Genomic DNA, 44,178 nt, shown 5'->3' on the forward strand with positions numbered 1-44,178 from the left:
GCGTGGCGAAGGCCATGGGGTTGGTGCCGTACACCGCCGAACGGCCGCCGTGCGGCACCACGCAGGCGAAGCTGTTGACGACCGACAGCGCCACCAGTCCGTCGCGGGCGAACGGCTCCACATCCGGCCACAGCGCGCTGAAATGATGGGAGTTGCGGATCGCCAGCAGGGCCATGCCGCCGGCCCGCACCATCTCCATCAGCCGCGGGCGCGCCGCCAGCAGGGCGGGCTGGGCGAAACCGTTGGCGGCGTCCACCCGCAGGAAGGCGGGGCCGGTCTCCTCCACCCTGGGCACCGCCTTGCCGTCCGCCCAGCCGCTCTTCAGCGAGCCGACGTAGCCGGGGATCCGGAACACGCCGTGGCTGAAGGAACCGTCGCGCTCGCAGCCTGCGCAGTTCTCGGCAAGGATCCGGGCAACCGTGTCCGAGCAGCCATGGCGCTCGAAGATGCGCGCCAGCAGGGCAACCAGTTCGGCGTGGGGGATCAGGCTTTCGCCGGTCGGGAGGGGATCGGTCATGGCTCGGCACCGTCGATCGGTTGGAAGAGGCTGCGGAAGCGCTCGGCCCGAAAGGGGGCGAGCGGCACGGAGGCCGGCCGTCCGGCGGCGATCCCGGCGACCAGTTCGCCGGTAACGGCGGCCAGCGTCAGGCCCAGATGCTGGTGCCCGAAGGCGGCGATGACCCGCGGCGCCCCGGCCAGCCGGCCGATGATCGGCCGGTAGTCGGGCAGGGTCGGCCGCTCCCCCGACCAGCGGTCGGTTTCCCGCGGCGCGCAGCCGCGGAACAGGGCGCGCGCATGCCGCATCAGCACATCGGCCCGCGACGGCGTGGGCCGCGCCGCGCCCAACTCGACCGTGCCGGCGAAGCGCAGGCCGGTGCTCATCGGCGTCGCGACGAACCCGCGCTCCATGAAGGTGACCGACAGGTCGAGGGCGGGGCCGCCCTGCATCATGACGTGGTATCCCCGCTCGCCGGTGATGGGCACCGGCGAACCGAGGGCGCGCAGCAGCCTTCCGCCGGCGGCGCCGGCCGCCACCACCACCTGATCGGCCTCCAACGGACCGGCGCCGCTCTGCAGACGCGGCCGGCCGTCCGCCCCCTGGCCGACCGTATGAACCTCCGTCCTGAGGAGGACACCGCCGCGGGCGCGGAAGCGCTCGACCAGCGCCTGGACCAGGGCGAAGGGATCGGAGGTGGCCAGCATGCCGGGGTAGAAGCGCCCGCCGGCCACCGCCACGCCCAGATCCGGCAGGCGGGCGTACACCGCCTCGGCCGGCCAATGCTCGCACGCCACGCCGTGCTCGGCGAGCAGGCGCTCCTCCTGGCGGGCGGCCCGGTCGGCGGCCCCGGTCTCGAAGACGTAGAGGGCGCCGGGAGCGAGGAACAGGTGCCCGAGCCCCTCCCGTTCGATCAGCCGGTCCAGCGCCGGCCGCGCCTGGGCCAGGAGCGGCGCCAGACCGGCCAGCCCCTCGGCAACGGCCGAGGGCCGCGCCGCCCAGGCGAAGCGCAGCAGCCAAGGCAGCTGGCCCGGCAGCCCCGACGGCGCAATGCGCAGCGGCGCATCCCGGCTGAGCAGCATGCGCGGCACCTGACGGATGACCGACGGGCGGGACAGGGGCAGGATATGGTCGTCGGCGATCAGCCCGGCGTTGCCGTAGGAGCAGCCCCGCCCCGGCTCGTCGCGCTCGACCAGCGTGGTGGCGAAGCCGGCGCTTTGCAGCGCCAGGGCGCTGGCGGCGCCGACGACGCCGCCGCCGATGACAAGGATGCGCTCGGGCATGGAAGATGGCTCCGGCCGGTCGGATTCTGGGGGGACAGGGTCAGGCGGTCTGGGCGGGTACGAGGATGGCGTCCTCCGGGGCGATCCGCAGGACCGCCGTCTCGCCGCGCGCCGGCAGCCGCAGGCCATGGCTTCGCTCCAGGCAGGAGAAGACCCCCTCCGCGGTCTCGATGGCGAGCTGGACGTCGGCACCGACATGCACCGCCTCGACCACCGTGCCCGCCAGCAGACCGGGCGCTGACGTCGCGGCATCGCCCGGCCCACGGGTCAGCCGCTCCGGACGCACGCAGACGTCCATCGAGTCGGAGGCGGGGAGCGAGCCCGGCGGCAGCGCCAGCGTGGTCCCCCGGCGCGACCGGCCGATATCGGCCCTTCCCCCGCGTTCGATCAGGGTCACGCCGTCGATCCAGTTGGCGCGGCCGAGGAAGCCGGCGACGAAGCGGTTGGCAGGGCGCTCGTACAAGTCCGCAGGGATCCCTTCCTGCTCGACCCGGCCGCCGTTCAGCACGGCGATGCGGTCGGCGAAGGACATGGCCTCCTCCTGGTCGTGGGTGACCAGGATCACCGTCGCGTGGACAGCGTCCAGAATCTCCTTCAGCTCGCGGCGCAGGGTCTGGCGCAGCAGGGCATCGAGGGCAGAGAGCGGCTCGTCCAGCAGCACCACGTCGGGCTGGGTTGCGAGCGCGCGGGCCAGGGCGACGCGCTGCTGCTGCCCGCCGCTCAGTTCGCCGGGCCAGCGGCCGGCCAGGTGCTCCATGCGCACCAGGCCCAGCATCTCGGCGACGCGCGCCTTGCGTTCGGCCTTCGGCCAGCCGCGCCGCACCAGACCGTAGGCGACGTTCTGCTCCACCGTCATGTGCGGAAAGAGGGCGTATTGCTGGAACAGCAGGCCGACGCTGCGCTCGTAGGGCTGCAGGTCGGCGGCGTCCCGCCCGGCCAGCCGCACCGATCCGGACGTCGGCGCCTCGAAGCCGGCGATCATGCGCAGCAGCGTGGTCTTGCCGCAGCCCGACGGCCCGAGCAGGGCGACCGTCTCGCCCCGGCGCACGGTCAGCGAGACGTTCCGCGTGGCGACGAAGCCGCCGAACCGCTTGACGACATCGACCAGCTCGACGGCGGGCGGGGACGCGGGCGATGCGGCGGGAGCGATATCGGACTTAAGCGCGGCCATGGGGATTCCCAAAGAGGGTCGAGAGTCCGAGCGTGCGTTCCAGGACAAGAACGCCGGCCAGGACGATGACGGTGAAAAGCGTCGAGGCGGCGGCGATGGACAGGTCGAAATTCGCGCGCATCGAACTCATCAGCGCGACCGGCAGGGTGAAGGTGTCGGGCGTGCTGAGGAACATGGCCACCGCCACGTCGTCCATGGACACGACGAAGCTGAAGATGGCGCCGACGATGATCCCGCTGCGGGCGAGCGGCAGGGTCACCGTGCGGAAGGCCTCGGCCGGGGTGGCGCCGAGGCTGAGGGCGGCCTCCTCGTAGACCGCCTTCACCGATCCGACGCTGAGGATGCTGGCGCGGATCGCGTAGGGCACGGTGATGATGAGGTGACCGCAGACCAGCCGGACCAGGCCGCTGCCGACGTCGAGCATCGACAACAACAACAGCAGCCCGAAGCCCAGCACCACCGGCGGCACGATCAGCGGCGACAGCAGGAAGGACAGCACCCCCTCCTTGCCGCCGAAGCGTGAGCGCTGGAACATGATGGCGGTGGCGATGCCGACGGCGGTGGAGATCGCCGTGACGATGACGGCGACGGTCAGGCTGGTCTTGAGGCCGGCCAGCAGATAGGCGTCGGACAGGAACCGCTCGTACCATTGCAACGACAGGTCGGGCGGCGGCAGCGGGGCAAGGAAGGTGCGGCTGTCGAAGGACAGCACCGCCGTCATCACGAAGGGCGCGACCAGGAAGGCCAGCACCAGGACGATCACCGGAACGAGGGCCGCGGCTCCCAGCCGGTCGAGAACGAAGCGCGTGCGCATCAGTGGATCCTCGCCCTGGTCCAGCGCCGCACCAGGGCCGACAGCCCGGCCACCACCGCCAGCGAGATGGCCAGGGTGGCGAGGGCGATGGCCGCGCCGCTGGGGTAGTTCGCGATCTCGCTGAAGCGGGTGTAGACGAGGCTGGACACGAAATTGACGCGGCCCCGGCCGAGGATCATCGGGATGACGAAGGCCGAGATCGAGAAGGTCATCGACAGCAGGAAGGCGGCCAGCAGGCCGCGGGCGCTGAGCGGCAGGGTGACGGTGGCGTGCGCCATGGTGCGCGAGGCGCCGAGCGACATCGCCGATTCCATCAACCGCGGGTCAATGGCGCGGATGACCGGAATGAGCGTGAGCACGCTCAGCGGGATGATGTAGTGCAGAAGCCCCGCCCCGACGCAGACCTCGATGTAGTCGCGCCCGTTGGGCGAGACGCCGAGCGCCAGCAGCAGCGGTCGCAGCGGCCCGACCGAGCCCAACATCAGTTCCAGCGCGTAGGTCCGCACCAGAACGCCCAGGAACATCAGCAGGATGAACAGGACCAGCAGGTACCGGGTCAGGTTGGCCCGCAGGCTGCGCGCGCACAGGAAGGCCAGGGGAAGGGCGAGCGCCACGCCGGCCAGCGAGGCCAGGACGCCGATGCGGAAGGTCGTCAGCAGCGTGTCGACGAAGGCGCCGCTCGACAGCGCCAGATAGTTTTCGGCCGTCAGCGCGGCCCCCGGCCTCGAACCGACATAGCCTGGTTCGAAGGTCCGGATGCTTTCCATCCCGAGCACGGCGAGCGGCAGCACGAACAGTGCGGCGTAGATCGCCGATACGGGGATGGACAGGGCAGTCGAACGCGTCCACCTGGGCACCGGCCCGTTCCCTCCTGGTTTGTGCGCCACACGGCGGAACCCGCGGATGGCAATCCCGCCCGCTGGCCCATCTGCGGGGTCCGGCCGCCGCTCCGGCGATCAGAGCAGCGGGGCGATCTCGTCCTCCCAGCGCTTCGCCCAGGCGTCCTGCTGGCCCAGCACCACGCTGAAGTCGGGAATGTAGACGAACTTCTCCATCTCTTCAGCGGTGAAGGCCAGATGCTTCAGCTTCTCCGGCACCTTGGTCTTCACGTTCAGCGGCGCTTCGCCGGCGATCTCGGCGTAGAGCGCGCTCATCTCCGGGCTGATGCAGTGGTTGACGAAACGCAGGGTCTCGGCGGTGTTCGGACGGTTCTTCAGGACGGCGAAGCCGCTCTGGTACAGGAAGGCCGGCACGCCCGCCTGCTTGGTCAGGGCGGCCACCGGGAAGTTCTTGGCGACGCCCGACCAGCCCGGCTCGGCGAAGCAGCCGACCGACGTCTCGCCGCTGGACAGCGAATTGACGAACTCGGTGTCGGTGTTGGCGACGCGGCCGATGTTGCCGGACTTCGCCAGCTCCTTCATGACCTTCCAGCCGGGCTCCATGTTGCGCTCGTTGCCGCCGTTGCGCAGGGCGAGCGCCACGATCTGCAGCATCATGCACTGGGTCGGGCCCGGCCAGCAGATCGCTCCCTTCAGCTTCGGCGAGAACAGGTCGTCCAGCGAGGCCAACTGAATAGGGCTGGTGTCCTTGCGGTAGCCGAAATAGATGCCGCCGACGGCGCGGGGCACGGCGACCCAGCCGCCGGTGGCGTTCTTCATGATGACCTTGGACGGGATGTCGGCGAGGTTGGGAACCTTGTCCACCGACACGGTCTCCAGCCAGTCCTCCTGCATCATCGTCTGGAAGGAGCCTTCCCAGCCGGCGATGTAGTCGAAGGCCGGCTTCGGCCAGGAGGCCTTGACGTTCGGCAGGATCGAAGCGGCGCCGCCCTGGAACAACGTCCAGTTGACGGTGGCGGCGGACTGCTTGGCGGCGATGGCCTTCATCGCGTTGACCACGTCGCCGCCCCACTCGACCGCGGACAGGGTGGCGGAGGCCGCGAAGGCCTGCGACGCGAGGCCGCCGGCACCAAGGGCGAAGGCCGAAGCCACGGCGGTGTTGGCCAGGAAAGCGCGCCGGTTCATCGTCGTCAGCATCATGAAGCTCCTGTCGCGGTTTTATGGTTTTGCGGCTCGCCGGGAGGGAGCCCGGCGGCGGGTCATACGGCCGGCGCCTGAAGGCGTCGTCCGTATCACCCTTTCGATCAATGCCATGGCATTGATCTGTCGGGTTTTACCGGCGGCGCTCACTGGACGTGTTCATGCGCCGCCGGTATCAGATCACCGGCAGCACGGGTTCGGAGGCGACCGTCAGGTACTCGAAGCCGTCCTCGGTCACGACGATCGAATCCTCGATCTGCACCCCCCACTGGTCGGTGATGTAGATGGCGGGCTCCACCGACAGCGTCATGCCGGCGGCCAGCGGCGTGTCGTCGCCTTCCTTGAGGTCGGGCGCCTCGGCAATGTCGAGCCCGACGCCGCGGCCCAGCCGGTGCTCGATGTGCTCGCCGTAGCCCGCCTCGTGGATCATCTCGCGCACGATGCGGTCGAGATGGCTGGCCGGCACGCCCGGACGCACCTCGGCCAGCGCCGTCTGCTGGGCCTTGTAGAGCAGGTCGTATACGCGGTGCATCTCGTCGGTGGCGCTGCCCAGCGCGAAGTTGCGCGAGAAGCCGACGCGGTAGCCCTTGAACTGGTTGGTCATGCAGAAGCACATGGCGACCATGTCGCCGCGCTTCAGCCGGTTGGGCGATCCGCGGCCGTGCGAGATGGACGAGCGCATGCCCGACTGGATCAGCTGCACGCCATCGGTCAGCGGCGAATGGTTGACGTCCTCGGGGCCGAACAGGCTGGCGGCCATCTCGGTCGCCGCCATGCGGGCAGCCTGGGCCACCTCGTACTCGCGGATGCCCGGCTTGGCGACGTTGAGCGAGGCGTTCCAGCCGGCCACCGCGACCTTGCCCGACTTCTTCAGCAGGTCGATCTCGTAAGCCGACTTCACCATGCGCAGATCGCTCAGGATGTGCGAGGAATCGACCAGCCTGGCTCCCGGAGCGATCTCCTGGATCTGGCGGAACTCCTTCAGCGGGAGGGTGCCCTCCTCGATGCCGATGACGGCCTTGGACAGCCCCTTCTCGGCGATGACGTCCTTCAGGAGATCATAAGGGTTTTGGTGGTGTCCGGCCTCCGGAAACTCGGTGTAGTAGCGGACATCATCCATCCAGCTCGTCTTTTCGGCGTATTCGTGCTCGTTCTTGGACACCATGAAGCAGCAGTCGCCGTCCGCCGGCACCAGCACCGACTGCAGACGAATTGCGATGAACTCCCAAAACCCGGAGACGTACCAGACGTTTGTCGGAGATGTAACGAGGAGCGCATCAAGACCTTTTTCCTTCAGCCGTTGCTGAATGCGGGAGGCGCGCCGGGTGAACTCAGTCTTCCTGTCCAGGACCATTCCGAACCACCATCCTTGGATCGTGCGCAGATGCCCTGAAGTCTCAGGGAGCGCCATTTTGAATATTTCCTCCGCTTGAGGATACGCAGTCCACGCTGAGTCATAAAACGAATTTGCTTGACGAAGACCCATAAATATCGCTGATGCTTCGGACGATGAACCCCGAACCTGCCCTCCTGCAGACCTTCATCGAGACCGTCGAAAGCGGCAGCTTCACCAGCGCCGCCCGTCGGGTGCACCGGACCCAGGCCGCCATCAGCATGCAGATCAAGCGGCTGGAGGAGGCGCTGGACTGCCAGCTCTTCGACCGTTCATCGCGCAAGGTGAAGCTGACCCCCGAAGGAGAGCTGTTCTACGATCACGCACGGCGTATCCTGCGTGCTTACCGCGACGCGCTGGCCGCTTTCGGGGACCGCAAGATCGAGGGCGAGGTGGCGATCGGCCTGCCCGACGATTTCGCGGCGACCTACCTGCCGACGCTGATCCGTCGCTGCCTCCAGGTTTTTCCCCATTTGCGCCTGCACGTGGTCTGCGAGCCATCCAAGCGCCTGCTGACACAGATCGCCGACGGCACGCTGGACATCGCCATCGTGACCGAGGGCGAGGTTCAATCGACCGGCATCGTTCTGGGCCGTGAGGCCCCGGTCTGGGCCTGCTCGCAGCATTCGGACGTCCACACCCAATGGCCGGTGCCCATCGCCATTTTTCACAGCGGCGACGTGTTCCGCCGCCACGCGATCGAACGGCTGGAACGGCTTGGCCGGCGCGGCCGGATCGTGATGACCAGCCCCAACTTCGCGGGCGTTCGCGCCGCCGTCCTGTCGGAAATGGCGGTGGCGGTGCTGTTCAAGCGCAATGTTGATACGAACTGGCGGATCCTGGCGGAACAGGATGGCTTCCCGCCCTTGCCGGAGCTGAGCACGCTGCTGATCAGGGGCAACCGTCAGGATGCCTTCTTCATCGACCACATCATTCAGTTCATCAGCGAAGCGTGGCGGTGATGGCCGGCATCGTTGGAACTTGATCTATTCGGTGCTGAGACGGACGGCTCGTCGCTGTTGGCGCACATGTGAAGCGGGGGATTCACATGATGCAGATCTCAGATCTCGCCCTGGCGCTGGTGCCGGTCGGCCTTCAGGCGACGGCCGTTATGATCGATCAGGATCGCATCGTCGTCACCGCCCGAACGATTGGAACGGTGGCAACCTGTCCGACCTGCGGAACGGGATCGGACCACGTACACAGCCGCTATTGGCGCACCATCGCCGACCTGTCTTGGCAAGGGCGCCAGATCGTTCTGCAGCTTCAGGTTCGTCGCTTCCGCTGCCGGCACCGCGGATCGCGCATCTTTGCCGAGCGCCTGCCCGAGATTGCCCGCAATGGGCGGCGAGCGGGACGGCTGGCGTTGTCTCAGGCCCAAATCGGCTTGGTGTTGGGCGGCGAAGCAGGCGCCCGGTTGGCGTCGAAGCTAGCCAAGCCGGTGAGCGGCGATACTGTCCTGCGCCTCATCCGCAAACGAGGTGCATCCGGAGAGGCAGCTTGTGAAAGGCGAACAGCGTGCCTGAGGCGAGGGAGAAGTCCTTGCGGCATCGATGGCGGCGCCATCGCGGCGCGCCATTCGGCCGGCGGCAGTCATACACCGCATCACAGGCGCAGGTCGGACACACCGGGCGCCCGTTCGTTTCCGGCCAGCGGGTCGCCGCAAAGACCGTCTCAGCTTCCGTGTCCGACAAGCGCAGCACGGTCGCCAGCGACAGCGTGCGCGCCGCGGCGGTGAGGAGGAAGTGCTGGCCTTTGGGACCGCGGGACCTGGCGATCTCCAACACGGTGACCGCCTGAATCTAACCCGGCCACGACTCCGCTGTGAATCGCCAAGCTCATGCTTTGCGCTCACCCCGCCAGATCACCCGTCCAGCCGTGGTGGCGGCTGCTACATAAGTCCGCGCATGTGTGCCGATATTGCGCGGAACGCTCGCTGCGGAAGCCAAGTTGACAGTATCGGCGGGGATGGCCGGCCGCAGCGACGCCCCCCTTACCGGGCCGTGGGTATCTTCGTTGGTGGTGCCGGCGATACAGGATCTGCCCGGTCGGGTTGTGCCCGGAAAACGAAGCGATCGACAACGACGGCCGGTTCGCCCCCGCCACGCCGGACCAAATCACCGACGGTGTCTGCATGGTCGATGGTGTTTATGTGGATGGAGTCGGAAACCGCGATCCGGTTGTCACCTGTGGCGTGAATGGTATGGCGCTCAACGATCGAAGCGCCGTCGATCGCCAGATCGCGGAGGAGAAGATGTCGCTCCACGGCCCGGGCGACAGCGGCTTCGCGAATGCCGGCATCGCCAACGGCCCCAGGAGCGACGCGCCGCATCCGCGAATTCCGGAGGCCGTCATGCAGAGAGCACGAAGAGGAGCCGATCATGGCTGAACAGGCCCGCTCGAAAAGCGCTTCCGCCATTCTGGGGGGCATGAAGACCCTTCTGCCCGATGTCGAGGCGCTCTACAAGGACATCCACGCCCATCCCGAGCTGTCGATGCAGGAGACGCGAACGGCGGGCATCGCCGCCGACAGGCTCACGCAAGCCGGCTACGAGGTTACAGCCGGGGTCGGCAAGACGGGGGTGGTCGGGCTGCTTCGCAACGGCAAGGGACCGACGGTGATGCTGCGCGCCGATATGGATGCGCTGCCCATCGCTGAGAACACCGGCCTTGCCTACGCCAGCAAGGTCACCGCGACGGACCCTGAAGGGAACACGGTTCCGGTGGGCCATATGTGTGGCCACGACATGCATGTTGCCTGGCTGGTCGGCGCGGCGACGCTGCTGTCGCGGACGCGCGACGCCTGGAAGGGCACGCTGATGGCCGTGTTCCAGCCGGGCGAGGAAATCGCGCAGGGCGCCCAGGCGATGATCGATGACGGTTTGCTTGACCGCTTTCCCGTGCCTGACGTTGTGCTTGGCCAGCACGTCATGGTCGGTCCCGCCGGCAGCGTTGCCGGAAGCGCCGGACCGATCACCTCCGCGGCAGACAGTCTGCAAATTCGCCTGTTCGGGCGCGGCGCCCATGGTTCGATGCCGCAAGCCAGCATCGATCCCGTCGTTATGGCGGCGTCCGTGGTCCTGCGGCTTCAGACCATCGTGTCCCGCGAGGTCGCCGCGACCGACGCGGCCGTGGTCACGGTCGGCGTGTTGCAGGCAGGCACGAAGGAGAACGTCATTCCCGACGACGCCATCATCAAGCTCAATGTGCGAACGTTCGACGCCGGCGTGCGGAAGCATGTGCTTGCTGCGATCGAGCGGATCGTCAATGGGGAGGCCGAAGCCGCCGGCGCGCCACGCAAGCCGGAGATCACGCCGCTCGATCGCTACCCGCTCAACGTGAACGACGAAGCCGCCAGCAACCGTATTGCCGAGGCATTCCGCGGCTACTTTTCTCCCGACCGGGTGAAGCACACGGGTCCCGCCCCAGCGAGCGAGGATTTTGGGTGCTTTGGCACCGCGTGGCAGGTGCCCTCGGTGTTCTGGTTCGTGGGCGGCAATGACCCCAAAACATACGCCAAGGCCAAGGCCGCGGGGAAGCTGAACGAACTGCCGGTCAATCATAGCCCCCAGTTTGCGCCGATCCTGCATCCCACCCTGGAGACAGGGATCGAAGCGTTGGTCGTCGGCGCGCTGGCATGGCTTGGAACAACCTGACGGTGTTTGAACGGCGGGTGTAGCGGGAAAAATGACTGCAGTATGCTCACCGTCGCCTCGGTTGTTCAGCTTTCCTGAAGTCGCTTCGCGCTTGCGTTTCGACGTGTCGGTCTTCCCGGATGGAACCGCAGGATCGTCATGGAAACCTTCGTGCACGTTCTCGACCTGATCGGGACCTTCGTGTTTGCCATCAGTGGGGCGGTGGCTGCCGTCAACCGGCGCCTCGACATTTTCGGCACTCTCGTCCTGTCGTTCGTTGCCGGAAATTTTGGCGGGATCGCCCGAGATCTGGTGATCGGCGCGGTCCCGCCGGCCGCGTTGACCGACGGGCGATACTTGCTGGTTTCCGTCCTGGCCGGGCTCATCACCTTCTTCTGGTATGCCGGCGTCGATAGGCTGCGCAGCCCCGTACTCCTGTTCGACGCGGCGGGGCTGTCGCTCTTCGCCGTCGCTGGTGCGCAGAAGGCACTTGGATTCGGACTTAACCCGGTGATGGCCGCCCTTCTTGGCATGTTGACCGGCATCGGAGGCGGAATGGCGCGCGATGTTCTTCTCGCGGAAATCCCCCAGGTTCTGCGTTCGGACCTGTATGCCGTAGCCGCCTTGACCGGCGCATCCGTCGTCGTGATTGGCAAGATGCTCGATCTTTCTTACGGCATCTCCGCTCTGGCCGGAGCGGCCTTGTGCTTCGGCCTTCGCTTCATGGCGATCCGACACCGCTGGAATTTGCCTGTTGCCCGTCTTTCGGCGCTGCCGCGCGCCGAGAACGGCTCGGAAGATGAGAAAACGCGCTGATTCAAAGCTACGAGCGCGCCACGCGGCGACCAGCGCATCGGCTGGTTGGCCGCCGTGCGCCGGTGCAGCGGGCGCCCCGTTCTTCCTCGCGGTCCTCGGCACTCGACAAGTGGGGCTGGCGCCCCACCCTGACTGTCTGGAGGGGCGCCGGCCCCGTGCTCACGTCCGAAAGGTCCCGCCCATGGGCAACGACCAATCCGGTGGATCGCCACGCCGCGGCGATCCGAAGAGCCTGGACCAGCTCTGCATCGACACCATCCGCACGCTGTCCATGGACGCGGTGGAGCAGGCGAAATCCGGCCATCCCGGCACGCCCATGGGCATGGCGCCGGTGGTCCACACGATCTGGCAGCGGTTCCTGCGCTATGATCCCGACGACCCGGCCTGGCCAAACCGGGACCGCTTCGTGCTGTCGGTCGGGCACGCGTCGATGCTGCTCTACTCCATGCTCCATCTGGCCGGTGTCAAGGCGGCCGATGCGGAGCACGAGCGCGCCGGCACGCCCGCGGTCACGCTGGACGACATCCGGCACTTCCGCCAACTCGGCAGCAAATGCCCGGGGCATCCCGAGCACCACCTCACCACCGGCGTCGAGGCGACCACAGGGCCGCTCGGCCAGGGCTGCGGCAACAGCGTCGGCATGGCCATAGCCGGCCGCTGGCTGGCGGCGCGCTTCAACCGGCCAGGCTTCCCGCTCTTCGACCACGACGTCTACACGCTGTGCGGCGACGGCGACATGATGGAGGGCGTGGCGAGCGAGGCGGCGTCGCTCGCCGGCCATTTGAAGCTCGCCAACCTCTGTTGGATCTACGACAGCAACCGGATCTCCATCGAGGGCTCGACGGACCTCACCTTCGACGAGGACGTGGCCGCCCGCTTCCGTGCCTACGGGTGGAACGTGCTGCGGGTGGAGGACGCCAACGACACGGCGGCCCTGGCCCAGGCGCTCGACCGCTTCCGCGCCACCACGGACCGTCCGACGCTGGTTGTGGTCCGCAGCCACATCGGCTATGGCGCCCCGCACAAGCAGGACACCAAGGACGCGCACGGCGAGCCGCTGGGCGAGGAGGAGGTGCGGCTCGCCAAACGGACCTACGGCTGGCCGGAGGATGCGCATTTCCTCGTCCCCGACGGCGTGTACGAGCATGTCCAACGGGGAGTCGGCGACCGCGGCCGGCGGCTGCGCGCGGACTGGTCCGCGCTGTTCGAGCGCTACCGCGCCGCCCACCCCGACCTCGCCGACGGTGTGGAGCGCATGCAGCGGCGCGCGGCGCCGTCGGGCTGGGATGTCGGCCTGCCGACCTTTCCGGCCGATCCGAAGGGGCTGGCGACGCGGGAAGCGTCCGGCACGGTGCTGAACGCCATCGCCGCCAAGCATCCGTGGCTCATCGGTGGCGCCGCCGATCTGGCACCGTCCACCAAGACGCGCCTGACCTTTGACGGCGCCGGCGATCTTGAACCGGCGGACCCCGGTGGCCGCAACCTGCATTTCGGCGTGCGGGAGCACGCCATGGGCGCCGTGGTGAACGGGCTGGCGCTGTCGAAGCTCCGCGCGTTCGGCGCTGGCTTCCTGATCTTCAGCGATTACATGAAGCCGCCGCTGCGCTTGTCGGCGCTGATGGAACTGCCCTGCATCTGGATCTTCACCCACGATTCCATCGGCCTGGGCGAGGATGGGCCGACTCACCAGCCGGTCGAACAGCTCATCGGCCTGCGGTCGATCCCCGGCCTGATCGTGCTTCGCCCGGCCGACGCCAACGAGGTGGTGGAGGCGTGGCGCGTCATCATCGGCCTGGGCGACCGCCCGGTGTGCCTCGCCCTGACCCGACAGGCCGTGCCCACCCTCGACCGGACCCGCTGCGCGCCCGCCGCCGGGCTGGCGCGCGGCGCCTACGTGCTTGCCGACCCGCCGGACGGGCAGGCGCCGGAGGTGATCCTGGTCGCGACCGGCAGCGAGGTCTCCCTGTGCGTCCAGGCCTTCGAACGGCTCGCGGCGGAGGGCATCGCCGCCCGCGTCGTCAGCATGCCCTCGTGGGAACTGTTCGAGGAGCAGGGCGAGGCCTACCGCGAGGCCGTGCTGCCGCCCGCGGTGACGGCGCGGGTGTCGGTCGAGCAAGGCTCGGTCATCGGATGGGACCGCTACGTCGGCATGACCGGCGCCAAGATCGGCATGCATACGTTCGGCGCATCGGCGCCGCTGAAGAACCTGCTGACGAAGTTCGGCTTCACGGTGGACGCTGTCCTCGCCGCCACCAGGGAGCAGATCGCGAAACGCCGCTGAGCCGGAGGAGAGTTGCGGATGCAGATCGGAATCGTCGGGCTCGGCCGCATGGGGGCCAACATCGCGCGCCGCCTGATGCGGGCGGGCCACCGCTGCGTGGTCTACGACCGCAGCGACGACGCGGTCCGGGAAGTGGTGGCGGACGGCGCGGTGGCCGCCTTTGGCCTGGGCGACCTCGTCGCCAAGCTGGACCCGCCGCGCGCTGTCTGGGTGATGCTGCCGGCCGGCGGCGTGACGGAAGCGGCGGTTTCCGAGCTCGCCGGCCACATGGAGCCGGACGACATCGTCATCGACGGCGGCAACAGCTTCTGGAAGGACGACGTGCGCCGCGCGGCGGCGCTGGCGCGGACGGGGCTGCACTACGTCGATGTTGGGACCTCGGGCGGCGTCTGGGGGCTGGAGCGCGGCTACTGCATGATGATCGGCGGCGAGAAGCCGGTGGTCGACCGGCTCGACCCGATCTTCGCCGCGCTGGCGCCGGGTGCCGGCGACGTGCCGCGGACGCCGAACCGGAACGGGCGCGACCCGCGGGCCGAGCGCGGCTACCTTCACACCGGGCCGAACGGCAGCGGGCATTTCGTGAAGATGATCCACAACGGGATCGAGTACGGCCTGATGCAGGCCTACGCCGAAGGCTTCGACATTCTGAAGAACGCCGGCGGCGACGCCCTGCCCGCCGGGCACCGGTTCGACCTCGACCTCGCGGACATCGCCGAGGTGTGGCGGCGCGGCAGCGTCATCACCTCCTGGCTGCTCGACCTCACGGCGGCGGCGCTGGCCGGAAGTCCGGCACTCGAGGAATATTCGGGCCACGTGGAGGACTCCGGCGAGGGGCGCTGGACGCTGATCGCCGCCATCGAGGAGGCGGTGCCGGCCGAGGTGCTGTCCGCGGCGCTCCACGCCCGCTTCCGCTCGCGCCAGAGCCACACCTTCGCCGAGAAGATCCTGTCCGCCATGCGCAAGGGCTTCGGCGGCCATGTCGAGCCCCCTGCGGGGCCGGAGCGGCCATCAGGGGAGCGGGCGTCATGAGGGCGCAGCCCTGCCTCGGCCCGGCCACGACGGTGGCGGACGCCGCGCCGGCCCCGCCCTGCACCATCGTGATCTTCGGCGCCGCCGGCGACCTCGCCAGGCGGCTGCTGATTCCGGCGCTCTACAATCTCGCAGCCCGCGGCCTGCTGTCCGACCGTCTGGGGATCGTCGGGGTGTCGCGCAACGTCATGCCGGACGAGGCGTTCCGCGACACTGTCCGGGCCGCCCTGCGGAACTTCGCGACGGACGCGGTGGAGCCGGATGTTGCCGAGGCGCTGCTCGGTCGCCTTTTCCACGTCGCGGGCGACTTCGCCGATCCCGAGACCTATCGGCGGCTCACCGACCGGCTGGCGGACGTGGCCGGGCGGTTCGGAACGGACGGCAACGTCCTGTTCTATCTCGCCACCCCACCGGCCGCCTTCGCCCCCATCGTCCGCAACCTCGGCGCGTCCGGCCTCACGCGCGAGAAGGGCGGCGTGTGGCGGCGCGTCGTCGTCGAGAAGCCGTTCGGGACCGACCTCGCCTCGGCGCGGAGCCTGAACGCCGAGCTTCAGACCGTGCTCGACGAGCATCAGATCTACCGGATCGACCACTATCTCGGGAAGGAGACGGTCCAGAACATCATGGTGGCCCGGTTCGCCAACGGCCTGTTCGAGCCGCTATGGAACCGCAACCACGTCGACCACGTCCAGATCACCGTGGGGGAGACCGTCTCGGTGGAGCGCCGAGGCCGCTTCTACGACGCCACCGGCGCGCTGCGCGACATGGTGCCGAACCATCTCTTCCAGCTCCTCGCCCTGACGGCGATGGAACCGCCGACCTGCTTCGACGCCGACGCCGTGCACACCGAGAAGGCGAAGGTGTTCGACGCCATCCACCGCTTCACGCCCGAGGAGGTGGCCACAAACGTCGTCCGCGCCCAATACGGCGCCGGTACGGTGACGGGCAAGCCGGTGGCGGCCTATCGCGAGTCGCTGGACGTGGCGGCGGACAGCCGGACGGAGACCTTCGTCGCCATGCGCCTGCTGATCGACAACTGGCGCTGGGCCGGCGTGCCGTTCTACCTGCGCACCGGCAAATCGCTGGCGGCGCGCCGGACCGAGATCGCCGTCGGGTTCAAGCAGGCCCCGTACCCCCTCTTCCGCAACACGCCGGTCGAGCGTCTGGCGGACAACGTCCTGGTGATCGGCGTGCAGCCGGACGAGGCCATTACGCTGCAGTTCAACGCCAAGGTCCCCGGCCCGCGCCTGCGCATCGACGGCGTGCGCATGGTCATGGAGTACAAGGACTATTTTCGCGCCGCGCCGAGCACCGGCTACGAGACGCTGATCTACGACGGCATGGCGGGCGACCAGACGCAGTTCCAGCGCGCCGACTACGTCGAAGCGGGCTGGGCGGTGGTGCAGCCGATCCTCGATGCGTGGCGCGCCCGATCGGGGGACGGGCTCGCCGCCTACCCCGCCGGCAGCCAAGGGCCGCGGGAGGCCGACGACCTGCTCGCCCGTGACGGCCGCCGTTGGCGACCGGTCTCGTGATGGGCACGGGCGCCTTCACCGTTCTTCCCGACGCGGAGGCCCTGGCCCAGGCCGCCGCGCAGTGGCTGACCGAGCGGGTCCTGGAGCGGCCGGACGGGGCCGTCGCCGTTGCCCTCTCCGGCGGCTCGACGCCGCGCCAGCTCTATGAGCGGCTCGCCGCCTCCCCGTTCCGCGACCGCTTCCCCTGGGCACGGGTACACTGGTTTTGGGGCGACGAACGCTTCGTCCCGCCGGACGACCCGCGAAGCAACCAGCGCATGGCGCGCGCGGCCATGCTGTCCAGGGTTCCCGTGCCGGACGCCAACATCCACCCAATCCCGACCGTCGGGATCGACCCGCGAGAGGCGGCGCGGGCGTATCAGCGCGACCTCATGGCGTTCTACGGTGCAGCGCGCCTCGATCCCGCCCGACCGCTCTTCGATGTGACGTTGCTCGGCCTCGGTTCGGACGGCCACACGGCGTCCCTGTTCCCCGGCACTCCCGCCCTCGACGAGCGTGACGACTGGGCCGCCGCCGTCCTCGGCGTCCAGCCGGAGGCGCGGATCACCCTGACCTTCCCGGCCCTGGAGAGCAGCCGCCACGTCGCCGTCCTGGTCACCGGGGAGGATAAGAGCGCCATCCTGGCGCGGGTCCGGCGCGGCGACACAGCCCTACCCGCCGCGCGGCTGCGCCCGGCCGGCACCCTGACGGTCTTTGCGGACGCCGCGGCGGCCGTCGCCCCCGTGCACGCGAAGCGGCGCGCCGCTCGTGCCGCGGTCGAGATGGTTGAGGACGGGATGGTGCTCGGGCTGGGGAGCGGTTCGACGGCGGAACTCGCCCTGGAGGCGTTGGCGGAGCGGATCGCCCGCGGCCTGCGCGTCCAAGGCATTCCAACCTCGGAGCGCACGGCCGCGCAAGCGCGGCGGCTCGGCATCCCGCTGACTGATTTCGCTGCCCAAACGCGCATTGACCTGACCATCGACGGGGCCGACGAGGTGGAACGCGGGACCCTCACCCTCATCAAGGGGCATGGCGGCGCCCTGTTGCGTGAGAAGATCGTCGCCAGCGCCAGCCGTCGGCTGGTCGTGATCGTCGATGAAGGCAAGATGGTTGAGCGGCTCGGCCGCCGCACCGCCCTGCCCGTCGAGATCGTTCCGTTCGGTGCCGAGGCGACGATGCAGCGTCTCCAGGACGCCGGCGCGAACCCCGTCCTGCGACTGGCGGGCGGTGCACCGTTCGTCTCCGACGGCGGCCACCACATCGTCGACTGCGGCGTCGGGGAGATCCGCGATCCGGCCGCGCTCCACGCCCGCCTGCGCGCCATCGTCGGCGTCGTCGAAACCGGCCTGTTCATTGGCCTCGCGTCCAGCGTGGTGGTGGGAACGGCCAGCGGTGTCGAGGTCATCCCCCAGAACAAGTAGCCGAGGGGCAACAAGGAGACCGTCACAAATTGCGAGCGCTCGTTCGCTTGGCTGTCTCGCTTCAGGACGACCGCAGACATGCTTTTGCTATGGCGTTCCCCGCAGCGACCGTGGTGTGCAGCCGAAGCGCGCCTTGAACATGCGCGCAAAGGATGACTGGTCGTGGAACCCCCAGCGTGCGGCGATCTCCAGCACCGACGCGTGCCGGTTCGTCCTCAGGCTGCGGTGACACTCGTCCAGGCGCCGGTCGCGGACGTACCCCGCGAAGGTCTGCCCCGCCTCCCCAAGGATCTGGTAGAGATAGCTGCGCGACATGCGCAGGGCTTGGCTGGCTGTCTCGGGGGACAGCGTCGGGTCGGCCAGATGCGCGTCGATATGCGCGAGAATGCGTTGCAGGGCCCCACGGTGCCCGGCCCGCTTCTCCGCCCCCGGCTCGTCGGGGCTGCGGTTGACCGCGCGGGCGATCAGAGCGGAGAGCTGGTCGGCCGCCATGTCCTGCATGTCCGACAACTCCCTCGGGTCGATGGACTCCAGCGCCTGCATGTAGAGCGACGCGATGCGCCCGCTGCCACAGTCGCCGCGCAGAACAGAGGTGGCGGGCCGCCCCAGCGATCCCATGCGCGGGCGCAGCGTATGCTCCGGCAACGTCACGCAGAAGATCCGGAAGCGTGAGCCGAACGTGACCGTGAAGGCCGAGGCGGTGTCGAGAAGATAGATGTCGCCGGGGCGCACGGAGGTGGTTTCACCGAACTGCTCAACCGTGACCTCGCCGTCCAGCACGAGATTGGCGAAGAACGAAACCGCGTTCTGCCCGTGAACGCCCCGGCGGGTGAGGTGGACGGGGTGCGCGTCGGCCTCGACCACCGAAGCATGCAGCGAGCGCAGCGCAACGCTGTCGATCCGGCCCTCGAAGGATCCCTGTTCCCCCTCCGGCTGGAGCGGCACGAACGCGTTGCAGATGGCTTCCCGCCAATAGGCGAACTGCTCGTCGCTGTGAACGTCCTGGGTGGTCCATGTGGCGCGCATGTTTCCTCTCACCTGCCATCTTATGCGGCATTTCGTCGCATCAGATCATGGCCGGCTGTGCTTCGGCAACACCAAAGCGGCGGTACGCCCGCGCGCCCTTCGGACGGCCCGCACAATTTCCGTGGACCGGGCGCACAATGCGACCCCAAAGCAAACACCACATCCTTCGCCGAGGCCACAATCAACGGTGGCGGAGGGGGGATGTTGAACGATCAGCAGATCGCCGAGCACCGCGAGCGGATCGCCCGCGACGGCTATACCATCATCGACGGGGCGGCGGACGCCGCCACCCGCGCGACCCTGATCGAAGCCTTGGAGCGCGTCGAACGCGAGCAGGGCGTCGGCTTCGCCAAGACAAGCTTCGAAGGGCTGCGGACCATCCGCATCTACAACCTTCTGGCGCGCGACCCGGCGTTCCAGGCGGTGCCGCTGCACGAGAACGTCCTGCCGGTGGCCGAGGCGGTGCTGGACCGGGAACTGCTGCTCTCCTCCCTCACCGCCATCACGCTGGCCCCGGGGCAGGAGGCGCAGCCGATGCACGAGGACACGCAGCAGATCCCGCTGCCGCGCCCGCACGTGCCGATCGCCGTCAACGCGCTGTGGGCGCTGACCGACTTCACCGAAGCGAACGGCGCCACCCGCATCGTGCCGGGCAGCCACCGCTACGACCATCCCCCGGAGTACGGCGGCGTCTACGACACCGTGGCGGCGGAGATGCCGGCCGGCAGCGTCATGCTCTTCGACAGCGCGCTGTGGCACGCCGGCGGGACCAACCGCACCGACCGGCGCCGCTTCTCACTGTCCTGCTATTACTGCGCCGGCTGGGTGCGCCAGCAGGAGAACCTGCTGCTCGGTATCCCGCGGGAGACGGCGCAGGGCTTCCCGCGGCGCCTGCAGGAGCTGTGCGGCTACTCCGTCTACAAGGGGCAGTACGGGCACATCGACAACCGCGACCCCATCGAACTGCTGGGCCGCGAGCGCGCCCGCGCCATGGTGTGGGAGGCGAGCGACCGCAAGCGCTCGGCCCGCGCCGGTGCCTGACGGCGTGGCCGGGCTGGACACGCTGCCGCCGGTACCGGCCTCGGTGGTGCACATGCTGGCGGAGGCGGCGGACAGCCACCCGCAGCGCCCCGCAGTGACCTTCGGCGACACCACGCTGACCTACGCCGCCCTGCTGCGCGCCGTCGCCGGGCTGGCGCAGCGCTGGCGCGCCCTGGTCGGCCCCGGCGAGCGCATCGCGCTGGTCATGGGCAACTCGCTGGACCTCGTGGTGGCGACCTACGCGGCGCACGCCGCGGGGGCGCAGGTGGTGCCGCTCAACCCCGCCTACACCGGGCGCGAGATCGGCGCCATGCTGGAGGACTGCCAGCCGCGGCTGGTGGTCTACGACACCAGCATCGCGGCGGACGTGCACGGGCTGTGCGCCGCCCTCGGCGTGTCCTCGGTGGTGTGCGCCGGCAGCAGCGGCACGGCGCTGGCGCTGGAGCACGCGCACGGCTCCGCCCGGCTGCCGGCGGAGCTGCCGAGCCACGACGGCCTCGCCACGCTGCAGTACACCGGCGGCACCACGGGGCGCTCGAAGGGCGTCAACATCCTGCACCGACAGCTCGCCGTGAACCTCGCCCAGCGGGAGGCGCTGCTGCCGACCGAGCGGGGGGCCGAAGTGGCGTTGTGCTCCATGCCGCTGTTCCACGTCTCGGCGGTGTCCATGAGCCTGCATCTGGCCGGCTACGCCGCCGCGCATCTGGTGCTTCTGCCGCGCTACCGGCCGGACTGGGTGCTCGACGCCGTCCAGCGCCACCGCGTGACGCTGATGTCGGCCGGGCCGACCATCTACCGCGGCCTGCTGCGGCACGAGGGGCTGGCCGCGGCCGACCTGTCCAGCCTGCGCTGGTGCTACTCCGGCTCCGCCCCGCTGCCCGAGACGACGCTGCGCGACTGGGAAACCGCCACCGGCGGCACCATCCTGGAAGGCTACGGCATGACCGAGGCGGGGCCGGTGCTCTGCTACAACCCGGTGCACGGCGTGCGCAAGACCGGCTCGGTCGGGCTGGCGGTGCCGTGCAGCGAGCTTGAGATCGTCGATGCCGACACCGGCGCCCGCTGCCTCGGTCCCGGCGAGGCGGGGGAGATCCGCGTGCGCGGCCCGCACGTCATGACCGGCTACCGCAACCGCCCGGACGCCGACGCCGAGGCGCTGCGCGGCGGCTGGCTGCACACCGGCGACATCGGATACCTGGACGGCGACGGCTACCTGTTCATCACCGGCCGCAAGGCCGACACCATCAACGTCGGCGGCTACAAGGTCTACCCGCGCGAGGTGGAGGAGGTGCTGTTCGAGCACCCCGCGGTGCAGGACGCCGCCGCCTTCGGCGCGCCCGATGGCTACTACGGACAGGTCGTCCAGGTCTACGTGGTGCCGAAGCCGGGCGCCACGGTGCACCCGGACGAGCTGGTCGCGCACTGCCGCAAGGCGCTCGTCCGCTACAAGGTGCCGCGCGCGCTGGCACTGACCGACGCGCTGCCGAAGACCGGGGTGGGCAAGCTCGCCCGCCGGCTGCTGGCGCCGATCGGCAACGACATCAACGAAGAACGCACCATGGGAGGGAAACAATGAACACGCACCGTTCGTGGAGAACCGCGCTGGCCGCCGCGGCCTGCGCCATCGCCGGGCTGACGACCTCGACCGCCCTGGCGGCCGAGCCCGTCCGGATCGGCTACCTGATTCCGCTGTCGGGCACGGCGGCGGCGTCCATCGGCCAGGAGATGAGCCGGGCCACCCATCTGGCGATCAAGCACATCAACGCCGAGGGCGGCATCAAGTCGATGGGCGGGGCGAAGATCGCGCTGGTCGAGGTCGACACCCGCGGCGACCCCAAGGTCGGCATCACCGAGGCTGAACGCCTGATCACCGTGGAGAAGGTGCCGGCCATCATCGGCGCCTTCCAGAGCAACGTGACCTTCCCGGCCACCGCGGTGGCGGAGAAGTACCAGGTTCCGTGGATCGTCGATCTCGCGGCCAAGGCCGACATCACCGAACGCGGCTTCAAGTACGTCTTCCGCCCCACCCAGATCCCGTCGTCGGGCAACGCCGACAGCACCGTGGACTTCGTGATGTGGGCCGCCGAGAAGACCGGCCGCAAGCCGAAGACCGCCGCCATCGTCTTCGAGAACACCGACTGGGGCCAGGATCTCGCCAAGACCCTGCGGGCCCGCTTCAAGGAGCTGGGCCTGGAGGTGGTCCTGGACGAATCCTACGCGCCGAACGCGCCCAACCTGCGGCCGCTGGTGGTCAAGCTGAAGGGGGCGAAGCCGGACATCGTCACCGTCACCTCCTACACCGGCGACGCCATCCAGTTGCAGAAGCTGATCAGCCAGATGCAGGTGGACACCATGGCGGTGCTGGGCAGCGCCGCCGGCCACGTCGACCGCACCTTCATCCCCACCGTGGGCGTGAAGGGCACCGACTACACCTTCACCACCACCGGCTGGGCCGGCTACGAGTCCGCCATCACCACGCCCTTCGCCAAGCGCTTCTGGGACGAGTACGTCGCCGAGCACAAGGTCGACCCGACGGAGCTGAGCGTCAGCGCCTACGCCGACGTCTGGATCCTCAAGGACGCGCTGGAGCGCGCCGGCAAGGCCGAGCCGCAGGCGATCCGCGACGCGCTGGCGCAGACCGTCATGAAGGGCAACGACGTCACCAAGCTGCTCGGCTACGACGTCGCCTTCGACGACAAAAACCAGAACACGCTGAAGCGCTTCGCCGTGCAGCAGATCGTCGGCGGCAAGTACTACACGGTCTGGCCGTCTGAGCTGACGCCCAAGGGCTTCGAGATGACCTGGCCGGTCCCGGCCTGGAGCGAGCGCAAGTAAGGCGCCCAGCGGGGGCGCCGGCCGGCGCCCCCTGTCCTCATTCCCTGTCTCACGGATGCCGATGACCAGCACCATCGCCCAGGCCCTGCTGAACGGAATCGCCAGCGGCGCCGTCTACGGCCTCATCGCGCTCGGGCTCAGCCTGCAGTTCGGCGTGATGAAGATCATCAACTTCGCGCACGGGTCCTTCCTGATGATCGCCATGTACCTGGCGCTCTGGGGATGCCGCCACCTGGGGCTGCACCCGCTGGCGGTGATCCCGCTGGTGATGGCGGCCCTGTACGCGATGGGCCACGTCACCCAGCGCTGGCTGATCGAGCCCATCTACCGCAAGGAGGCGACGCGCGAGCCGATCGGCGTGCTGATCTTCACCACGGGGCTGTGGATCTTCCTCGACAACCTGTTCCTGGTCATCGCCGGGCCGGACTTCCAGAGCCCGCCGGGCGACTGGTCCAACGAGGTGGTGATGGTCGGCGACCTGATCTTCACCTACCCGCAGGTCGCCGGGTTCGTGGTGTCCTGCGCGGTGACGCTGCTGCTGGTCGGCTTCCTGCGCGGCACCCGCGTCGGCCGCATGATCCGCGCCACCGGCCAGGACCGCGAGGCGGCGAGCGTGCTGGGCATCAACAGCGGCACCGTCTACCAGGTCTCCTTCGCGCTGGGGCTGGCGGTGCTCGGCGTGGCCGGCAGCCTGCTGCTCACCGTCGTGCCGGTCGATCCGTTCATCGGCGACTCCTACGGCATCCGCGCCTTCGTGGTGGTGGTGCTGGGCGGCATCGGCTCGGTCGGCGGGGCGTTCTGGGGCGGCATCCTGGTCGGGATGATCGAGTCCATGGGCGCCCAGTTCCTGCCGATCACCTATTCCGAGGCGCTGATCTTCGCGATCTTCCTGGGCGTGCTGTACTTCCGGCCGGCCGGCCTGTTCGGACTGGAGGAGGCGTGAGCATGCGTCGCGACATCGTTCTCGCCTCGGCTCTGGTCGCCGCGCTGGCGCTGCTGCCGGTTCTGTTCAACAACCCCTACACGCTGTCGATCGTCATCCTGACGCTGCTGTACGCCTATCTGGCGCTGTCGTGGAACATCATCGGCGGCATCGCCGGCCAGCTCTCGCTGGGCCACGCGGCGTATTTCGGCATCGGCGGCTACACCTCGACCACCCTGTTCCTCACCTACGGCCTCAGCCCGTGGCTGGGCATGCTGGCCGGGGCGGGGCTGGCGACCGTCGCGGCGGCGGTCATCGGGCTGCCGTGCTTCCGGCTGCGCGGCGCCTACTTCGCGCTGGCGACGCTGGCCGCCGCCGTCATCCTCAAGGTGATCGTCGAGAACTCGCACGAGCTGCTGGGCGGCCCGCGCGGGCTGGAGGTGCGGCTGCTGCACGACGCCCCCTGGTACTTCCAGCACACCCGCAAGGAGTTCTACTACGCCGTCGCCGTGGCGCTCGTCGCGCTGGCCCTGGCCGCCAACTGGGCGGTGCTGCGCTCGCGCTTCGGCTACTACCTGACCGCCATCCGCAACGACGAGGAGGCGTCCCTGGCGCTCGGCGTCGATGCGCGGCGCTGCAAGCTGCTGGCCGCCATGATGAGCGCGGCGCTGACCGCGGCGGGCGGCACCTTCTATGCGCAGTACGTGCTGTTCATCAGCCCGGACAAGGTGTTCGGCGGGCACCTCAGCGTGCAGATCGCGGTGATCTGCATCATCGGCGGCCGCGGCACGCTGTGGGGGCCGGTGCTGGGCGCGCTGCTGCTGCTGCCGGCCGAGGAGGTGGCGCGCGCCCTCACCGACGGGGCGCCGGGCGCGGCGATGATGCTGTACGGCCTGCTGCTGATGGTGGTGATCCGGTTCGAGCCGCGCGGTCTGGTCGCCCTGATCCGCCGTGCGACCACGCGCCGCGCCGCGGTCCGCACCGGTGTGGAGGTGGCGTGATGGAACTGCTCGAATACCGCAACGTGGCCAAGTACTTCGGCGGCCTGCGCGCCATCGAGGAGGTCTCCTTCACCGTCCAAGAGGGCGAGATCGTCGGCCTGATCGGGCCGAACGGCGCCGGCAAGACGACGCTGTTCGCCATGGCCTCGGGCTTCCACACGACCTCGCGCGGCGAGGTGTGGTTCGCCGGCAAGCGCATCGACGGGCACCCGCCGCCGGCAATCTGCCGCCTGGGGCTGGCGCGCACCTTCCAGATCGTGCGGCCGTTCGGCGACATGAGCGTGCTGGACAACGTCATGGTCGGCGCGTTCCTGCGCCACCCCGACCGGGAACGGGCGCGCGAGCAGGCGGCCGCGGTGCTGGAGCGCGTCGGGCTGGGCGACCGGCTGGAGCAGCCGGCGCGCACGCTGACGCTGGCCGGGCGCAAGCGCCTGGAGGTGGCGAAGGCGCTGGCGACGCAGCCGCGCCTGCTGTTGCTCGACGAGGTGATGGCCGGGCTGACGCCGGTGGAAACCACGGGGATGATCGAGCTGATCCGCGCCATACGGCGCGACGGCACCACGGTGCTGCTGGTCGAGCACAACATGCACGCGGTGATGCAGCTCTGCGACCGCGCGGTGGTGATCCAACACGGGCGCAAGATCTGCGACGCCGATCCGGCGACCGTCGCCGCCGATCCGCACGTCATCGCCGCCTACCTGGGAGAGGACGAGGACTGAAATGCTGCAGATCGACCAGGTCAGCTCCGGCTATGGCGACGTGCGCGTGCTGCACCGCGTGTCGCTGGCCGTCGAGGAAGGGGAAATCGTCAGCATCGTCGGCGCCAACGGCGCCGGCAAGACGACGCTGATCCGCACCATCATGGGCACGCTGGGCGCCAGCGGGGGCGAGATCCGCTTCCGCGGCGAGCGGCTGACCGGCCGCCCGGCGCACGCCGTGGCGCGCCTGGGCCTCGCCCAGGTGATGGAGGGCCGCCGCCTGTTCCCGCACATGTCGGTGGAGGAGAACCTGATGGTGGGCGGCGACATCCTGCGCGACCCGGCGCGGGCGCGCCGCAACCTCGACTGGGTGTACGGCATGTTCCCCCGCCTGCGCGAGCGGCGGCGGCAGTTCGCCCGCTCCTTCAGCGGCGGCGAGCAGCAGATGCTGGCGATCGGCCGGGCGCTGATGACCGGGCCGAAGCTGCTGCTGCTGGACGAGCCGTCCATCGGCTTGGCGCCGGTGATCGTCAAGGAGATCTTCGCGCGCATCCCCGACATCAACGCGGAGGGCGTCACCATCCTGCTGGTCGAGCAGGACGTGCGCCGGTCGCTGAAGATCTCGGCGCGCGGCTACGTCATCGAGCAGGGGCGCGTGGTGCTGAGCGGCACCAGCGCCGAGCTGCTGGCCAACGACGGCCTGAAGGCCGCCTATCTCGGACAATGAGCCCCCTGGGAGGACACTGAATGTCGCTTGTCATGCCGACCATCGACCTGGACCGCGTCCAGCGCCAGCTGGAGGAGGACGGATACGCCGTCATCGAGAACGTGCTGGCGCCGGACGAGCTGGAGCGCTACCGCAACACCGTCGATGCGCTGATGGCGCAAGAGCGCGAGCATCCCCCCGTCCCCGGCGGCGGTGAGGAGCGGCCGGAGGACGCCGAGATCGGCAACTACTACCGCAAGCACTACACGGTCAGCGAGGCCGAGGTGGAGCGCCTGCTGGCCCGCATGCGCCACGACCGCGCGCGCAACGCCTACACACCCTGGCCGGTGCCGTACGGCAAGGTGTCGAAGAACTTCATCCACCTGCCGACCCTGTTCGACCAGGACGGCTCGCAGCGCGTCTGGCAACTGGTCAACAAGGCCCCGGAGATGGCCTCGCTGATCGAGAACCCGGTGGTGCTCCGCCTCGTCCGCCACGTGCTGGGGGAGGACTGCAACCTGCACGACTTCCAGGCCACCAGCATCGGCCCGCACACCGGCGGCGGCGCCTGGCACGTCGATGCGCCGCTCGGCCAGATCCCCGAGCCGCTGCCCGAGTTTCCGCTGACGGTGCAGAACGTCTGGCTGCTCGACGACTTCACTGAGCACAACGGCGCCACCCGCGTGGTCCCCGGCAGCCACCGCTTCCGCAAGTCGCCGCCCTGGTCGGAAGGCCCGCGCGACGACGAGAAGGTGCTGACCGCCCCCGCCGGCTCGGTGGCGATCTGGCTGTCGAACACCTGGCACCGCTCCGGCCCCAACGACACCGACCGGCCGCGCCGCGCCATCCTGTGCAACTACAACCGCTCCTGGCTGCGCGGCTTCACCGACTTCGTGTCGACCATGGACCCGGCGACGGCGGCGCGGCTGTCGCCGACCACGCGCTACCTCCTCGGCTTCTCGGCGCGCGCGCCGGAGCAGCGGTGAGCGCCATGCGGCCCGCCATGCAGCCCTTCGAGGCGGCGGTGCCCGGTGGCACGGTGCGCGGCGGCGTCGCCCCGCGCTTCGCGCCGCTGGCCGCGGCGTTCGTCGCCAACTTCCACGAGCGCGACGAGGTCGGAGCCTCGCTGTGCGTCGTGCAGCACGGCGAGCGCGTGGTCGACCTGTGGGGCGGCCTCGCCGACCCCGACACCGGACGGCCGTGGGAGGAGGACACCGTCTCCATCGTCTTCTCCAACACCAAGGCGGCGACCGCGCTGTGCCTGCACCTGCTGGCGGAGCGTGGGCGCGTCGACCTGGATGCGCCGGTGGCGGCCTATTGGCCGGCGTACGCGCAGGCCGGCAAGGGCGGGACCGCCGTGCGCATGCTGCTCGACCACACGGCGGGCGTGCCGGCGCTGCGCGCCCCGCTGCCGGACGGCGCGGCGTTCGACTGGGAGCACATGGCGGGCCGGCTGGCCGCGGAGGCGCCGTTCTGGGAGCCGGGCACGCGCACCGGCTATCACGGGCTGACCTTCGGCTGGCTGGTGGGCGAGGTGGTGCGCCGCGTCTCCGGCCGGTCGCTGGGCCGGTTCTTCGCCGAGGAGATCGCCGGACCGCTCGGTCTCGACTACTGGATCGGGCTACCGGAGGCGGAGGAGCCGCGCGTCGCCCCCATCATCCCCTACCGCCCGGCCAAGGGGCTGCCGGCCAATCGCTTCGAGGCGGCGGTCGCGGCCGAGCCGGATTCGGTGTCGGCGCTCTACTTCCTCAACACAGGCGGCTGGCGGCCGAAGGGCTTCAACAGCCGCACCGGACGCGCGGCGGAGATCGGCGCCGCCAACGGCGTCGCCAACGCCCGCGCCCTGGCCGGGTTCTACGCACCGCTGGCGACCGGTGGCGGCCCGCTGTTGCGCATGGACACGGTTCGCGCGATGGCCGAGATCTCCTCGGCGACGCACGATGACGCCACGCTGCGCATACCCACGCGCTTCGCGGCCGGGTTCATGCGCTCCATGGACAACCGTTGCCGTGGCCTCGACAGCGCCGTTCTGCCGCCGGGGGCGTTCGGTCATGTCGGTGCGGGCGGGTCGCTGGGCTTCGCCGACCCCGGCGACGGCCTGAGCTTCGGCTACACGATGAACCGCATGGGAGGCGGGCTCCTGCTGAACGAGCGCGGCCAGACTCTCGTCGATGCGCTTGGCCGGTGCCTGGTGGCCGCCTGACGCGCGGTTCATCCACCGTGTATGGATTTTGGTGCGCAACCCGGCGTTCTGACGGCTTCCCCCTGTTCCGCTGACGATCAGGTGATCTTGCGGGAGATCGGCCTGCCGCGGCGCCGGTGTTCGCCCGCGCTCTCCCGGCTCCACGCCGGACGTGGAGAAACCGCGCACAGCACCGCCGACACACGTCGGCAGGCGCGCTGCCGCATGGTTGCGCAGTGGTGCGCCGATGGCCTCGCGCCGGCACAGCGCAAGGTCTCTCGCTGCTTGGCTGGAGGCGGCATCCACCACGGCGCGGCGCAACTTTGCCCAAGGTCCGGCCGCCGATCTCGACGCGCTGCGGGCCGCTGTCCAGAAGCCCGGGAGCAATGGACCATCCGGAGACGACATGATTGGGCCAAGCGTCCTCGATACACCGTGCTGCACCCAGCCCTCCCCACCACCCCATCACATCAATGCATTACCCCATTTTGTCAATTGAAGTAAAAAAGTAAGGGTATTAGCGTCTTCTCAAGGGCCAATTGCCTTGTCAGTATAGGAAAGCCTGCGAGGCTTTCAAAGCTAGAGCACCTTTCGTCGGATTGCCACGGTGTTTCGCCAATCCAATAATTTGGGATTGGCGGGCTTGCTAATGTTGTTTGCCAAGAAACAACTGAATCGGCACGCGGTGTGTGCTGTGCAATACCGCATGCCTTTTCCAAAGAACGGGGAGTGGAAAATGGCGGTCGAGCTTCTCGATGCAGAAACGCAGCCCAAATTCACAAATGATTTTGCTGTGCCGACTGTCCTCGACGCCACACGGGGCGGCAGCTTCGTGATCGGCGTCGGGCAAGTCTGCCAGGACCTGGGCCTCTACGGCGACGACGGCTCGCCGCTCGGAGCCGTGACTACGGTCTGGGGATACGGCGTGGAGAGCATCAACGGCAAGCGCGTCACCTTCACGCCTTCCTACCCTGGCCCCACCATCGTTGCCAAGTCAGGCACGCCGATAAATATAACGTGGCGCAATGAACTGCCGGCCACCGGCTACCCCGGGTACATTCCGCTCGACTCTACGCTGCACGTGGCCAACGTGGATTACGCGGGTGGCCAAGTGCCCATTGCCACCCACCTGCACGGCGGCCACACGCAGGCGGCGTTCGACGGGTTTCCAGAGTCCGTCATCACACAGGGGCAGGACTCCGGCGCCTATACCTATGACAACAGCCAATCCGGTGCCACGCTTTGGTACCACGACCATGCACTGGGCGTGACCCGACTCAATGTGTACATGGGCACTGCCGGCTTCTACCTGCTGCGCGACGACACCATCAACCAACTCATGGGGAACCTTCCGGGCCTCGGCGACCAGCGCCGGGCGAACCCGCCGCCCAACGTTCTGCCCGATGCTGCGCACGAGTTCGGTGCGGCAATCCAGGACCGCGCCTTCACCGCTGATGGGCAGCTTTACCGGCCCGGCAATGCGGCGGACGACCCGCTCCCCGGCAATGGAAGCACGGTCGCCGACGACTTCCCCGGCAGCCACGGCTATCCGTTCGCCACACCTGAGTTCTTTGGCGACTTCCTGCTGGTCAACGGCAAGGCGTGGCCGAAAATGGACGTGGATCGGACCACCTATACCTTCCACCTTCTGAACGGATCGGATTCGCGTTTCTACACGCTGTGTCTGGACAACCCAAATGTGAAGATGACGCTGGTGGGCACCGATGGCGGTCTGCTTCCCCGCGCCATCACCATCGACAATGGTGACGGCCAGCACACCCAGAACGAGCAGATTGTCCTCGCCCCCGGCGACCGCGTTGACGTGGTACTCGACTTCTCGAAGCTGGCGCCCGGCGATGCGGTTACCCTGGAGAATTTCGGCCCGGCCTGGACACCGTTTCAGGGGCTGAACGCGGACGGATCCACCATCCTCGACGGCGATGCCCGTTCCGCTCAAGGAACGTCGGTGGGCGAGGTGATGCGCTTCCAGGCCACCGGCAACGCGCCGGCCCCGCTCGCCACCGTGCAGGACGGCACACTGCTCAACGCCGCCTATCGCGACCTTGCGGCATCGGTCGACCTCGGCACAACCCCGGTTCGCAAGCTCGGCCTGTTCGAGAGTGAGACCGAGGACGGGCACATCATGCCGATGCTCGGAACCGCCGAGGACACCACCGACATTTCCGGCCGGCCCGTGAAGTTTGGCGCGCGCATGTGGGACGACCCCATCTCAGAGGATCCGCTGCGCGGCTCAACCGAGGTCTGGGAGATTTACAACAACACCGCGGACGCCCATCCCATCCACTTGCACCAGGTGCAGTTCCAGGTGCTTGGGAAGTATCGGATGGCGGACACCGACCTCAACGGAGACGGCTATCTCGGCAACGACTATGACCCATCAGCCTCCGTACCGCTCCGCCCGGAGGACACCGGCAGCCAGGACACGGTGTGGGTTGCACCCGGCGAGATGCTGCGCATCATCGAGAAGTTCGACTTGCCCGGCGAGTACGTCTGGCACTGCCACATCCTGTCCCATGAGGACAATGAGATGATGCGCCCCTTCTACACCATCAACACGGTGCAGGGGACCGATCGGCCGGAGAAACTGGACGGCACGATCGATATCGATGCCATCACAGCGGGCAAGGGCAACGACCGGGTATTCGCCGGAGCAGGCGACGACCGGATTATTGCGACGCTCGGCGACGGCAACGACGCCTACGATGGCGGCTCTGGTTTGGATACCTACGACGTCAGCTCGATCCGGACACCGGTCTCGGTAGACCTGAGCGCCGGAACGGCGTCAGGCACCGATATCGGACGCGACACCTTGGTCTCCATCGAGAACGTGCTTGGTGGTTCGGGCAGTGACCGTATTACAGGCAACGTGTCCGCTAATTTCCTGACCGGCGGGGCTGGAGCCGACACGATCCTGGGAGGAGAGGGCAACGACACGCTTTGGGGCGGACTGGGCGATGACGACCTGAACGGCGGCCTCGGAGCGGACACCTTTCTCTACTACCGCGAACAGGGAATGAACACGATTGCGTTTGGTCGTGACGTTATCCGCGGCTTTGATGTCAATGAAGACAGACTTGAAGTCGACAGCCGCATCTTCGCTGCCTTCGACGGCGGCCCGGACTCATTGCTCGCACACACGACCACCACCGCCGGCAATGCGGTCATCAGCTTTATCGACCCGATTGGCGGCTTGGAGAGTTCCGTCACGCTCCTGGGTGTAACTAAGGATGCCCTGCTCGCCAGTGATGTCCGGTTTGTGTGATAGAGTTCGAGCGGGATGTGTAACCGATGGTTTTGGAATATTGGCTTTTGGGTCACCAAGTTAGCGCGACCGTGAGGTAGTTCCCGCAATTGCGGTGTCTATCAATGTGTGAATCGTGTCAACCTGCATCGGAATGGGGCTCTTCGGCACTTTGGGATATTGGTGCGAAAATCGTTCGGAGACTGGCAGGCGACGGGTTGGCGGGTAGGACGGCAGCCCTGCTGGAACCGAGAGCCAGATGCCGTACAAGGCCAATGAGCCCCACCGCCACAAGATCCCCAAGGGCCGGTTCCGTGTGGACAACTGGGCGACCTTCGATGCGGCGTTGCGCCGGAGCGGTGAGCTGGCGGTGTGTGGGGACACCGGAGGCGATCGCCGCCCGGACGCTGCCCCCACGGGCCGATGCGGCCGGCGCTCCTGTTATACCGACGGCGCCTGAAGGGTTCCTGACCGGCTTCCAATTTCTTCGAAATGAGAACCAGGCCGGTGCCGTCTCAGTGCAAGAGTTTCACCCGGCCCGCATCGCCTGAGCCGTCACCGGGAGCGGCCGATCTCTTGTCCTCGTCGCCTCCTTGCAACACGCTGCCGTGAACCGTCGTCCCGCTCACGTCAGAATACCGACGATGACCGACCCCCAGACCGTCAGCAAAATCTGGCCGATCGCATAGGGCACCGTATAGCCCAGAACGGCAACCGGGCTGCCGCAACGATCCTGCAGGGCAGCGAGCGCCGGGGTCGAGGTCTGTGCCCCGGCCGCCGCGCCAAGGGCGAGCAGCGGACTGAGTCCAAGGACGTATCGCCCGACGAGCGTTCCGACCAGAAGCGGCACCAACGTGCAGACGGCACCACCCAATACGACCGCGACGCCGTATTCCAGCAAGGCCTCGACGAAATGGGGCCCGGCCTGCATGCCCACCATGCCGACGAAGGCGGCCAGCCCGGCGACGCGCATGAGGTCCAGCGCCGCCGGCGGTACTTGGCCGAAACCAGGATGGCGGGAATGCAGCCACCCCACGATCACGCCGGCCAGCAGCGCGCCGACGCTGGTACCAAGGCCGATATGCAGGGGACCGACGATCAGCTGCGGCAGGCCCGCAAGAGCCCCCAGTGCAATCGCGAGCCCAACCGCACTCATGTCCGTGGTCAGGGTCTCGCTCTCGACGCGGCCAAGCGTCTGCCCGGCGCGCTTCACCTCGGGCTCGCCGCCGATGACTTCGAACTGATCGCCGCGGTTGATCCGCGTTTCCGGCAGCACCGGGATCGTCTCCCCGAGCCGCGTTATGCGGCGGACGAAGACACCCCGGGTTTCGGGCGACGCGCTGAGTTCCTGGAGCGTTTTGCCCTCGGCCCAGGCGCTGGTGACCACCAGCCGGGCCTGGATGACGGGAAAATCCAGCACCGCCGGGTCGTCGGTCTCATGGCCTAGGGTGGGGCCGATCTCCATGACCCATGCCCGCCGGCCGGTCAACGTCAGCACGTCGCCTTGTGCCAGAGCGGTGTCGGGGGCCGCGTCGATGATGCTGTCTCCGCGCCGGATGCGGTTGATCACGACACGTTTGGGCGCCTGCTTCTCCAGGTCGGAGACGGTGTGTCCGGCAAGCTCGGGACGGTCGAGCCGGAAGGCGCGCGCGATGAAGATGGTGTAGGCGCTCATCAGACCCGGCGGCTTGGTTTTCACGCCAAGTTCGGCCTCAAGCCGTTGCGCCTCCTGTCGCGGATCGATTCCAAGCAGGCGTGGGCCGGCTTGGCTGATGAACAAAATGGCCCCCAACGTGCCGAACATGTAGGTCAGCGCATCACCGATGGCGACCCGCGCCGACATCAGCTGCCGCTCAGCCTCCGTCAGGGGGAGTTCCTTAATGGCCTCCACCGCGGCGCCCAGGGCCGACGACTGGGTCAGGCTGCCGGTCAACAGGCCCGCCGCCATGCCTGGGTCAAGGCGCAGGAGTTTGGACAGGAGGACGGTGACGCCGAGCGCCACGCTGCACTGGATCACCGTCAGCGCCAGAGCCTTGGGACCATCGCCGCGCAGGGACTGGAAGAACTGCGGTCCAACCGCGTAGCCGTTGCCGAAGAGGAACAGAAGGAACAGGAGCGAGCGGGCCGTGTCCGACACGGGGATCCCGAGCTGGCCAACGAGAAGGCCGGCGAACAGCGCGCCGGTGACCGGCCCCAGGGTGATCGGCCCGAGGCGAAAGCTCCCGATCCAGTAACCGAGCCCCAGCACCAGGAAGACGGCCAGCTCCGGATGATGGCGTAACAGGTTGCCGATCCAGTCCATGATGTCCTCCTGGGTCGAAGCGTTGTCTCAAGCCAGAATCATCGCGAAGTAGCCGAGCACGGTCAGAAGGATGCCTGAGATGGCGTAGCCGACCGGGAAGCCGATCCAGGGGACGGAGCTGTCGATCTCCTTAGCGGCTTCGCGGGCCGGGCCGGAATGGCTGCGGGCACCGGCCACGCCGCCCATCAGCACCGCCGGGTTGATCTTGAAGACGTGGTAGCCCAGCGCCCACACCACGAAAGGCGGCACTGAGCAGGCGATGAAGCCCACCAGGAAGATCTTCAGCGCAATGGCGCCGGTGAGCTGCGAGAGCAGCGCCGCTCCGGCGTTCACGCCGACGATGGCGACGAACACCACCAGCCCCATGTCCTCCAGCACGTTGCGGGCGGCGTTCGGCGTGTTGCCGAAGAAGCGCAGCCGGGACACCACCGACGAGACGATGACGCCGGACACCAGCAGCCCGCCGGCATTGCCCAGCCCCACCGAGGCGCCGAAGGCCGGGAACTGGATCAGGCCGATAAGGAAGCCCAGGATCATGCCGCCGGACAGGGTCAGCAGATCGGTGGCCGTGCTGGGGCGGGCGATGCGGCCCATGATGGTGGCGGCGCGTTCAACGGCGGCCTTCAGCCCCACCACCCTCAGCACGTCGAGGCGTTGCAGCTTGGTGTCGGTGCCGATGGGGATGGGGACGCCGCCACGCTCGATGCCGCCCAACTGGATCTGCCCGGCCAGCTCGGTCTGGCGGAAGTCGATCAGACGCTTGCCCTCCACCTCCTTGCGGGTCACCAGGATTTCGGCCTGGTCGAGCGGGATGTTCAGCGCGTCGCTGTCGGCGACCTCGGGACCGATCACGCCCATGTGGACGGTCAGATCCTCCAGCCGGCCGCCCAGCGCCACCACGTCACCACGTTCCAGCGCCACGTCGGCGGCGGCGCCCAGTGATCGGCCGCCACGCTGGACGTTGCCGACGCGGTACATCGGGTATTTGTTGCGGAACTCGGCGATGGTATGGCCGATCACGTCGGCGCCTTCGACGCGGTAGGCGCGCAGTCCGAACGGACGGTAGCCGGTCAGCCCGGTGTCGTCCACGTTCTGCACGCCGTGGGTCCGCTCGTACTCGACGGCGGCGGCCTTGGCGTCGACACCCCACCACCGCGGCAGGTACTTGCAGATCAGGATGATGCCGACCGTGCCCCAGATGTAGGTGATGCCGTAGGACAGCGCGATCATGCCGCTGGCCTGCTCGGGCGTGGTGCCGGGGGGCAGGGTGACGGCGCCGGCGGTTACCGCCTGCTCGGCCGAGCCGATGGCGGCCGACATCGTCTGCGAACCGGCCAGAATGCCGCCCGCAGTCCCCGGAGGAAGATCGAAGATCCGCACCCCGGCGATGATGATGGCCAGACCGACGAAGCAGGAGACGAAGGAGAGGACGACGAACTTCAGGCCGTCGCCCTTCAGGCTGTTGACGAAGCTGGGGCCGACGCGCAGCCCCACCCCGTACATGAACAGGTAGTAGAAGAGCGATTTGGCCCATTCGTTGAGCTGGAGCTTTACCCCGTAGACCGACGCCCAGATGGAAAGGCCGGCCCCGACCACGATGGCGGCCGCGACCATGCCCAGCCCATAGCCCTTGATGCTGATCCGGCCGACGCCGACTGCGGCGCCGACGGTGAAGAACAGCAGGATGAACGGGTTGGCCTGAAGGAACTGGAAGAACGCATCCATCACGCACCTCTTTTCCAGCCGGGTCAGACAGGCGATCGGCGGGCGTTCCGCCTACGCCACCTCGATCCGCATCACCGGTTGCGCCACCAGGGCTTTCGGGTTCAGCAGCTTCAGCCCGAGGGAGGCCTGGTACCCGTGGATCTCCTTGACGTCGAGCTTGCGCATGAACTCGATCGTCTCCGCGGTGATGACCTGCCCGGGCACCATGATCGGGAAGCCCGGCGGATAGGGGATCACGAAGTTGGCGGAGACCAGCTCCGGGCCGTTCTTCAGCCGGCGGTCGATCTCCCGGCTGTTGAGCTTCACGTGCTCGCAGGAGGCCTCGTCGTAGGCGAGGTAGAAGGCGGACCGCATGTCCCCCTCGCTCGTCGTGCTGTGCGGATCTTCGCGGAAATGGTCGTGGAAGCGGCTGAAGTTCGGCATGTCCGGCACGTCCTTCATCAGCGCCGCGACGCGCCCCTGGAAGGCGGCCACCGCCTCCTCGCCGCCCGCGGCGAGCCGTTCCTCGATGCCGGTGGCGATGTCCACAAGCACCTTCATGAGGTGGGCGACGTCGCTGCGGGTGTTGTTGATGTTGGTCTGCAGCAGGATGCTGTTGCGCGACGTCTTGTTGATCTGGATGTCGTACTTCTCGGCGAGCAGGCCCTTGAACGCAGTCCCGTCGAACCCGGCCGAACCGCACACCAGCGTGAGGCGTGTGGGATCGAGGACGAACTCATCGTTCCAAACGGATTCGATGGCCTTGGTCCAGTCGGTGCTGGTCAGGCTCTCCAATCCGGTCTGTCGGAGGTCCGCCGGGACCATCTCGCCCAGGTCCAGCACCCGGAAGTACTTCGACACCAAGGGGTGCCGGTTGACCTCGCGCCGGATGATCAGGGCCAGCTGGGTCGCCTTCATCACCATCTCGTAGCCTTCCAGCTCCATCTGGCGCCGGGCGACGTCCAGCGACGCGATGATCTGCAGGTTCGGCGAGGTCGAGGTGTGGGTGAAGATCGCCTCGTGGAAGGCTTCCTCGATGTGATGGAAGTCCTGGTCGCAGGCCAGGATCATCGATCCCTGGCGCAGCGCGGACATGGACTTGTGGGTCGAGTTGGTCTGGTAGACGCGCACCCGCACCTTATCCGGATCGGGCACGAGGCGGCGGTCGAGCAGACGGACGTCGGCGGGATCCGGATCGGCGCCGACCTCGCGGCGCTGAGCCTCCAGCGCGCTGCGGTAGTCGGAACCGGCGATCGCCCGCTTGATCAGCGCCGCCGCACCCATGGCGGTGCGCTGGCGGAAGAAGGGAGAGAAGCGGGCGAAGCCGAACCACGCCTCGTCCCACAGGAAGATCAGGTCCGGCTTGATCGCCAGGCATTCCTCCATGACCCGGCGCACGTTGTAGACGTGGCCGTCGAAAGTGCAGTTGGTGAGCAGCAGCATGCGGACACGATCCAGCTTGCCCTCCGCCTTGAGGTCGAGCAGCGCCTTCTTGATGGTGCGCAGCGGCACCCCGCCGTACATCGAGTACTCCATCATCGGATAGGCCTCGAGGTAGACGGGCCGGGCGCCGGCCAGGACCATGCCGTAGTGGTGCGACTTGTGGCAGTTGCGGTCCACCAGCACGATGTCGCCGGGGCGCAGCAGCGCCTGTTCGACGATCTTGTTGGAGGTCGAGGTGCCGTTGGTGACGAAGAACGCGCGATCGGCACCGAAGGCGCGCGCCGCCTTCTCCTGCGCGGTCTTGATGTGGCCGGTCGGTTCCAGCAGACTGTCCAGGCCGCCGGTGGTGGCCGAGGATTCCGCCAGGAACAGGTTGAGTCCGTAGAACTCGCCCATGTCGCGGATCCAGTTCGACTTGAAGATCGACTTGCCGCGGGCGACCGGCAGCGCATGGAAGGTGCCCATCGGGCGCTGCGAGTATTTCTTGAGGTTGTCGAAGTACGGCGCCTCGTAGCGCTCGTTGATACCCTTGAGGATGCTGAGGTGGATCTCCAGCGGCTCCTCCACCTCGTAGAAGACGCGGCGCACGCAGGCGAGTTCGGGGTTGGCCGCCATCTCCTCGACCTTGCGGTCGCTGAGCAGATAGAGGTCCAGTTCCGGCCGCAGATTCTTCAGCATCCGCACCAGCGCCGGGGTCATCGCCTCGCCGGTCAGGTCGGCGGCGCCGGGCGGCACATGCGCCTGCAGGAACCGGTGAAGCAGCGGCACGTCGTGCTGCGACGCAAAGGGAAAGCCGTCATAGGCGACCACGGCCTGGATGGCGGGGTTCAGAACGGCACCCAGTGCCGCATCCTCGAAACTGCCGACGATCACCAGTTCGTAGACGAACGGGTCCTGCCGACGGCGCAGTCGGCGCATCTCGCGGCTCACCTCAGCCCATTTGGCCTGCGGCGTCGGAGTGACGACCAGAACCTCGAAGTACGGCCGATGCACGTCGCCGCCGTTTCCGTCCAAGGCGGGCGGCAGACGGTCGGCGTTGTCCAGCGAGGATTCGTCGCCGTCCCATTCGCCGGGATTGCTGTGGTAGGACTTCGACAACAGCGCGGTGCTCAACCGCGCACTCAGCCGCGCCGCGCCGGCCGCCTCCCCTTCCGCCGCCAGCTCGGCCAGATTGCCCATGAGCTGCCGGCCGGGAAAGGCGTAGAACTCCTCCAGCGAGCGCAGACAGCGCAGCTGATGCTCCACCGCCTGCTTGGCGGTCTCATCCCCGGTCGCGGCCCAGGCGCGGCAGGCGGCGTTCAAGACGCGCCAAGCGTCCAGGCGGGCCTCCATGGTCGATACGAGATGGTCGAGTGGCAGGGTGGTGTCTTGATCCAAGCTCATGGTCGAACCCCTTGATGCGGATGCTCAGAACAGGCCTTTGGTCGCCGGCTGGATGGTCACGGCGAGGGCCTCGTTGATCACGGCGGTGATGATGCCGCCGACCTTCAGCTTTGGCAGGGCAGCCTGCCGGTCGGGATCGGTCACATTGACGGTGAAGACCGCGCCGCCCGTGGGATCGACGACGTGCAGGCTGTGCGCGCCGGGGGCAACGCCGACCACCAGACCGCCTACGCGCGCCGCTTGGACGCCCAACCCGCCCGGCACGTCGGCCGGACGGGCGATCGTTCGCTCGATCTCGCCTTCCGGTGCCGCCGTGTTCGGGGGGAAGATGAGGAAGGCGACGGAGCGGTGGTATTGGGCATCCACCACGTCGCCGACCTTGAGCATTTCGAGACGTACGGCAGGGGCGGCCTGGACGGTTACCCGCGCGCCCGATTGTCCTGTCAGCGTGACCTGTCGGCGGGCAAGGTCGAGGGCAGTGATCTTGGCATGAGCGGTGATGGCCGCGTCCTGCGGAATGATGTTGGTGAGGGCGGTTTGCCCGGCCGCCGAGTGCGGGAGGGAGATCGACAGGAAGCAGGCTGTGAGGAGGGCGGCGATGCTGACGAGACGTGGGCTGACGAGACGTGGGAAGTGGCGGCGGACGGTCATCATGCTCCTCCTGCACCAACCGGCCTCTCCCGATGGCTCGCCCCGGATAGCTTGCTGGTTGCTTGCCCTGGCCCTCCATCGGGCGTTCGGGACGAACGCCGGGGCATGAAGGCCGCCAGGGGGCTCCCAATGGATGGTGCGCGCCTCACATGCGCCGTCGAAGGGTGCAACGGTTTACGCAGATACGGTAACTGTCACTCTGACCATCGACCGCATTTTCTATACATACGGTGGTTATTTTTCGACGGACCCTAGGGATCCGAGAAAGATGCCGTCGCCAACACCGTGCGCACGCCCATCGGCTGTTTCGAGCATATATGCGCGTTCACGGAGTCGAGACGTTTTGACTGCGTGCGCACTTTGATGATTCATTGCGCGATGGAAGGGCCCGCCGGTGAGCGAGACAGGGTCCGGGGATCCGAGTACACCGCCGCTCCTGTCGGGACGGGCGGGATCATGGCGAGCTATCAGCAGCCACGTGCGCGCCGCGCGGCGGCTGTAGGCCCGGTCGCCGATCAGATAGGTCGGCGAGCGGTCGGAGCGCACCGCGGCGAGCAACGCCTGCAGGCAGGGCACCTCGGCCGCCTGCCCGCCGGTCAGCAGAACGGCCAGGGCCAGCCCGCTGCCGTCGGTCACCAGATGGATCTTGGAGCCAAAGCCGCCGCGCGAGCGGCCAAGGGCATGATCGTCCGGCTCAGCGGCATCCCCCCTTTCGGCCGCCGGCGGCGGCCCGGGTGGCACGGATGTTGGTGCCGTCCACGCACCAGACATCCCAATCGATCCGTCCCTGCTCATCCAGGCGCAGGTGCAGACGCTCCAGCAGCCGGCCGAACAAGCCATTGCGCCGCCAACGCACGAAGCGGTCGTCAATGGTCTGCCTCGGCCCATAGCGCGCCGGAACGTCGCGCCGGGGCATGCCGGCGTTCAGCGTCCAGAACAGTCCGTTGACGACGTCACGGTGGCTGCGCCATCGCCCGCCAGGGCAGCCATCAGGCGGCATCAACTCGGATACCAGCGCCCACTGGGCGTCCGAGAGTTCATGGCGGCGCATCGCGGCCACTCCGGCTGGAGGGGGCTACCGCTTCCAACAGTTCCAACACGCCCGCTCCGTCAGACACTGCCTAATTCATCCCGAACAAGGGGCGGTCCGTTGCAGGAGGATCAGGAGGCGGTGGCGTTCGGCGCGGCGGCACAGACAATGTCCGCGTCCTCGGGCATACACACGCCGGCCTTGCTGCAATAGGCGTACTCGACGTGTAATGACGGAGGGCTGACGGCGCCGTCGAGCGGCAGAACAAGGCGGACGCTGCCTGGGAAGTAGTCGCTGTCGCCCTTGCTGACCATCGGCAGCGAGATGCCCCAGGCGCTGGTGTCGCTCTTGGTCGGCGTCACAGTGACGCCGTACTCGGCGTTGATCTGCACCTCTGGGCCGGGAGTTAAAATCACGACCACCTGTGCCGGCTCGCGCTGGCAGGTAAGGTTAACGTCGGGGGTGGTCCCAAACGGGCCGGCGTAGGCGCCGCTGGTCATGAGGGCCGCCGCGAGGGCCAGCACCGCAGGGGTGAACGGTGAGCGCATGGTCAGTTCGCCTTCGGCGTCCGCGCGGCCACGAGCTGGTTGATGTAGTCCTCAGGGAAGTTGCCCAGCCCAACCTGATTCGCGACGATCGCGTTGTCAACCAGGACCAGGAAACGCGGCGTGCCACGCGCCACGAAGGCGGCGTTCTGCGTGGTAATCCACTTCAGGTCGTCGGGCCAGTAGTAGGGGGCGGAGGTGTTGCTGTAGGAGGGTGACACGGCCTCGCGGTATTCGACGCCTTTGGCGCGCAGACGAGCAATGACCGAGTCCTTCGCCGACTCCCAGCTGAGGCAGTAGGGGCAGTTGTACGCGCCAACGTAGACCACCGTGATTTTCGAGGACGGTGTCACAGCAACTTGGTCGACAGCGGTCGAAAACCGCTTGGGCTGGGTTTCCCCGCCGACGGTCTGGCAGGCGGTCAGGACGAGCGTGACCAGGGCGGCGCATGCAAAACGGGAAAGCGACACGACGAGCCTCTTGTGGAACTGGCAACAGCAGCTACCACCAAATACAGCATTTTCGGCAATGATCCAGGACATTGGACGGGGACGGTGCAGCGTGACCAAGGGAGACGCTCAAGCACGGCACTAAGTCAGTACCTTGCGAGAATCGAGGCAATGGAATTCTTGAGCGCCCCTCGATCCAAATTACGTCAATCGATCATCACCGTGAGCAGATGGTAAAACAGCATCGGTCATGATCTGCGGATCTTGAGATTATTGGCTGTGGCCGGCGCCGACCTGGACGCGCTGAGCGGTCATGTTCGGCGCCCGTACTTTGTTGACGCCTGAATCGCGTTCGTACAGCCCCTTGAGCAGAAGCCCGTTCTGCGGCTCGTACCAGTAGTAATACCGTCCGGCGCTGTTTCCATACAGGCTGGTGTAGGCGCGTTCGATCACATAGGTGTCGAAGGTACCTGCTGGTGTGATCAGGCGTTCGGACCGGAGCACGGTGATGGTCTCATCGACGCCGGTAACGAACTTGGCGTCGATGTCGTCGTTGCCCGTGAGGAAGGGGTCGCGCTCGGAGGTCACGGCCTTGCCGACCTGGAGCGGCCACAGCTTGCTCAGCACCGAGCGCAGCGCGTCGGCAGCGCGGCGGTCCGCGGGGACGAGGTTGTAGATCATGGACTGGGTGCGCGCGCCATTCGTGATGAGGCAGGCGTCTGGTTGTTCCTGGGCGAGGTAGGTTATGGTGCGCCCGGCCTCGTACTCGACCACAGTGCCCATCGGTGGGCACCGGAACGCCGCCGGAGCGAGAGCCACAGGCTCGCCGGGAACGACAGCCTTCTTGAGCGCCGTCTGGCAGCCGCCCAGCAGAGCGGCGCCGAACGCCAGCGCGGAGACTCTGCGGGTAGTGAACTGGATAAGGCGCATGAAGGTTCTACCGGTGGTGGTGCGATCCGGGACCCTCTCACCTTGGCTCAGCGATGGCGTCGGTAATGGCCTCCTCGGTTACGATGGATGGCGCGTCCATATACGCGATCCTGAGCAACTCATAAAAGCCGAAGCTGAGCAGCCACTCCAGCTTTTCCCAAATGTTAGATTGCTTTTAAAAATTGCTCTACTAAGTTGCAGCCTCGACGCCCCCGGTAGGGCCGCCGGGCAGCAACAAGAATAGGATCTCATATAAATGCGCATCTTGAACGGTCTGGGTCGTTTCGGCACCATTAGCCTGCTGGCCGCCGCTGCCGCTCTGTCTGCCTGCCAGACCACGTCCGGGGCGGGCAGCGAGACAAAGATCATCGGCTCCGACTTCCGTTCGACAATCGATCCATCGGTTACCTCCGGTGATCCGCGCTTGGCCAATGTCGCTAAAGAACTCGCGGGTATTTGGAACGGCAGCGCAAACGGTGCCGGCACCGGTGGCGTGAAAATCACTCTTGCCATCGAGAGCGTAACCAAGGGATTGAGTAACAATACCCTCAAGGCAAAGGGTTACACCGCCAGCGAGCGTTCCAACGGGCGCGGGCGTCCGACCGACATCGACGTCGAAGTCACAAACGGCGGCTACAGCATCCTCTTCGATGCAGCGTCCGGTCGAGTTGAGGCGCACTCGATTTCGAAGCCGGGTGCGATGGAAGGACAGGTCATCACCGGTCGTGGCCGTGCCGATCTCACGCTGACCAAGGCGTCAAGCTAAGGACGCGGTTCCGGACAACGATGTTTTGGTGGTTCTCAGGAAGAGGAGCCTCCGCTATTATGCAAAGGCTTGCATTTTTTATCGCTACGTCGTCACTTCTTCTTGCCGGTTGCCAAGCTTCGAGCACCTCCAATCAACCAATGACCCAGGTGGCATCGCAGCTTGAGGCGCGTCCTTTTAGCGCCGAGGATAAGGACTGGGGGGTTGCTCCTCAGGATATCATTCGCAAAGGCAGTTATCATGCGCCGACTCCGGTCACCTTGCCCGGTGCCAAGGTGGTCGCTACCCATGCCCTTGCCCAATCGCTCCAGGGCAATAGCAAGCCGGTCCTGATCAATGTGCTCACCGGCTCCTGGGTTAACGCGCTGCCCGGCTCCGTGTGGTTAAGCGGCGCAGGACAGGGGGCCGGCTTCGACGACCCGACCCAAGCGCGCATGGCGAAGCGCTTGGATGAGCTGACGGGCGGCGACAAAACCAAGCCGGTGGTCTTCTATTGCCTAAGTTCGGAGTGCTGGCTGTCCTACAATGCTGCGCTGCGCGCCCAGCGCCTCGGCTACGCCAACGTTGGCTGGTACCGGGGCGGTGTGGATTCGTGGAAGGCGGCTGGGCTTCCGGTGGAACGCATAGACCGCGATCAGTGGTGATGTTTGAGTGCGCTTCTCCGGAGGCGCCCCCTCCGGAGAGGCGTGCAGCACATTTGCCTATACCGTTGAATCATGGGCCGGTGCCGGGGCACCGTCAACTCGTTGGCGGCGGTGATGAAAGGCGGCGCGGTTTGAGCGGGCATAGCCGGTGGACCGGGAGCTTACGCGGGCAAGGGCGCGCGGGCGACCTCGGCCCAGGCAGCGAAGGCTTGGAGCCGGGCGGTTCGGAACTCGGAGGCGGTGAGGTGATCGTGGCGGAGGCGGAAGAGGTCATGGATCGGCTCGTGGATCGATAGGAAGCGGTGCGCCTGACGGGCTGACTTGAAGCGCTTCATCTGCCGCTCGCGTCGCCGGGTCGGCTGAGGCAAGTTCTCGGCACGGTTGTTCAGCCCCTTATGCTGGCGGATGCGGGTGGCAATCGCCTGGCCGAACTTCCGGCCCCACTGGCGGACGGTTTCGTGGCTGACCATGATGCCGCGCAAGTCCAGCATTTCCTCCACCATGCGCAGGCTCAGCGGAAAGCGGAAGTACAAGTACACGGCATAGCTGATCACCTCAGCAGGGAAACGGTAGCCCGCGTACATTGGATCGGAGCGCGTGTAAGCGGCCGCGGAACGTCCCTCAGGCAGTGGCGGGCTCCGGCGCCATGCTCCAGGGCAGGAGCGCATCGTAGTCGGTGAGGTCGCGGTCGCGCCCGAAGGTCTCCAGGACACGGGTCAGCCAGAGGCGCGGGTTGTGCCCATTGCTCTTGGCGGTTTCGATGAGC

General features: G+C 67.8%; 39 protein-coding genes and 2 pseudogenes. 21 read left to right on the plus strand and 20 right to left on the minus strand.

Annotated elements, in window-relative coordinates:
• From ACRWK7_RS00630 to ACRWK7_RS00660, 7 genes are all read right to left on the minus strand, one after another.
• The coding region (locus ACRWK7_RS00630) for an Ldh family oxidoreductase (RefSeq protein WP_431854227.1) at positions 1-517 on the minus strand (517 nt) is incomplete at its 3' end.
• The gene (locus ACRWK7_RS00635) at positions 514-1,779 is read right to left on the minus strand and encodes an NAD(P)/FAD-dependent oxidoreductase (protein ID WP_431854228.1); all 1,266 of its coding nucleotides are present in this window, start codon (positions 1,777-1,779) and stop codon (positions 514-516) included. The genes ACRWK7_RS00630 and ACRWK7_RS00635, both read right to left, overlap by 4 nt.
• Positions 1,780-1,819: 40 nt before the next feature.
• On the minus strand, positions 1,820-2,950 hold the full coding sequence (locus ACRWK7_RS00640; protein WP_431854229.1) for an ABC transporter ATP-binding protein: 1,131 nt from the start codon (positions 2,948-2,950) through the stop codon (positions 1,820-1,822).
• Positions 2,937-3,764 carry an ABC transporter permease gene (locus ACRWK7_RS00645; protein WP_431854230.1) on the minus strand — a complete coding sequence of 276 codons (828 nt, stop codon included), beginning with the start codon at positions 3,762-3,764 and terminating at the stop codon, positions 2,937-2,939. The genes ACRWK7_RS00640 and ACRWK7_RS00645 overlap by 14 nt, the downstream gene beginning before the upstream one ends.
• Positions 3,764-4,621 (minus strand): ABC transporter permease, encoded by an 858-nt coding sequence (locus ACRWK7_RS00650; protein ID WP_431854231.1) that lies wholly within the window; start codon positions 4,619-4,621, stop codon positions 3,764-3,766. The genes ACRWK7_RS00645 and ACRWK7_RS00650 overlap by 1 nt, the downstream gene beginning before the upstream one ends.
• 99 nt (positions 4,622-4,720) lie before the next feature.
• Positions 4,721-5,803, minus strand: a complete 1,083-nt coding sequence (locus ACRWK7_RS00655; protein WP_431854232.1) for an ABC transporter substrate-binding protein — start codon at positions 5,801-5,803, stop codon at positions 4,721-4,723.
• A gap of 175 nt (positions 5,804-5,978) precedes the next feature.
• On the minus strand, positions 5,979-7,157 hold the full coding sequence (locus ACRWK7_RS00660; protein ID WP_431854233.1) for a M24 family metallopeptidase: 1,179 nt from the start codon (positions 7,155-7,157) through the stop codon (positions 5,979-5,981).
• 155 nt (positions 7,158-7,312) lie between these two features.
• On the opposite strand from ACRWK7_RS00660, the gene ACRWK7_RS00665 reads away from it, so the two are divergent.
• Positions 7,313-8,158: a LysR family transcriptional regulator gene (locus tag ACRWK7_RS00665; protein ID WP_431854234.1), complete on the plus strand. Its 846-nt coding sequence runs from the start codon at positions 7,313-7,315 to the stop codon at positions 8,156-8,158.
• Between the two features lie 149 nt (positions 8,159-8,307).
• A pseudogene (locus ACRWK7_RS00670) lies at positions 8,308-8,430 on the plus strand (transposase family protein); the annotation flags it as partial.
• A gap of 232 nt (positions 8,431-8,662) precedes the next feature.
• Here the strand turns inward: ACRWK7_RS00670 and ACRWK7_RS00675 are convergent.
• Positions 8,663-8,983, minus strand: coding sequence for a transposase (locus tag ACRWK7_RS00675; RefSeq protein ID WP_431854235.1), 321 nt, complete (start codon positions 8,981-8,983; stop codon positions 8,663-8,665).
• 266 nt (positions 8,984-9,249) lie between these two features.
• Here ACRWK7_RS00675 and ACRWK7_RS00680 point away from each other — a divergent pair, with 266 nt between their 5' ends.
• The 7 genes from ACRWK7_RS00680 to rpiA all read left to right on the plus strand — a co-directional run bounded on the left by ACRWK7_RS00680 (position 9,250) and on the right by rpiA (position 17,892).
• Complete coding sequence (locus ACRWK7_RS00680; RefSeq protein ID WP_431854236.1) at positions 9,250-9,585, plus strand: hypothetical protein; 336 nt, start codon at positions 9,250-9,252, stop codon at positions 9,583-9,585.
• Complete coding sequence (locus ACRWK7_RS00685; protein WP_431854237.1) at positions 9,578-10,852, plus strand: M20 family metallopeptidase; 1,275 nt, start codon at positions 9,578-9,580, stop codon at positions 10,850-10,852. The genes ACRWK7_RS00680 and ACRWK7_RS00685 overlap by 8 nt, the downstream gene beginning before the upstream one ends.
• Positions 10,853-10,990: 138 nt before the next feature.
• The gene (locus ACRWK7_RS00690; RefSeq protein WP_431854238.1) at positions 10,991-11,647 is read left to right on the plus strand and encodes a trimeric intracellular cation channel family protein; all 657 of its coding nucleotides are present in this window, start codon (positions 10,991-10,993) and stop codon (positions 11,645-11,647) included.
• A gap of 181 nt (positions 11,648-11,828) precedes the next feature.
• On the plus strand, positions 11,829-13,928 hold the full coding sequence (tkt, locus tag ACRWK7_RS00695; protein WP_431854239.1) for a transketolase: 2,100 nt from the start codon (positions 11,829-11,831) through the stop codon (positions 13,926-13,928).
• 18 nt (positions 13,929-13,946) lie between these two features.
• Complete coding sequence (gene gnd, locus ACRWK7_RS00700; protein ID WP_431854240.1) at positions 13,947-14,957, plus strand: phosphogluconate dehydrogenase (NAD(+)-dependent, decarboxylating); 1,011 nt, start codon at positions 13,947-13,949, stop codon at positions 14,955-14,957.
• On the plus strand, positions 14,954-16,492 hold the full coding sequence (zwf, locus tag ACRWK7_RS00705) for a glucose-6-phosphate dehydrogenase (RefSeq protein ID WP_431854241.1): 1,539 nt from the start codon (positions 14,954-14,956) through the stop codon (positions 16,490-16,492). Before gnd ends, zwf begins: the two co-directional genes overlap by 4 nt.
• Positions 16,474-17,892 (plus strand): ribose-5-phosphate isomerase RpiA, encoded by a 1,419-nt coding sequence (gene rpiA, locus ACRWK7_RS00710; protein ID WP_431854242.1) that lies wholly within the window; start codon positions 16,474-16,476, stop codon positions 17,890-17,892. The genes zwf and rpiA overlap by 19 nt, the downstream gene beginning before the upstream one ends.
• An 87-nt stretch (positions 17,893-17,979) precedes the next feature.
• Here the strand turns inward: rpiA and ACRWK7_RS00715 are convergent, their stop codons facing one another.
• Positions 17,980-18,918: a helix-turn-helix domain-containing protein gene (locus ACRWK7_RS00715; protein ID WP_431854243.1), complete on the minus strand. Its 939-nt coding sequence runs from the start codon at positions 18,916-18,918 to the stop codon at positions 17,980-17,982.
• A 201-nt stretch (positions 18,919-19,119) separates the two neighbouring features.
• On the opposite strand from ACRWK7_RS00715, the gene ACRWK7_RS00720 reads away from it, so the two are divergent.
• The 10 genes from ACRWK7_RS00720 (at position 19,120) to ACRWK7_RS00765 (ending at position 31,586) form a co-directional block, all read left to right on the plus strand.
• Positions 19,120-19,959 carry a phytanoyl-CoA dioxygenase family protein gene (locus ACRWK7_RS00720; protein ID WP_431854244.1) on the plus strand — a complete coding sequence of 280 codons (840 nt, stop codon included), beginning with the start codon at positions 19,120-19,122 and terminating at the stop codon, positions 19,957-19,959.
• Positions 19,952-21,535: an AMP-binding protein gene (locus ACRWK7_RS00725; protein ID WP_431854245.1), complete on the plus strand. Its 1,584-nt coding sequence runs from the start codon at positions 19,952-19,954 to the stop codon at positions 21,533-21,535. The genes ACRWK7_RS00720 and ACRWK7_RS00725 overlap by 8 nt, the downstream gene beginning before the upstream one ends.
• A complete protein-coding gene (locus tag ACRWK7_RS00730) occupies positions 21,532-22,794 on the plus strand; it encodes an ABC transporter substrate-binding protein (RefSeq protein ID WP_431854246.1) in 1,263 nt (420 codons plus the stop codon). Before ACRWK7_RS00725 ends, ACRWK7_RS00730 begins: the two co-directional genes overlap by 4 nt.
• Positions 22,795-22,855: 61 nt before the next feature.
• Positions 22,856-23,737: a branched-chain amino acid ABC transporter permease gene (locus tag ACRWK7_RS00735; RefSeq protein ID WP_431854247.1), complete on the plus strand. Its 882-nt coding sequence runs from the start codon at positions 22,856-22,858 to the stop codon at positions 23,735-23,737.
• Positions 23,738-23,739: 2 nt separating this feature from the next.
• A complete protein-coding gene (locus tag ACRWK7_RS00740) occupies positions 23,740-24,717 on the plus strand; it encodes a branched-chain amino acid ABC transporter permease (protein WP_431854248.1) in 978 nt (325 codons plus the stop codon).
• Positions 24,717-25,436, plus strand: coding sequence for an ABC transporter ATP-binding protein (locus ACRWK7_RS00745; RefSeq protein WP_431854249.1), 720 nt, complete (start codon positions 24,717-24,719; stop codon positions 25,434-25,436). Before ACRWK7_RS00740 ends, ACRWK7_RS00745 begins: the two co-directional genes overlap by 1 nt.
• 1 nt (position 25,437) lies before the next feature.
• Positions 25,438-26,142: an ABC transporter ATP-binding protein gene (locus tag ACRWK7_RS00750; protein WP_431854250.1), complete on the plus strand. Its 705-nt coding sequence runs from the start codon at positions 25,438-25,440 to the stop codon at positions 26,140-26,142.
• Between the two features lie 20 nt (positions 26,143-26,162).
• Positions 26,163-27,107: a phytanoyl-CoA dioxygenase family protein gene (locus ACRWK7_RS00755; RefSeq protein WP_431854251.1), complete on the plus strand. Its 945-nt coding sequence runs from the start codon at positions 26,163-26,165 to the stop codon at positions 27,105-27,107.
• Positions 27,108-27,112: 5 nt separating this feature from the next.
• On the plus strand, positions 27,113-28,324 hold the full coding sequence (locus ACRWK7_RS00760) for a serine hydrolase domain-containing protein (RefSeq protein ID WP_431854264.1): 1,212 nt from the start codon (positions 27,113-27,115) through the stop codon (positions 28,322-28,324).
• A gap of 715 nt (positions 28,325-29,039) precedes the next feature.
• A complete protein-coding gene (locus tag ACRWK7_RS00765; RefSeq protein WP_431854252.1) occupies positions 29,040-31,586 on the plus strand; it encodes a multicopper oxidase domain-containing protein in 2,547 nt (848 codons plus the stop codon).
• Between the two features lie 604 nt (positions 31,587-32,190).
• On the opposite strand, the gene aspT is transcribed toward ACRWK7_RS00765, so the two are convergent.
• The 9 genes from aspT to ACRWK7_RS00810 form a co-directional block, all read right to left on the minus strand.
• A complete protein-coding gene (aspT, locus tag ACRWK7_RS00770) occupies positions 32,191-33,867 on the minus strand; it encodes an aspartate-alanine antiporter (protein ID WP_431854253.1) in 1,677 nt (558 codons plus the stop codon).
• Positions 33,868-33,894: 27 nt separating this feature from the next.
• The gene (locus ACRWK7_RS00775; protein WP_431854254.1) at positions 33,895-35,592 is read right to left on the minus strand and encodes an aspartate:alanine exchanger family transporter; all 1,698 of its coding nucleotides are present in this window, start codon (positions 35,590-35,592) and stop codon (positions 33,895-33,897) included.
• 51 nt (positions 35,593-35,643) lie between these two features.
• Positions 35,644-38,397: an aminotransferase class I/II-fold pyridoxal phosphate-dependent enzyme gene (locus tag ACRWK7_RS00780; RefSeq protein WP_431854255.1), complete on the minus strand. Its 2,754-nt coding sequence runs from the start codon at positions 38,395-38,397 to the stop codon at positions 35,644-35,646.
• A 24-nt stretch (positions 38,398-38,421) separates the two neighbouring features.
• Positions 38,422-39,051, minus strand: a complete 630-nt coding sequence (locus ACRWK7_RS00785; protein ID WP_431854256.1) for a hypothetical protein — start codon at positions 39,049-39,051, stop codon at positions 38,422-38,424.
• 231 nt (positions 39,052-39,282) lie between these two features.
• Positions 39,283-39,843 carry a transposase gene (locus ACRWK7_RS00790; protein ID WP_431854257.1) on the minus strand — a complete coding sequence of 187 codons (561 nt, stop codon included), beginning with the start codon at positions 39,841-39,843 and terminating at the stop codon, positions 39,283-39,285.
• Positions 39,743-40,099, minus strand: coding sequence for a transposase (locus tag ACRWK7_RS00795; RefSeq protein WP_431854258.1), 357 nt, complete (start codon positions 40,097-40,099; stop codon positions 39,743-39,745). Before ACRWK7_RS00795 ends, ACRWK7_RS00790 begins: the two co-directional genes overlap by 101 nt.
• A 110-nt stretch (positions 40,100-40,209) precedes the next feature.
• Positions 40,210-40,626, minus strand: coding sequence for a hypothetical protein (locus ACRWK7_RS00800; protein WP_431854259.1), 417 nt, complete (start codon positions 40,624-40,626; stop codon positions 40,210-40,212).
• Positions 40,627-40,628: 2 nt separating this feature from the next.
• A complete protein-coding gene (locus ACRWK7_RS00805; RefSeq protein ID WP_431854260.1) occupies positions 40,629-41,192 on the minus strand; it encodes a hypothetical protein in 564 nt (187 codons plus the stop codon).
• Between the two features lie 150 nt (positions 41,193-41,342).
• Complete coding sequence (locus ACRWK7_RS00810; RefSeq protein WP_431854261.1) at positions 41,343-42,002, minus strand: hypothetical protein; 660 nt, start codon at positions 42,000-42,002, stop codon at positions 41,343-41,345.
• Between the two features lie 256 nt (positions 42,003-42,258).
• Here ACRWK7_RS00810 and ACRWK7_RS00815 point away from each other — a divergent pair, with 256 nt between their 5' ends.
• Positions 42,259-42,768 (plus strand): hypothetical protein, encoded by a 510-nt coding sequence (locus ACRWK7_RS00815; RefSeq protein ID WP_431854262.1) that lies wholly within the window; start codon positions 42,259-42,261, stop codon positions 42,766-42,768.
• A 140-nt stretch (positions 42,769-42,908) separates the two neighbouring features.
• Positions 42,909-43,412 carry a rhodanese-like domain-containing protein gene (locus tag ACRWK7_RS00820; RefSeq protein ID WP_431854263.1) on the plus strand — a complete coding sequence of 168 codons (504 nt, stop codon included), beginning with the start codon at positions 42,909-42,911 and terminating at the stop codon, positions 43,410-43,412.
• A gap of 182 nt (positions 43,413-43,594) precedes the next feature.
• On the opposite strand, the pseudogene ACRWK7_RS00825 reads toward ACRWK7_RS00820, so the two are convergent.
• Positions 43,595-43,996: pseudogene (locus ACRWK7_RS00825) on the minus strand (hypothetical protein); the annotation flags it as partial.
• 37 nt (positions 43,997-44,033) lie between these two features.
• On the minus strand, positions 44,034-44,174 hold the full coding sequence (locus ACRWK7_RS00830) for a transposase domain-containing protein (RefSeq protein WP_431854265.1): 141 nt from the start codon (positions 44,172-44,174) through the stop codon (positions 44,034-44,036).
• Positions 44,175-44,178 lie beyond the last annotated feature (4 nt).

It is taken from the genome of Azospirillum sp., assembly GCF_050789165.1.

Excerpts from the sequence above, each read along its gene's own strand:
- ACRWK7_RS00635 (WP_431854228.1), bottom strand. The coding sequence starts at position 1,779 with ATGCCCGAGCGCATCCTTGTCATCGGCGGCGGCGTCGTCGGCGCCGCC.
- ACRWK7_RS00640 (WP_431854229.1), bottom strand. The coding sequence starts at position 2,950 with ATGGCCGCGCTTAAGTCCGATATCGCTCCCGCCGCATCGCCCGCGTCC.
- ACRWK7_RS00645 (WP_431854230.1), bottom strand. The coding sequence starts at position 3,764 with ATGCGCACGCGCTTCGTTCTCGACCGGCTGGGAGCCGCGGCCCTCGTT.
- ACRWK7_RS00655 (WP_431854232.1), bottom strand. The coding sequence starts at position 5,803 with ATGATGCTGACGACGATGAACCGGCGCGCTTTCCTGGCCAACACCGCC.
- ACRWK7_RS00660 (WP_431854233.1), bottom strand. The coding sequence starts at position 7,157 with ATGGTCCTGGACAGGAAGACTGAGTTCACCCGGCGCGCCTCCCGCATT.
- ACRWK7_RS00665 (WP_431854234.1), top strand. The coding sequence starts at position 7,313 with ATGAACCCCGAACCTGCCCTCCTGCAGACCTTCATCGAGACCGTCGAA.
- ACRWK7_RS00685 (WP_431854237.1), top strand. The coding sequence starts at position 9,578 with ATGGCTGAACAGGCCCGCTCGAAAAGCGCTTCCGCCATTCTGGGGGGC.
- ACRWK7_RS00690 (WP_431854238.1), top strand. The coding sequence starts at position 10,991 with ATGGAAACCTTCGTGCACGTTCTCGACCTGATCGGGACCTTCGTGTTT.
- tkt (WP_431854239.1), top strand. The coding sequence starts at position 11,829 with ATGGGCAACGACCAATCCGGTGGATCGCCACGCCGCGGCGATCCGAAG.
- gnd (WP_431854240.1), top strand. The coding sequence starts at position 13,947 with ATGCAGATCGGAATCGTCGGGCTCGGCCGCATGGGGGCCAACATCGCG.
- zwf (WP_431854241.1), top strand. The coding sequence starts at position 14,954 with ATGAGGGCGCAGCCCTGCCTCGGCCCGGCCACGACGGTGGCGGACGCC.
- ACRWK7_RS00715 (WP_431854243.1), bottom strand. The coding sequence starts at position 18,918 with ATGCGCGCCACATGGACCACCCAGGACGTTCACAGCGACGAGCAGTTC.
- ACRWK7_RS00720 (WP_431854244.1), top strand. The coding sequence starts at position 19,120 with ATGTTGAACGATCAGCAGATCGCCGAGCACCGCGAGCGGATCGCCCGC.
- ACRWK7_RS00730 (WP_431854246.1), top strand. The coding sequence starts at position 21,532 with ATGAACACGCACCGTTCGTGGAGAACCGCGCTGGCCGCCGCGGCCTGC.
- ACRWK7_RS00735 (WP_431854247.1), top strand. The coding sequence starts at position 22,856 with ATGACCAGCACCATCGCCCAGGCCCTGCTGAACGGAATCGCCAGCGGC.
- ACRWK7_RS00740 (WP_431854248.1), top strand. The coding sequence starts at position 23,740 with ATGCGTCGCGACATCGTTCTCGCCTCGGCTCTGGTCGCCGCGCTGGCG.
- ACRWK7_RS00745 (WP_431854249.1), top strand. The coding sequence starts at position 24,717 with ATGGAACTGCTCGAATACCGCAACGTGGCCAAGTACTTCGGCGGCCTG.
- ACRWK7_RS00750 (WP_431854250.1), top strand. The coding sequence starts at position 25,438 with ATGCTGCAGATCGACCAGGTCAGCTCCGGCTATGGCGACGTGCGCGTG.
- ACRWK7_RS00755 (WP_431854251.1), top strand. The coding sequence starts at position 26,163 with ATGTCGCTTGTCATGCCGACCATCGACCTGGACCGCGTCCAGCGCCAG.
- ACRWK7_RS00760 (WP_431854264.1), top strand. The coding sequence starts at position 27,113 with ATGCGGCCCGCCATGCAGCCCTTCGAGGCGGCGGTGCCCGGTGGCACG.
- ACRWK7_RS00765 (WP_431854252.1), top strand. The coding sequence starts at position 29,040 with ATGGCGGTCGAGCTTCTCGATGCAGAAACGCAGCCCAAATTCACAAAT.
- aspT (WP_431854253.1), bottom strand. The coding sequence starts at position 33,867 with ATGGACTGGATCGGCAACCTGTTACGCCATCATCCGGAGCTGGCCGTC.
- ACRWK7_RS00775 (WP_431854254.1), bottom strand. The coding sequence starts at position 35,592 with ATGGATGCGTTCTTCCAGTTCCTTCAGGCCAACCCGTTCATCCTGCTG.
- ACRWK7_RS00780 (WP_431854255.1), bottom strand. The coding sequence starts at position 38,397 with ATGAGCTTGGATCAAGACACCACCCTGCCACTCGACCATCTCGTATCG.
- ACRWK7_RS00785 (WP_431854256.1), bottom strand. The coding sequence starts at position 39,051 with ATGATGACCGTCCGCCGCCACTTCCCACGTCTCGTCAGCCCACGTCTC.
- ACRWK7_RS00790 (WP_431854257.1), bottom strand. The coding sequence starts at position 39,843 with ATGAGCAGGGACGGATCGATTGGGATGTCTGGTGCGTGGACGGCACCA.
- ACRWK7_RS00795 (WP_431854258.1), bottom strand. The coding sequence starts at position 40,099 with ATGCGCCGCCATGAACTCTCGGACGCCCAGTGGGCGCTGGTATCCGAG.
- ACRWK7_RS00800 (WP_431854259.1), bottom strand. The coding sequence starts at position 40,626 with ATGCGCTCACCGTTCACCCCTGCGGTGCTGGCCCTCGCGGCGGCCCTC.
- ACRWK7_RS00810 (WP_431854261.1), bottom strand. The coding sequence starts at position 42,002 with ATGCGCCTTATCCAGTTCACTACCCGCAGAGTCTCCGCGCTGGCGTTC.
- ACRWK7_RS00815 (WP_431854262.1), top strand. The coding sequence starts at position 42,259 with ATGCGCATCTTGAACGGTCTGGGTCGTTTCGGCACCATTAGCCTGCTG.
- ACRWK7_RS00820 (WP_431854263.1), top strand. The coding sequence starts at position 42,909 with ATGACCCAGGTGGCATCGCAGCTTGAGGCGCGTCCTTTTAGCGCCGAG.